The 57,671-nt window shown below is 47.4% G+C and carries 24 protein-coding genes (2 of these 24 cut by a window edge); 13 read left to right on the forward strand and 11 right to left on the reverse strand.

The window, feature by feature from the left end; all coding sequences use genetic code 11:
- Together HGO23_RS09710 and rluB are read left to right on the forward strand one after the other, a co-directional pair.
- Positions 1–439: the 3' portion of an L-threonylcarbamoyladenylate synthase gene (locus tag HGO23_RS09710; RefSeq protein ID WP_099135246.1), read on the forward strand. 182 nt of this gene lie to the left of the window's left edge; 439 of the gene's 621 nt are visible here — the last part of the coding sequence; the start codon falls outside the window, past its left edge; its stop codon occupies positions 437–439.
- A 68-nt stretch (positions 440–507) separates the two neighbouring features.
- On the forward strand, positions 508–1,431 hold the full coding sequence (rluB, locus tag HGO23_RS09715; protein WP_209028654.1) for a 23S rRNA pseudouridine(2605) synthase RluB: 924 nt from the start codon (positions 508–510) through the stop codon (positions 1,429–1,431).
- 107 nt (positions 1,432–1,538) lie between these two features.
- Here rluB and cobO read toward each other — a convergent pair whose 3' ends face one another.
- Both cobO and HGO23_RS09725 read right to left on the reverse strand, forming a co-directional pair.
- Positions 1,539–2,135 (reverse strand): cob(I)yrinic acid a,c-diamide adenosyltransferase, encoded by a 597-nt coding sequence (gene cobO, locus HGO23_RS09720; RefSeq protein WP_099135248.1) that lies wholly within the window; start codon positions 2,133–2,135, stop codon positions 1,539–1,541.
- Positions 2,135–2,899 carry a YciK family oxidoreductase gene (locus HGO23_RS09725; RefSeq protein ID WP_209028655.1) on the reverse strand — a complete coding sequence of 255 codons (765 nt, stop codon included), beginning with the start codon at positions 2,897–2,899 and terminating at the stop codon, positions 2,135–2,137. Before HGO23_RS09725 ends, cobO begins: the two co-directional genes overlap by 1 nt.
- Positions 2,900–3,176: 277 nt before the next feature.
- Here HGO23_RS09725 and sohB point away from each other — a divergent pair, with 277 nt between their 5' ends.
- The 3 genes from sohB to cysB all read left to right on the forward strand — a co-directional run bounded on the left by sohB (position 3,177) and on the right by cysB (position 8,601).
- The gene (sohB, locus tag HGO23_RS09730; protein WP_099135330.1) at positions 3,177–4,223 is read left to right on the forward strand and encodes a protease SohB; all 1,047 of its coding nucleotides are present in this window, start codon (positions 3,177–3,179) and stop codon (positions 4,221–4,223) included.
- 464 nt (positions 4,224–4,687) lie between these two features.
- Positions 4,688–7,285, forward strand: a complete 2,598-nt coding sequence (gene topA, locus HGO23_RS09735; RefSeq protein ID WP_209028656.1) for a type I DNA topoisomerase — start codon at positions 4,688–4,690, stop codon at positions 7,283–7,285.
- A gap of 341 nt (positions 7,286–7,626) precedes the next feature.
- Complete coding sequence (gene cysB, locus HGO23_RS09740) at positions 7,627–8,601, forward strand: HTH-type transcriptional regulator CysB (protein ID WP_099135251.1); 975 nt, start codon at positions 7,627–7,629, stop codon at positions 8,599–8,601.
- A gap of 1,014 nt (positions 8,602–9,615) precedes the next feature.
- On the opposite strand, the gene HGO23_RS09745 is transcribed toward cysB, so the two are convergent.
- Complete coding sequence (locus HGO23_RS09745; RefSeq protein WP_209028657.1) at positions 9,616–10,233, reverse strand: FMN-binding negative transcriptional regulator; 618 nt, start codon at positions 10,231–10,233, stop codon at positions 9,616–9,618.
- 94 nt (positions 10,234–10,327) lie between these two features.
- Positions 10,328–11,143: a hypothetical protein gene (locus HGO23_RS09750; protein WP_099135253.1), complete on the reverse strand. Its 816-nt coding sequence runs from the start codon at positions 11,141–11,143 to the stop codon at positions 10,328–10,330.
- A gap of 236 nt (positions 11,144–11,379) precedes the next feature.
- Between HGO23_RS09750 and acnA the strand changes: the two genes are divergently transcribed.
- Positions 11,380–14,085 (forward strand): aconitate hydratase AcnA, encoded by a 2,706-nt coding sequence (gene acnA, locus HGO23_RS09755; RefSeq protein ID WP_209028658.1) that lies wholly within the window; start codon positions 11,380–11,382, stop codon positions 14,083–14,085.
- 143 nt (positions 14,086–14,228) lie between these two features.
- Here acnA and ribA read toward each other — a convergent pair whose 3' ends face one another.
- Complete coding sequence (gene ribA, locus HGO23_RS09760; protein ID WP_099135254.1) at positions 14,229–14,825, reverse strand: GTP cyclohydrolase II; 597 nt, start codon at positions 14,823–14,825, stop codon at positions 14,229–14,231.
- Positions 14,826–15,377: 552 nt separating this feature from the next.
- Between ribA and HGO23_RS09765 the strand changes: the two genes are divergently transcribed.
- From HGO23_RS09765 to yciH, 4 genes are all read left to right on the forward strand, one after another.
- On the forward strand, positions 15,378–15,707 hold the full coding sequence (locus HGO23_RS09765; protein WP_099135255.1) for a LapA family protein: 330 nt from the start codon (positions 15,378–15,380) through the stop codon (positions 15,705–15,707).
- Positions 15,708–15,713: 6 nt separating this feature from the next.
- Positions 15,714–16,883: a lipopolysaccharide assembly protein LapB gene (gene lapB / locus HGO23_RS09770; RefSeq protein WP_099135256.1), complete on the forward strand. Its 1,170-nt coding sequence runs from the start codon at positions 15,714–15,716 to the stop codon at positions 16,881–16,883.
- Between the two features lie 99 nt (positions 16,884–16,982).
- Positions 16,983–17,723: an orotidine-5'-phosphate decarboxylase gene (gene pyrF, locus HGO23_RS09775; protein ID WP_209028659.1), complete on the forward strand. Its 741-nt coding sequence runs from the start codon at positions 16,983–16,985 to the stop codon at positions 17,721–17,723.
- A complete protein-coding gene (gene yciH, locus HGO23_RS09780) occupies positions 17,716–18,039 on the forward strand; it encodes a stress response translation initiation inhibitor YciH (RefSeq protein ID WP_099135258.1) in 324 nt (107 codons plus the stop codon). The genes pyrF and yciH overlap by 8 nt, the downstream gene beginning before the upstream one ends.
- Positions 18,040–18,252: 213 nt before the next feature.
- Here yciH and HGO23_RS09785 read toward each other — a convergent pair whose 3' ends face one another.
- From HGO23_RS09785 to HGO23_RS09800, 4 genes are all read right to left on the reverse strand, one after another.
- The gene (locus HGO23_RS09785) at positions 18,253–20,586 is read right to left on the reverse strand and encodes a penicillin acylase family protein (protein ID WP_244967933.1); all 2,334 of its coding nucleotides are present in this window, start codon (positions 20,584–20,586) and stop codon (positions 18,253–18,255) included.
- Positions 20,587–20,806: 220 nt separating this feature from the next.
- Entirely contained in the window at positions 20,807–31,567 is a 10,761-nt protein-coding gene (locus HGO23_RS09790; protein ID WP_209028752.1) for a non-ribosomal peptide synthetase, read from the reverse strand.
- A gap of 29 nt (positions 31,568–31,596) precedes the next feature.
- A complete protein-coding gene (locus tag HGO23_RS09795) occupies positions 31,597–41,508 on the reverse strand; it encodes a non-ribosomal peptide synthetase (RefSeq protein WP_209026490.1) in 9,912 nt (3,303 codons plus the stop codon).
- A gap of 26 nt (positions 41,509–41,534) precedes the next feature.
- Positions 41,535–44,804 carry a non-ribosomal peptide synthetase gene (locus HGO23_RS09800; protein WP_209026491.1) on the reverse strand — a complete coding sequence of 1,090 codons (3,270 nt, stop codon included), beginning with the start codon at positions 44,802–44,804 and terminating at the stop codon, positions 41,535–41,537.
- A gap of 376 nt (positions 44,805–45,180) precedes the next feature.
- On the opposite strand from HGO23_RS09800, the gene HGO23_RS09805 reads away from it, so the two are divergent.
- Positions 45,181–46,539, forward strand: coding sequence for an aspartate aminotransferase family protein (locus tag HGO23_RS09805; RefSeq protein WP_209026492.1), 1,359 nt, complete (start codon positions 45,181–45,183; stop codon positions 46,537–46,539).
- 364 nt (positions 46,540–46,903) lie between these two features.
- On the forward strand, positions 46,904–49,717 hold the full coding sequence (pulA, locus tag HGO23_RS09810; RefSeq protein ID WP_099135263.1) for a pullulanase-type alpha-1,6-glucosidase: 2,814 nt from the start codon (positions 46,904–46,906) through the stop codon (positions 49,715–49,717).
- A 196-nt stretch (positions 49,718–49,913) separates the two neighbouring features.
- Here pulA and bla read toward each other — a convergent pair whose 3' ends face one another.
- Positions 49,914–50,822, reverse strand: a complete 909-nt coding sequence (gene bla / locus HGO23_RS09815; protein WP_209026493.1) for a class A beta-lactamase — start codon at positions 50,820–50,822, stop codon at positions 49,914–49,916.
- 123 nt (positions 50,823–50,945) lie between these two features.
- Positions 50,946–52,886: an exoribonuclease II gene (locus HGO23_RS09820; RefSeq protein WP_209026494.1), complete on the reverse strand. Its 1,941-nt coding sequence runs from the start codon at positions 52,884–52,886 to the stop codon at positions 50,946–50,948.
- Positions 52,887–53,908: 1,022 nt separating this feature from the next.
- On the opposite strand from HGO23_RS09820, the gene HGO23_RS09825 reads away from it, so the two are divergent.
- Positions 53,909–57,671, forward strand: the start of a protein-coding gene (locus HGO23_RS09825) for a non-ribosomal peptide synthetase (protein WP_209026495.1). Its footprint extends 13,085 nt past the window's final position; the window shows 3,763 of its 16,848 coding nt (coding positions 1–3,763); its start codon is at positions 53,909–53,911; its stop codon lies beyond the right edge, outside the window.

Here is a 57,671-nt window from a genome sequence, read left to right on the forward strand (position 1 = left end):
ACGGCACAATTTTACTCTGATGTGTCGTGATCTGTCAGAGATCTCAACTTATGCCCATGTGGACAATCAGGCGTTCCGGTTAATCAAGAATAATACTCCCGGCAATTACACCTTTATTTTACAGGCAACAAAAGAAGTACCTCGTCGTTTAATGAACGAGAAACGTAAAACTATTGGGTTGCGAGTTCCCTCTAATCCTATTGCGCTGGCGTTATTGGAAGCAATGCGTGAACCTTTGATGTCATGTAGCCTGATTTTACCGGGCAATGACTTTGCCGAGTCTGATCCGGAAGAGATTAAAGATACTTTGAGTAAACAAGTTGATTTAATCATTCACGGTGGCTATCTTGGGCAGCAACCGACAACGGTAGTGGATTTAACTGGAGATTCACCAGTGGTTCTTCGCGAAGGCGAAGGTGATGTGACGCCTTTTTTATAAGATGAAGTCCCCACTTTTTTATTTTTTTATCATACGACGCCTGTGAAGGCGACAGCAGAGGTTGCTCAATGAGCGATAAAACAGAAAAGTTACAAAAAATTCTTGCGCGTTCTGGTCATGGCTCACGCCGTGAAATTGAAGGATATATTCAACAGGGGCGCATTAGTGTTGATGGTAAGATCGCAACGTTGGGTGATCGAATCGAAGTTAAACCCGCCACAAAAATCCGCTTTGACGGACGACTCTTAAATATCAAAGAGCCACAAAAAACAGTTTGTCGTGTTTTGGCTTATTATAAGCCAGAAGGTGAATTGTGCACCCGACACGATCCTGAAGGGCGTTCGACGGTGTTTGACCGCCTGCCGAAAATGCAGGGTGCTCGCTGGATTGCTGTAGGACGTCTGGATATCAATACCTGTGGTCTGTTGTTGTTTACCACAGATGGTGAACTGGCAAACCGTCTGATGCATCCGAGCCGTGAAGTTGAACGTGAATATGCTGTTCGTGTTTTTGGCGAAGTGGACAATGCCAAATTGCGTCAGTTGACACAAGGCGTACAACTGGAAGATGGTTCTGCTTCATTTAAAACTATCTCTTTTAAAGGCGGAGAAGGTATTAACCAATGGTACAACGTCACATTGACAGAAGGACGCAACCGCGAAGTCAGACGCTTGTGGGAAGCGGTTGGGGTACAGGTCAGCCGTTTGATCCGTGTCCGTTACGGTGATATTGACCTGCCGAAAGGTTTACCTCGTGGCGGCTGGACTGAATTAGGGCTGGAGCAGACTAACTATTTGCGTGAGTTGGTTGGCCTGAATGAAGAGACCGTATCTAAAGTTGCGGTTGAACGCGAACAACGTCGTATCAAAGCCAATCAGATCCGTCGTGCAGTAAGGCGACATGCTCAGGTGACTTCCCGCCCAGCCGGAAAACGCCCGGCAAGCAGCTCTCGCCAAAATACAGGAAGAAAAACGACGCTTAAAGGCCGTTAATCTTCTCAGGCCGCTATTTCAGTTGAATAAAGCAGTTGAGTTACTGATCTTTGAAATAGCGGCTTTCATTAGTTTATTAGTCAATCAATATTTTACTAATCAATATATTACCAATCAATGCCCTTCTGCGCTTTAATGCCGGCATCAAATGCATGCTTGATTGGTCGCATCTCTGTAATTGTATCCGCAAATTCACGCAGCTCACGATGACAACCTCGTCCGGTAATAATGACGGACTGGTTGGCAGGGCGCTGTTTGAGGGCTGTAAGAACATCGGTAAGTTCCAGATAACCGTAGTTGACCATATACGTCAGTTCATCAAGCACAACAAGCTGGATTGAAGAGTCGGATAACAGCGTCAGGGCATGTTGCCACACAAACTGGCAAGCTGCGATGTCAGCTTCACGATTTTGTGTTTCCCATGTAAACCCGGTTCCCATAACATGAAATTCAACACCGTGCTGTGCCAATAGATTCTTCTCTCCGTTTTCCCATGTTCCTTTGATGAATTGGATCACGCCAGCACGTTGCCCATGACCAATGGCGCGGGTAACAGTGCCAAATGCAGCAGTTGTTTTCCCTTTGCCATTTCCGGTGAAGATCATGACAATACCTCGTTCCTGTTGTGCTGCTTCAATGCGGGCATCAACTTTTTCTTTCAGACGTTGTTGTCTCTTTTGGTACTGGCTGTTATCTCTTGTCATTATTTGGCTGGCCCTGCCTTACGGCCCGGTTGAGCATCAAAACTAATGCCTGAATCATGCAAACTGTCCTCCCCCATCAGGTAAAGATATACCGACATAATATCGGCTGGTGTCTTTAATTTCGCCACATTCTCATCAGGAAATGCACTGGCACGCATGGTGGTTCGGGTTCCACCTGGATTAATGCAGTTGACCCGCAGAGGTGTATCCTGGTATTCCTCTGCCAGAACCTGCATTAAACCTTCTGTAGCAAATTTGGAAACAGAATAAGCGCCCCAGCCACTTCTTCCTTCACGCCCCACACTGGAACTGGTAAATACCAAAGAACCATTGGGGGATTTCAGTAACAACGGGATCAAAACCTGAGTCAGCATGAAAGTGGCATTCACATTCACTTGCATAACATTATGCCAAAGTTGAACGGGTTGGTCTGTGATGGGAGCAACAACCCCCAACAAACCAGCGTTATGTAACATGCCATCCAGACGGGGATAACGTTGTGCCAGTTCATCGGCAAAGGTCTGGCACTCTTCAGCAGTCACAGTTAAAAGATCCATTGTATAAACAGTAGCAGGTAAACCGCCTTCATATTCGATCTGCTGTTTAACTGCTTCCAGTTTTGCAGTTGTGCGCCCAAGCAAAATAACCTGTGCGCCGTGGCGGGCATAAGTTAATGCCGCTTCACGACCAATACCATCACCAGCACCAGTAACTAAAATGATTTTCTGTTGCAGCAGGTCATTATTGGGTTGGTAATCTAACATCTGACTATTTTCCATAAACTGTTTTAAATCTGAAGGTGACATATACAATTTATTATCAGAACAAAACTTAGTGCTCTCGTCAAATTGACAAAAGAATGTATGCCCTTTATCTGTATGTGCTTGTATGAGCGATGCTAATGAATGGTTTTGATGGAATAACTTTGATAGAAAGGAATAGCTTTGATGAAATCGAGAAAAGTAAACTGTTAGAGCGCTATCTCAGGTTTTTAGTTAAAATGAAGCGTATTGTTCATCATAAATGAAGAAAGGTGGATCTGTGGAGTATTTTTCTCTATATGGACTGTTCTTGGCCAAAGTAGTGACTATAGTCTTGGCAGTCGTCATTTTGGCAGTATTTTGTATTGGAGTAGGTGTGCGTAAGACGATGCATAAAGGAGAATTACGGCTGACCAATCTTGGTGAGTCATATAAGGAAAAGCAGCGTCAGATGCAGCAGGCTCGAATGAGTGAAGCAGAGCAAAAAATCTGGCAGAAGGAGCTAAAAAAACAGCAGAAAGATGAGGCTAAACAGAAAAAGGCCACGGCCAAAGCTGGTCAGAAAGGTTCACCGAAACCTAGCCTTTATGTTGTTGATTTCAAAGGTAGCATGGATGCCCACGAGGTGGATTCTCTGCGTGAAGAGATTAGTGCTATCCTGGCTGTGGCTGACAGCAAAGATGAAGTTTTAGTGCGTTTAGAAAGCCCCGGTGGGATGGTACATGGTTATGGGCTTGCCGCATCTCAGTTAGCTCGCCTGAAACAAAAAGGTATACGTCTGACAATCGCTGTAGATAAGGTTGCGGCAAGTGGTGGTTATATGATGGCTTGTGTGGCTGATCGTATTATTTCTGCACCTTTTGCTATCATCGGTTCAATTGGCGTAGTGGCACAGCTGCCAAATATCCATCGGTTGCTCAAGAAAAATGATATTGATATCGAACTTCATACTGCCGGGGAGTATAAGCGTACTTTGACTTTTTTAGGCGAAAATACAGAGCAGGGACGGCAGAAGTTTCAGGAAGATCTGAATGAAACTCATAAATTATTTAAATCATTTATTCATCAATATCGTCCTGCTTTGGATGTAGAAAAAGTTGCAACTGGTGAATATTGGTATGGTACACAGGCAAAAGAGCATGGGCTGATTGATGAAATCGGTGTTAGTGATGATTTTTTGATTGCACAAATTGAACACTGTGAAGTTATTGGTGTTAATTATTCTCGCCGTAAACGTGTAGTGGAGCGTTTCATGGGAAGTGCAATGGAGAATGTTGATAAATTGTTTATGCGCTGGTGGCAAAGAGGCCAAAAACCGCTGCTTTGACAGTGAATTGACAGTAAAAACATGCAGTAAGCGTTAACAGATATGACGGATAATATGATGGTTTATGCTTCTATTATCCGCATTATTTTTCATAAAATCAGTGCAAGACTTTTTTGTACCACACTTACTTAGCCGGGATTGTTTCAGTTTTCATCTATTGTGCTTCTCAAAAAAATAAGTTGTTGCGCATCGTTTTTTATCAGGTAGAGTGTGGGATTTTTGTCACGCAGATGGAAGATTTTGTTTACAACGGTTAAACCATACAATTGCATGGTATGCGTTTATGTATAAAATATCTCATATATTTCAAAGGTTTTGGCGGTGAAGTTAAAGTCAAAGATAAAAATTAGTTGATATCTTGTGAATCTATCGCAATATAAAAAGAGATCTATTTTATATACCGCACGCAATATAACTCCGTAATTTTCGCCATCTGAAAAGAAGATAATTAGGTAAAGGTAACTATGGGTAAAGCTCTTGTTATAGTGGAGTCCCCGGCAAAAGCCAAAACAATCAATAAATATCTGGGGAATGACTACGTTGTGAAATCCAGTGTAGGCCATATCCGTGATTTGCCGACCAGTGGTGCGGCAAGTCAAAAGAGTTCGAGCTCATCTACCGATAAGAATAAAAAGAAAACCAAAAAAGATGAGAAAACAGCACTGATTAGCCGAATGGGAGTCGATCCCTATCATGGTTGGGTAGCGAATTATCAAATTTTGCCCGGCAAAGAAAAAGTGGTGGCAGAGCTGAAAACGCTGGCTGAAAAAGCAGCGCATATCTATCTTGCAACGGACCTTGACCGCGAAGGAGAAGCTATTGCATGGCACTTGCGGGAAGTGATCGGCGGGGATGATAAGCGTTTCAGTCGCGTTGTATTTAATGAGATTACAAAGAATGCGATCACTCAGGCTTTTGATAAACCGGGTGACTTGAACCTTGATCGTGTTAACGCACAACAGGCACGTCGCTTTATGGATCGTGTAGTTGGTTACATGGTTTCACCACTACTATGGAAAAAAGTTGCCAGGGGGTTGTCTGCCGGGCGGGTTCAATCCGTAGCGGTTCGGCTTGTTGTTGAACGGGAACGCGAAATCAAAGCATTTGTTCCTGAAGAATACTGGCAGATATATGCGGATTTAATGGCTAAAGGGGACGTTGAGCTCCATATGGAAGTTACCCATCAAGAGGGGAAACCATTCAAGCCAGTTAATGCGGAGCAGGCACAAGCGGCGGTGTCTCTGCTTGAAAAAGCCAGATATAAAGTCATCGATCGCGAAGACCGCCCAACCTCAAGTAAGCCGAGTGCACCATTTATTACTTCTACCTTGCAACAGGCTGCCAGCACCAGACTTGGTTTTGGTGTTAAGAAAACCATGACAATGGCGCAAAAGTTATATGAAGCAGGTCACATTACTTATATGCGTACTGACTCAACTAACTTAAGTCAGGATGCTTTGGGTATGGTTCGAGGTTACATTCGTGACAACTTTGGTGACAAATACCTGCCTAAAGAGGCTAATGTCTATAGCAGCAAAGAGAATTCGCAAGAAGCTCATGAAGCTATCCGGCCTTCTAATGTTGATGTCATGGCTGAAGAGCTGAAAGACATGGAAGCGGATGCCCAGAAACTGTATCAGCTTATCTGGCGTCAGTTTATTGCCTGTCAGATGACACCTGCGAAATACGATTCTACTACGCTGACAGTTCAGGCGGGTGATTTCGAATTGCGGGCAAAAGGCCGTACTTTACGTTTTGATGGCTGGACAAAAGTCATGCCGGCGTTACGTAAAGGGGACGATGATCGTACTTTGCCTGTTGTGGAAACAGGTACTGATCTTGATTTACAAAAGTTGCTGCCAAGTCAGCACTTCACTAAACCACCAGCGCGTTTCAGTGAAGCCTCTCTGGTCAAAGAATTAGAAAAGCGTGGCATTGGCCGCCCATCAACTTATGCATCAATTATTTCCACTATCCAAGATCGTGGTTATGTGCGGGTTGAAAACCGTCGCTTTTATGCGGAAAAAATGGGTGAAATTGTCAATGATCGTTTGGGAGAGAATTTCAACGAATTGATGAACTATGATTTTACGGCAAGAATGGAAGATCAACTTGACCACGTTGCGAATGATCAAGCTGATTGGAAAGGAGTGCTGGATGAGTTTTTCATCAATTTCAGTCAGCAATTAGACGTTGCCAGCAAAGACCCAGAAGAGGGCGGAATGCGCCCGAATCCAATGGTTATCACCTCTATTGAGTGTCCGACCTGTAACCGTCCAATGGGGATTCGCACGGCAACTACAGGCGTATTTCTTGGCTGTTCAGGTTACGCGCTGTCACCAAAAGAGCGTTGCAAACAAACCATTAACTTGATCCCGGAAAATGAAATACTGAATATTCTTGAAGGGGATGATGCGGAAACTAATGCGCTGCGTGCCCGTCGTCGTTGTAGCAAATGTGGGACGGCGATGGATAGCTATCTAATTGATACCCAGCGTAAATTGCATGTTTGTGGTAATAACCCTGCGTGTGATGGTTATGAAGTAGAAAACGGAGAATTCCGTATCAAAGGTTATGATGGGCCTATTGTTGAATGTGATAAATGTGGCTCAGAAATGCACCTGAAAATGGGACGTTTCGGTAAATATATGGGATGTACAAACGAAGAGTGTAAAAATACCCGTAAGATCCTTCGTAGCGGGGAAGTTGCACCACCGAAAGAAGATCCCATTCCTTTACCTGAATTGCCATGTGAAAAATCTGATGCCTATTTTGTCCTGCGTGACGGTGCCGCTGGTGTGTTTTTAGCTGCCAGTACATTCCCGAAATCACGTGAAACACGCGCACCTTTAGTTGAAGAACTTGTGAGGTTTAAGGAGCGTCTGCCGGAGAAACTGTGTTATCTGGCGGAAGCGCCTGTGGCCGATCCTGAAGGTAATAAGACTGTTATGCGTTTTAGTCGTAAGACAAAACAACAATATGTTTCTTCAGAGAAGAATGGCAAAGCGACCGGATGGACAGCATTTTTTGTTGATGGTGCCTGGGTAGTTAAAGAAAAATAATGATTTTGATGTTGGATTGTCAGTCAGTATATTGAAATATAATCAGATAGATATTTCTTTTTTTACTTAAAGTATAACTTTTATTTCTGAAAAGCCAGTTGTCAGGACTGGCTTTTTTTTGTTTTCATTTAGAATGAAAGCATAATATTTCAGTAATGTGTGCTTAATAATCGTTAGCGACCCTAATTATTTGTTATATATATATACAGCAAGTGATATAGTAGTTATATGCCTATAAGAATATATTCTATATGGTTATAAGTGAATAACTATTAGCAATATAGAGCTGATTTAAACTACAAAAACATTCGTACATAACACTACTTAGGGACAGTGCTGATATGAAATTGCAGCAATTACGTTACATTGTAGAAGTGGTTAACCACAACCTGAATGTATCTTCTACGGCGGAAGGGTTGTATACCTCTCAACCAGGGATCAGCAAACAGGTAAGGATGCTTGAAGATGAGTTGGGTATCCAAATATTTGCGCGTAGTGGAAAACATCTGACACACGTTACGCCGGCTGGTGAAGAAATTGTCCGTATTTCCCGTGAAGTCCTGTCGAAAATTGACTCGATTCGCTCCGTTGCCAGTGAGCATACCTATCCGGATCGTGGTTCTCTGTATATTGCCACCACACATACACAAGCAAGGTATGCTTTACCTCCTATTATTAAAGGTTTTATTAAACGTTATCCTAATGTGTCCCTTCACATGCATCAGGGTTCTCCAACCCAAATTGCAGAGGAAGTCTGTAAAGGGAATAGTGATTTTGCAATAGCAACTGAAGCGCTTCACCTTTATAGCGATCTCATCATGCTACCTTGTTATCACTGGAATCGTTCTGTGGTAGTCACTAAAGATCATCCACTGGCAGAAAGGCAAAATGTAACCATTGAGGAGCTGGCAGAGTATCCGATTGTGACATACACCTTTGGTTTTACGGGGCGCTCCGAGTTGGATGTTGCTTTTGATCGTGCTGGTCTTAAACCTAAAATTGTATTTACTGCGACAGATGCGGATGTCATTAAGACATATGTTCGTTTAGGGCTGGGAGTCGGGGTTATTGCCAGTATGGCAGTAGAACCCATTCAGGAGAGTGACTTGGTGCGAATTGATATGCGTGATAAGTTCAGTTACAGCACAACTAAGATTGGTTTTCGTCGCAGCAGTTTTTTGCGTAGTTACATGTATGATTTTATCTGGCGTTTCGCTCCACACTTAACCCGTGATGTTGTGGATAGAGCTATTGCATTGCGGTCTAATGAAGAAATTGAAGAAATGTTCAAGGATATTGAACTACCGATTGTATAAAAAAGTAAAAAGAGCTAATAAGAACCGAGGAAAATAGCAAGAGTTATTTTCCTCGGTTTTTGTCGTTTGTGAATAGCGTCTTTATCTTCTGGATCCTCTGCGATGTTTAGCTCCTCTGGAACTTCTGTTTCCTGCTTGTGAAGGTGCTGATGAACCTTGGCCAAAGCCTAATGAATCATAACTGGGAGGCGCATCATAGCTAGGCGGTGCTTCATAGGAAGGTGCTGAGGAATAGGTGGGTGGTGCTTCATAAGGAGGAGGGTTATGTTCGGATACTGTACTAGATGGAGGCTGAAAACCTCTTCTGTGCAGATTTCTGGTTCTTGGCTGTGTGAGTGGTTGTTGTAAGTTCGATGGCCCTGGAATATTCCCACTCATGTAGTGTTCATAATATTCTTGTGATGGAAGAGGCGTGGACGAGGAAGATTGTTGTAATTGTGACGAAAGAAAAATGTTGTATGAAGATTTAAATTTTTCTAATGCTTCATGTTTATTAGAGCAATATGATAGATGAGGTACAATAGAAAGCATGTATGTACTTAGATTTATATTGTAGGGATGACCACTCCACAATATATACCTTCCAGGACTATTTTGTGTGAACCCCATACTTGCCAATAGGTTATGTATAATGTCGTCTGATATTTGTGGTTCATTCGGGATACGTAATTGACTGAAATCATTATATCTTATGTGTAATGATTTTATTCCATCGGAGCTTCTTGTATATTCCCTAATAAGTCGGTTCTTATGTAACTGCTCGAAATACTTGGCCAAATAAATCATATATCTCTCCGTAAAAATGCAAAACAATTACTATGATAAATAGTTATCCAACTATTATCACCAAATAACAAGCAAATTTTGCTAATGTATACTTGTTGTTTAGTTTCATATGGCATGTTGTTTTCATTCTGAAAAATTATTATTTCTGGAGAGATATTTTTTAATAGGTAATAATAATTTAAGCTAGATTCGTATACTTAACTTATTCAAAATAATACGAAAAGTGGCTTATGATTCTCCTGTGCCGATACTACGCACTTTCATATAATTAGCGAGTTCTTTGTTATCTTCTGTTTTATTTGCCTGTAAGGTAGTAAAGACACCTTTTTGATCGCCTTGATTTTTATGCTGTCCTAATTTCTCCTTAGCGTGTATTTCATTAATGATAATTTTGAATCCGATAATAGCCTGTTGTTGTTTACTAAGGTACTCTTCTGGCATTAATTCGGTATTTTTCATCAACCCAGGCTCATATTTGTTGACTAATTCTTCTAAAGCCAATTTGGTTTCTTCACAGTTTAAAAATTTTGTGACACCGTAACAATGAACAGCCGTGTAATTCCAGGTTGGAACGGCATGAGTGGATTCATACCACGTAGGGGATATATAGGCGTGTGGGCCAGTAAAAACAACTAAAACGTTTTGATTTTCCAGCTCTTTCCAGTGCGGGTTAGCTTTGGCAATATGGCCGTATAAAACACCTCTTTCTCCTTCATGAGGATTAAATATAAATGGAAGATGTGTTCCGGTTAAAGAGGGAGAAACTAATAATCCAAAGCTATAAGTAGAAATAAATTTAGTGATATCTTCTTGGTTTTTCATTTTCATTTTATGAGGTATATACATGTTTGTGACTCCGATATAGATTTGTTCAAGTGGCTTAAGAATAGCGCTGACAAATTGGTATGTTAATTGCTTGGATTATGTATTCAAGCTAAATTTAAAATTCGCCATTAAAAAAATTATCTGATCTTTCTATCGAGGATTGTTTATTTTTAAGGATAAATCGTTCAAAGGCAGTTTTTATCTCAGGATCTTCTAATGCTTGATAATCAAATAATGATACGCAGCAAGAGTAGATAAATTCAACATTAATAGTTTCATTAGAAGCACAATTTGATGTGACTTCTGAATTACTTCTATCAAAATCCAGTTTGTAGAGTTTCATTTTGGGAATATATATCACTTGATCTTCGCTCCCAACAGCTTCAATGACACTTGCTAATGTGAGAGTGGAATAGTGATCGCTATTTTTTTTCAATCCAAGTCTGATGGCATCTCCTTGTTTTTGCAGGAACTGAGAAAAGCTTTTCATACTTGGGGACTGTGTATTCACAACGATATCCATAATGAGCTGTAGTAAATTTGTTGCTATAGAAAATCCTTTCATAACGTGATGGTATGTCTGTTCTTCAATATTTCGGATGCTCACTAAGGGTAGTTTGCCCATAACATCACCCCAAAATTGCACATCTGTTCTGTATTGCCGTCCACGAGTATTGGAATATTTGATGATATAATCAGTAGCAATGGAAGAAAGTGCTATCTGGATTTTCTTTATTTCATTCAGTTTCTTCATAATAGTGGATTTATCACTGAGTTGTGAAGTAATGACAAACTGAACCAGGCCATCGGTATCACTGAATCGATGATCAGACAAGGTGAAATGGTCTTCAATATCATAGAAGAAAAATTGTTCGGCTTGCTTGATCTGATCTAAATATTCTTCACGTTTTGTGATAATTTCTTTATCCATAGTTCACCTCCAATCATTAATAAGAAATAATTATTTTTAGGATATATTCAGAGCACTGAATATCCGTTCCGCTCGTTAATAAAACACATCCATTTTGCGGTTGTCATCACTAAAATTTATCAATAAATGAGGATTTACAGAGTGTTAGTAAAATGTGTGATAGCTGGACAACAATTATTCACGAATATGTTATGTTTAATGGTGTCGCTGATCATAAATATAAAAATGGAGGAGTTATGTCGTTTAAGTTGAAAACGGACTGTGCCTCAACACTTTCCATTAACAATAAATCCATTAACAGTAAATCCCTTGGCAGTAAAACCTACCATTATTACAGTCTGTCTTTGTTATCTGAGCAATTAGGTGAAATATCCCGTCTTCCGAAATCTCTGAAAGTCCTGCTTGAAAACCTCCTGCGTAACATTGATGGTGATTCTGTTGTTGAAGATGATCTGAAAGCGCTGGTGGCATGGCAACAAAGCGGCCATGCAGAGCGGGAGATTGCCTATCGTCCGGCACGTATATTGATGCAGGATTTTACCGGAGTACCTGCTGTAGTCGATCTTGCAGCTATGAGAGAAGCTGTTTTACAGCTTGGCGGAAATGCTGAACAAGTGAATCCATTATCTCCCGTTGATTTGGTGATTGACCATTCAGTTATGGTGGACAAATTCGGCACTGAACAGGCATTTGCAGATAATGTTAAGATCGAAATGGAACGTAACTATGAACGCTATTTATTTTTGCGTTGGGGGCAAAAAGCGTTCAATCGTTTCCGCGTTGTACCGCCCGGAACGGGGATCTGTCATCAGGTTAATCTTGAGTATTTGGGTAAGGCAGTTTGGTATGAAAATCATAACGGAAAAGATTTTGCCTATCCCGATACATTGGTTGGCACAGATTCTCATACTACGATGATTAACGGGCTTGGTGTGCTCGGTTGGGGTGTTGGCGGAATTGAAGCCGAAGCTGCGATGTTAGGGCAGCCTGTCTCCATGTTGATACCTGATGTGGTTGGTTTCAAACTGACAGGTAAATTACGTGAAGGGATCACTGCGACGGACTTGGTTCTGACTGTAACACAAATGCTGCGTAAGCACGGTGTGGTCGGTAAGTTTGTAGAATTCTATGGTGATGGTCTGGCTGATTTACCATTGGCTGACAGAGCAACTATCGCCAATATGTCACCGGAATATGGTGCGACCTGTGGTTTCTTCCCTGTTGATGAAATTACTTTAGATTACATGCGATTAACCGGACGTAGTGAAGATGAAGTTGCACTGGTTGAAGCTTATTGCAAACAGCAGGGGTTATGGCGCAATGCAGGTGATGAACCTATCTTCACCAGTAGTCTGGAGTTAGATATGTCTACGGTGGAATCAAGTCTGGCGGGGCCAAAACGGCCTCAGGACAGGGTTGCACTGTGCGATGTTCCAAAGGCTTTCCAATCCGCTATGGATCTGGATCTCCAGAAAAAACAAGGGGGTCAGACAGCTGTACCTGTGATTTTTGATAACCATACTTTTTCGTTACAGGAAGGTGCTGTTGTTATTGCGGCTATCACGTCTTGTACAAACACCTCGAATCCCAGTGTCTTGATGACCGCTGGTTTACTTGCTAAGAAAGCGGTTGAAAAAGGTTTACAACGGCAACCGTGGGTTAAAACTTCATTGGCACCGGGGTCAAAAGTCGTAACAGAGTATCTGAAACTGGCAGGGTTTATGCTCTACCTTGAAAAGCTAGGCTTTAATCTCGTGGGATATGGCTGTACTACCTGTATTGGTAACTCTGGCCCATTGCCAGATCCGATTGAGGCGGCGATTAAACAGGCTGATCTGACCGTTGGTGCGGTACTTTCTGGTAACCGGAACTTTGAAGGGCGCATTCATCCTTTGGTCAAAACCAATTGGCTAGCTTCTCCACCACTTGTCGTTGCTTATGCGCTTTCCGGCAGCATGAAGAAGGATCTGACCAGAGAGCCAATAGGGCAAGACCGACAAGGCCATGATGTTTATTTGAAAGATATTTGGCCGAATAGCAGAGAAGTGGCTGAAGCAGTCGAAAAAGTCAGAACAGAGATGTTTCATAAAGAATATAACGCTGTTTTTGACGGTGATGAAGATTGGCAGGCATTGGAAGTTGAAAGTTCAGTCACTTATTCCTGGCAGCAAGATTCAACTTATATTCGTCTTCCGCCTTTCTTCAATAACATGACACCGGAACCTGAGCCGATGACTGATATCCATCAGGCCAATATTCTGGCAATTTTGGGGGATTCGGTAACCACGGATCACATTTCTCCCGCAGGAAATATCAAGACTGACAGTCCGGCAGGAAGATATTTGCAGGAACATGGTGTGGCTCCGAAAGATTTCAATTCTTACGGCTCAAGACGTGGAAATCATGAAGTTATGATGCGTGGAACCTTTGCCAATATTCGTATCCGCAATGAAATGGTGCCCGGTATTGAAGGTGGATATACACGTCATATTCCATCGCAAACTCAGCTGGCTATTTATGATGCAGCCATGCGCTATCAGGAAGAGAAAAAACCGCTGGCTATTATTGCTGGCAAAGAATATGGTTCTGGCTCCAGTCGTGACTGGGCGGCGAAAGGAACCAGGCTATTGGGAGTAAGGGTAGTCATTGCGGAATCTTTTGAACGTATTCACCGTTCCAACCTGATTGGTATGGGGGTATTGCCATTAGAGTTTCCGCAGGGTGTCAGTCGCAAAACACTTAATCTGACGGGAGACGAGCGTATTGATATCAACGGATTAAGTGACATCAAACCCGGACAGGTTATTGTGGTAAAAATCACTTATGCCAGCGGGGAGGAAATACGGGTTAATGCCCGTTGTCGTATTGATACCAACACTGAGCTGGCGTATTTCTATAATGGCGGCATATTGCATTATGTGATCCGTAATATGTCGAAATAGCAGAAATTAAATAGCGAAAGCGATATCCAGTGATATATATCCAGCAATAAAAGCTACAAAGTTCAAATCTACAGAAATAAAAACTGCGCCCACACCGACGCAGTTTTTATTTTTCACAGTCTTCATTTTTACAAAAAAAGTTATTAACTGGATTTGGACAATAAATGCCCCATTAAACGAGCTTTTGTATCCAGGTAGTAAGCGTTATTAGGGTTACGCCCGACAACCAGTGGCACTCGTTCGACAATGTTAATGCCTGCTCCTAGCATAATCTCAATTTTTTGCGGATTGTTTGTCAGAAGACGAATAGCACGAACATCCAGTAACTTATACATGTCTGAACACAGAGTGAAATCCCGCTCATCAGCAGCAAAACCTAACTGATGGTTGGCTTCGACAGTATCAACGCCTTGGTCTTGTAATGCATAGGCGCGAATTTTATTCAGCAGACCAATATTACGACCTTCTTGGCGGTGATACAGCAGAACACCCCGGCCTTCCTTGCTGATTTGTGACAGAGCAGCCTCTAACTGAAAACCACAGTCGCATCTTAAGCTAAATAAAGCATCTCCCGTCAGGCATTCTGAATGGATGCGGGATAAAACAGGGTTATCACCTGAAATGTCACCATACACGAGGGCAACATGGTCACGGCCTGTTTCTATCTCTTCAAACCCAATCATCACAAATTCGCCCCAGGGAGTAGGCAGCTTAGCTTCAGCTACTCGTTTTAGCTGCATTTTTGTATTCATATGTTGATTTAGCTCGTTATATACCCGTCGTTTTCAAGCCACAGTTTGTTGGCGGTTTTCGTTCACCCAGTCACCTAGCTATCTATGCTCCCGGAGATCTTTTCCCTTAACCGTCACGCTGCATCTTGAATTCAATAGGGTATAAATATTGTGATACTTAGAACAATACCAGTTTGGAAATCAGCTAAAATCGCGCAAAATTTTCTCTGATTACAGCGCATGTACGCGTTCGGATTATAACAGAAATTATATTTTTGTCCGTAGATAAAGATGTTTGCAGATAACACATGAGAGAAATTAATTACAGTAATTTAGCATGCTAAACTATAAACGTATTTTGGGAGAAAGATTGGATGTTGTCATTTCAATATAGTGACGGAACTGCGGGGAAGCGAAGTAGAATATTGCCACAAAAAGGGATAAATATTGGTTTGGTGCGATAAAGTGCTTCCTTTGCGTAGACGAGAAATGCTAATTTAACAAGCCGCTATGTCTGTTATTCGGCATATTAATCAGCAACAATCGATAACAGGAAACAATGTGAAATATTTTGTGATTTTATTACTGGCACTGGTTGTTTTTGTTATCTCAGTCACTCTGGGAACGAATAATAATCAAGTAGTAACATTTAATTATCTGATTGCCAAAGGCGATTATTCGATATCCACTCTGCTGGCGGTATTGTTTGCCATCGGTTTTGCTCTTGGATGGGGAATTTGTGGGGGATTTTATCTGCGTACCTGTATGTCACTAAGACGCGCCAAACGTAAAATTAAGCGTCTGGAGACTCAGTTGGAACAACCAGTTGAGCTACCCGCTAAAGAACCAGCCGCTAAAACTGCCTCTCCAGTAGTTTTAAACAAGGAATAATTCTCCATGTTAGAGCTGTTGTTTCTGTTGCTTCCCATTGCTGCAGCTTATGGTTGGTATATGGGACGCAGAAGTGCTCAACAAGATAAGCAGCAATCCGCAAACCGCCTGTCGCGTGAATATGTTAATGGTGTTAATTTTTTACTCTCCAATCAGCAAGACAAGGCGGTTGATCTATTTCTTGATATGCTAAAGGAAGATAGTTCAGCGTTTGAAGCGCATTTAACGCTAGGCAATCTGTTCCGTTCTCGTGGTGAAGTTGAAAGAGCCATCCGTATTCACCAATCCCTTATGGAAAGCGCCTCCCTGACATTTGAACAACGTTTACTCGCTATTCAGCAGCTTGGAAGAGATTATACAGTGGCCGGGCTGTATGACCGTGCAGAAAATATGTTTGTTCAGTTAGTCAATGAAAAGGATTTTCGTGAGAATGCATTTAACTCCTTGCTAACTATTTATCAATCAACCAGCGACTGGAGCAAAGCTATTGATGTCGCTGAGAAATTGGTCAAATTGGGTAAACAGCAGTTTCGGGAAGAGATTGCCCACTTTTATTGTGAATTGGCTTTGCAAGGTATGGGAGAAGAGGATTTCAGTAATGCCATTGGGTATTTGAGCAAAGCAGCTCAGGCAGATAAGAATTGTGCCCGTGTTTCGATCATGCTCGGTCGTATTTATATGGCGCAAAAAGAATATCTCAAAGCGATTGAGGTACTTAAACGCATTCTTGAGCAGGATAAACAGTTAGTCAGCGAATCCTTGCCAATGTTGCAGGAGTGTTATCAGAATCTTGCCCAACCAGAAGAGTGGGAAACATTTGTTCGACGCTGTGTAGAAGAAGATTGCGGTGCAATTGCTGAACTTCATTTGGCTGATATTGTTGAGAAAAAAGAGGGGCGTGATATCGCCCAAAATTACATTAATCGTCAATTGGAAAGTCACCCGACAATGCGTCTATTTTATCGCCTGATGGATTACCATTTGGCAGATGCAGAAGAAGGCCGGGCGAAAGAAAGTTTAATCCTTCTGCGTAATATGGTGGGTGAGCAGATCCGAACTAAACCAGATTATCGATGCTATAAATGTGGCTTTACTTCTCGCTCCCTTTATTGGCATTGCCCTTCATGTCGCTCATGGGACACCATCAAACCCATTCGTGGCTTAGATGGTCAGTGACAGTGTCACGATTATTGGTGGCACTTTTCGACATGTTTTTTTCATTTATGAAGTTTTCATTCACGAAATAAAGTTCATTAGTAAATTAAAGGCCGAAGAATGACATCTCATACAACCCAAGCTTTAGGTAAACAGATTGAATCACCCGTTGTTGTTGCATTGGATTATGACAATCAGGATGCAGCACTGGCATTCGTCGATAAGATTGATCCACAGTCCTGCCGTCTGAAAGTGGGTAAGGAGATATTTACATTAAATGGCCCACAATTTATTCAGGTATTACATCAACGTGGTTTTGACGTGTTTTTGGATCTCAAGTTTCATGATATTCCTAACACAACTGCAAGAGCCGTGGCTGCGGCGGCAGAATTGGGGGTTTGGATGGTCAATGTTCACGCCAGTGGCGGGGAGAGAATGATGACCGCAGCCAAAGAGGCATTATTGCCTTATGGTAAAGATGCTCCGTTGTTAATTGCCGTAACTGTTTTGACCAGCATGGAACAGTCTGACCTGTTGGGAACAGGTATTAATGTGGCACCAGCACAACATGCTGAACGTCTGGCAAAATTAACCAAACAATGTGGCTTAGATGGTGTGGTTTGTTCAGCCCATGAAGCTCAGCAATTGAAAGCGGTATGTGGTCAGGAATTCAAATTGATTACACCGGGTATTCGTCCTGAAGGTTCAGATGCCGGAGATCAACGCCGTATTATGACGCCACCACAAGCCATTCAGGCAGGTGTGGATTATATGGTCATTGGTCGTCCGATTACTCGTGCTGAAAATCCCGCACTGGCATTACAGCGAATTAATCAATCTATTGGGATCGTTCATGGATAATAATTCTCGCCTGGTGTATTCGACAGATATTGGTCGTATTCAAGAAGAAAAAGTGGCATCTGTTCGTCCTAAAGGTGATGGTATCGTGCGTATTCAACGTCAAACCAGTGGGCGTAAAGGGAAAGGAGTTTGTGTGATCACAGGTATTGATGTTGATGACCAAACGCTTGCCAAGCTAGCCGCAGAATTGAAGAAAAAATGTGGTTGTGGTGGCTCTGCTAAGGATGGTGAAATTGAAATCCAGGGTGATAAGCGTGATTTGCTGAAACAATTACTGGAAGCGAAAGGAATGAAAGTGAAATTAGCTGGTGGCTGATTTAGTTTCTCATCCTCACCTGATACTCATTTCATAAATTTCACAAGCTATGCAGTAAATTAACTGCGTAGCTTGTGATAATAGTCTACACCTGTCGTCTTTCAAGTTGTAGCTTTGTTGGCTGCGCTACTCTTTTTTCAACTATACCTCGGTCACCGTTTTTATAAACATACAGCTCATCTACAGTAGGCTTTCTCAAATAACGTCCAGACATTAATCTTTTAAAATCAGAAGACTATAATTTGGGTCTGAGATGATTTCTGATTCTTCAAATGGTAAATGTAACCATTGTTTAGCCTTATAGAAACGGGTGGAGTCACTATAATGCGGCGAAGCAGGATCATCTGACAATGAGGTTAATAGTGAAGTATAAGCTTCTACTTTATTATTTGGAAAACCAATAAGCTGTAAGTAACTGTTGCCAAAGGTATCGAGTTTTGTATCATCGATCTTTTTTACACAAGCGATAGTGAAATACCCGATTTCATCACAGCCACCATATAAAGGGACACGATTATTTCCTCGCGATAAATATAAATAGTCACCCCGTTGTGCATTCAGTGATAATCCACGGTGATTTAAATCCAGCACAGTGGCTCCCAGTGCTTGCCGGAGTGTTTCTGTTATATCAGCATGCAGTTTACGTGGTGTATTTAATGGATCATTTTTGTTAAAGGGAATGGCAAATAAAATGTGATCCGGTAAATCCAGCAGACGATCCCAAACACCATCCCAAATATGTGCTCCTTGCGCGGTGATATTACCTTTATTATCCCAAGCCTTTAAAATATGGCAGGCTGTGGTTACATTAACTCGTTGCGGAGAGGAGTAGGTTATGTCATTCAGAGGGTCATGTTGTACATCGACCAGCGGTGAATGACAGGCTTTTTCTAACAGTTGGGATTTGAATAATTCAGCGGTCAAAACGCGACTGTTCAAAACCATTTTCTGGAGTACTTCATTATTGATGAATTTCCCCGGATATTGATCACGACCCTGTAAACGTTCTTGTACCATTATATGGCCTAAACGTGTACGCATACTGACAGGCTTATTACCATCGGGGCCAAAGATGACAGGATAACCCGTCAAGGGTGATTGGGGATTGGTAAGCCAATAACTGTCGTTCATATTGGCGACATAGTCAGTGCGTAGCAAATTGGGCATTCGCGCTGGCCCTACAGCACCGGTTTGAACTGAGTCAGGGTCACTTTGCCAATCGCAGAAACTGTGTGAACCGTCAAAAAATGGAATGCCCGGAGCCAATTGAGCAGCCAAGATTTGGCGGGATTTGGTGGTACAAATTTTCACTTGCTCTGGGGAAACATTAGGGACAGCCCCCATATCCGCATACCAGGCCTGATCATTGCCACGACCAACGGCGACGGTATTCACCCAGGGCATAGCCGCTTCTTGCTGTTGGATAGCAATAAATTCGTCAAGAGAACGAGATTGACCCCAGCGTAACCAGTTTCGCCATAAGCGGAAATTTTCTTGATTAATATCGCGAACTGCAAATGCTTTTTCTGTGTCCCAACGTAGTGGGGAAAGATTCACCAGTGGCCCATATTCTGACTTATACAATGTGCGAGTAACGGGAGTCAAAGCGCCAGAATCTTGTTTAACTTGAACTGTAATGATGTTGGCTTGCATTTTTATTTTTTTGCCATCACGGAGGTAACTTAATGGATCATCAGGTGCCAAACTGAGTTCATAAAAACCCATGCGGGCTGCTACCGAATTGGTATGACTCCATGCAATATTATCGTTAAAGCCAATTTGGATAATGGGAATACCTAAAAACGACGCTCCGCTAACATTGATTTCACCAGGGATTGTGAATTGAGCTTGGTAGAAACGGTCTGGGCCAAACCAAAACCAATGCGGGTTGCCAAATAATAGAGGGGAGTCTGAATTGGTAGCTTGTGTTCCAAATCCATAAACATTACTGCCAACGCCTCTACTTGCCAAACGGTTCAAATGAAATGAAGCTATCGACACTGGTGATTCTGGGGGTGAAATATCTGTAGTTGATAATGTAGTGGGAGGTTGGGCACTGACAATATTAGTTAACATACGGGTATACCCTTCCGCGAATAAGACAGCGTACATACGTCGGTAAATATCCTGTTCACTGATTGGCTGTATCCAGGCTTTATTGCGGCAAGCGTGATGAGCAGTGTTATGAAGGGGTAATTCGTGCAGGTATCGGTTATAACCAGCCGTAAAGCCGGAAACAAGCTGTTTGACTTTTTCAGGTTGGGCTTGAATCATACGCTCCAGCATATCTTCTGAAAGAATATGGCGGTGATAAAAATCAGAATCCAGATTTTTCACTCTATCCGTTATCCCTTCATAAACCAGTGTGGCTTGTCCGCCAAAATATCGGGATCGTTCGCCACGATAAGTCAGCAAGGAATCTGCTATAGTACAAAGGTTGTCCTGTGCCTGAACATAACCATAGCCATAACCTAATCCAACCCAATTTTTGGCTTTAATATGTGGAATTCCTAAACTGGTGCGACGTATTTCTGCATATTTATCCAAATGACTATTAGCTTGGGTCGTAGGAGTGTGATGTAGACAACCCGCCAATAAGCTTGAGCTAAAAATGAAGGTAAACATTTTAAGGCAGGATTTTATTCTTATCGTTTCAAATATCATGTTTTTTTCTCAGTAATAGTAAAAACATCTCTTCATAGAAGGGGATATTATTTTTGGCGCAGCCAACCTGTTGTTAACCACCTCCATAGGAGGTGGTATTCAGTTAATAATTCTCTTTTGCCGCCATAATGGCTTTCAATAAGGCCTGACCGACATGTTTGATATGCGGCAACTTCATAATGGATTCATGAGAACCAACAACAGGAACAATAGAGAGCTGTTCTGATGGAATGACATCCTCCCACCCAAGAGCATAACTATGCTGCTCATTTTGTTCTGTTGCCCTGAATAAGACGACATGAAGAGGTATTTCTGAAGCAATGTTTGTTGGGGCAGTATAGTGATAAGCCGCAACCGTAATATTATGATAAAGGCTCAGATAGTAGAGAATATTATCTGAAGGAATGTGAGGTGGTAGTAAATCGTTCTGCTGGGCAAAAGCCAGTAGAGCATTGTAGTCATGTTTATCTGTAATCCTTTGTAATTTCTCATCCACATGAAGGGAGATATCTGTCTCTTCCACCAGTAGATCATACAAAGTATTTTTTGCATTAAATAATAATCCAGCCTGTTTATCTTCCTGAGTGAATGTATCTTGATAGCTAGCAACCGAATCAATTAATCCTATGAAATCGACAGTTTCTCCCTCGGCTATCAATTGATTAGCTATTTCATATGCAAGAGTTCCGCCGATTGACCATCCAGCAATCGTATAAGGTCCCGATATTTGGGCCTGACGAATAGAGGTAATATATTCTTTAGCCATTTCGCTAAATGTTAATTGAAGATTTTCATCTCCGAATCTGTCACTGGCGGTAATGCCATAAATTGTCATGTCTTGATCATGAATATGAGAAGCAAGATCATAGGTATAGTGGATGCCACCTCCTGCTGGATGGACAAGAAGCAGTGATGATTCACCTTTACCTTGGCGGATAGTGACTACATTTTTTTGCTGTTCCTGATGGCTACCAGATAAAAGCTGTTGGAGGTAACAGGCAAGTTTACTGATTGTTGGGTGAAGGAATAGATCTCGTATTGCTATGTTGATGTTTAAAGCCCGGCGTAAGCGTGCAACGATTTGCAATGTCAGTAGAGAGTGCCCACCGAGTTCGAAGAAATGATCATGCCGTCCAATGCGGTCTAATCCGAGGTTTTCTTGCCAAATTTCAGCAATAATATTCTCTATTTCACCGATAGGTGCTTCATAGTCTTGAGTAATCACGGCAGACGCATCTGGTGATGGCAAAGATTGGCGATCCAACTTACCATTTGGCGTTAGTGGGAATGAATCTAATGTTACAAAAGCATTAGGGATCATATAGTGGGGCAAACTGGTATGTAAAGTTTCCCGCAATTGTTCCAGATTCAGAGTTATTTCTGGCTGCAAAACCAGATAAGCCACTAGACGCTTATCATGCATGATATCTTCACGCACCATCACAATCGCTTCTTGGATCTCAGAATAGGCAAGTAGTTTGGCTTCAATTTCACCCAGTTCAATCCGAAAACCACGGATCTTGACTTGAAAATCATTACGTCCGAGATAATCGATAGTACCATCAGGAAGCCAACGTCCTAAATCTCCTGTTTTATACATTCGTGCATCAACTTGCTCACTGAAAGGATTATGAACAAAACGCTCATTGGTAAGTTCTGGACGATTCAAATAACCGCGAGCCACTCCGATCCCTCCGATGTGAATTTCACCGATTACTCCAATGGGGACAGGCTGGTTGTGTTTATTAAGTAAATAAATTTGAGTATTGGCTATTGGACGACCAATCGTTATTTGAGATTTCGTGTGATGGTTGATTTGCTCCGCCAAAATGTTAGTGGATGCTGTTGACCAGATAGTTGTTTCTGTTGGTCCATACAGATTCCATAAGCTACTGACTTTTTGTTTTAAACGTTGTGCCAGTTCGTGAGATAACGCTTCACCCCCGCTTAATGCCTTGACGTTTGCACCTATCCATCCAGAATCAAGCAACATTCTCCAGGCAGTAGGTGTTGCCTGTACAATTTTGATGTTATGCAATGCAATTAATGCTGCCAATTGTTCAGGATCTTTGGCTATTTGTGATGGCGCTAAGACAATACGGCTGCCGCTGAATAAGGGTAAATAAAGCTCCAGCCCGGCTATATCAAAACCAATGGTAGTGGAGAAGAGCATTGTGTCGTCGGTAGTAATTTGCAATATCTCTTGCATTGAGAGCAGCAGGTTAACCACACTAATATGTTCTATCATTACACCTTTGGGTAGCCCTGTTGAGCCGGAGGTATACAGTACATACGCTAGATTACGTGATGTAACTTCTAAATCAGAGGCTGACAAATTACAATCTGGCTGATTTCTGATCTTTGCTTGGTACTCGCTATCATCCAGTACCAATAAGGGAACTTCTGTATCGGAGAAACGAGCTTGCAGGGCATATTGGGTCAGTAATACTACAGGCCGGCTGTCTGACAGCATATAGGACAGTCGTTCAGTAGGATAGTCTGGATCAAGAGGAACATAACCCGCGCCCGCTTTCAATATGCCTAATAAGCCGATGACCATATCCAGACTGCGCTCAACACAAATTGCTACCCGATCATCTGGACGTATACCAAGTTCAATTAAATAGTGCGCTAGCTGATTAGCTTTTCGGTTCAGTTCGTCGTAACACAATTGTTGATCGCCGTAAATTAAGGCGATAGCTGTAGGAGAATATTCCACTTGTTGCTCAAAGCGTTGGTGGATTAAATCATCTTGCGAATATTCAATATGAGTATTGTTGAATGTTTGCAAGAGTTGAATACGCTCTTCCTGTGGCAAAATGTTCAATTGTTGGCAGATATGTTCTGGTGAGTTTTGTAAAATCTCGACTAAGTCATATAGCACAGTGTGCATGAAGGCGTTAATCCGTTTGGGATCAAGGAATGATACACACTGCATAGTCAGCGTGAATCCCTGTCCAGTATCATCAACTGCCAAACTGAGTGGGTAGTTGGTACGTTCATTAGAACTTAACAGCTCGATACCTTCCTCAGCAGATCGCGTATTCTGGTCGTTATCATTATTTGGACTGTGGCGATAATTCAACAGACTGTTAAACAGAGGTAAAGGTGCCTTGACGCCACTGCATTGTTGAGCCAATGAGAGTGGAGCTTGTTCGTGTTCCAATAATTCACTCAATACCTGGTAAGTTTGCTGAACAACTTGCTGCACAGTGAAACCACCTAATTTAATGCGGATGGGAAGTGTATTCATAAACATACCGAGAGTTTTGTCTGAATTGACTACCCCCTGTAAACGTCCCAACAGCACAGTGCCAAAAACAACATCATCTCGTCCGCTGCATTGTGCCAGTACTTGTGCCCAGCCGACGTGGAACAGTACTGCTGCACTGACTCCTTGTTGTTGAGCACAATTTCGCAATGCTTGTGCTAGTGATGTTTCTAATTCGAATTCAGCTTCTGCGAACTGTTCACTGTTTTCGCCATGAACTTCCAACAAACCAAAAGGCAAAGTCGGTTCATCGACATCAGCTAAAAGCTGGCGGAAGTAAGCTTGGTGTTGCTCAAGAGGCACCATGCGGAGCTGGGCGATAAAGTTACGGTAAGGCAGAGGAGGGGGAAGTTGATTACCTTGCCCCAAGAGTATTGCCTGAATTTCATTGAATATGATTTCCAGTGAGTGATGATCACAAACCAGATGGTGATGTAGCAAGGCCAGCAACCATTTTCCGCTATGGGGATCTTTGGCAATGGTGGCTGATAATAATGGAGCCTGTGTGATATTCAGACGTATCAAATGTGGATCAGTATGATGGAGTAATTGCTGCTCAGCCTCACCTTCGGGTGACAATGTCAGTTCGGTAATAGGAAGATGTGCTTGACGATGAATAACTTGCACGGGTTCAGGAAGATCATTCCAATGAACCGCGCTACGTAAGATATCGTGACGGTTGATTATCTGCTGTAGTGCTTGCAAAAATGTCTCCAGCCTCGCACGATAGTCAAAGGCTATCATCATATTATCCAGATAAATGTCACCTTTTGTTTCCAGTAAATGGTGAAACAGAATCCCTTCTTGTAATGGCCCCAATGGGTAAATATCTTGAATATTACTAACACCCCCAGCCGCGCTGGCAACGATTTGATCAATTTGCTCTTGTGTTAGTGACACCAATGGCAACATATCTGGTGTGATAGTTTGACTATCATTTGTGATCAGATTAGGTGGAATGATTTGTGCTGTAGAATCATCAGTGGTCTTATTAATTAGATGTTTTGCCATATCTGCTAAGACGGGAAATGAAAATACGGCACTGACTTGCAATGTAAAGCCGTGTTGGCGCAGTTGCTCTATTAGGCCAACGACCAGTAAAGAATGTCCTCCTAATTCAAAAAAGTTATCATGACGTCCTACCTGTTCCAGTTGTAGCAGATTTTGCCAGATAGTGGCTAGTTGCTGTTCAGTTGTGTTGACAGGAGCTTGATATTCACGACTGATGACATCTGTGTGTTTAGGTGTTGGCAATGCCTTGCGATCTATTTTTCCATTTGGGGTAAGTGGAAAAGCATCCAATGTCACAAATATACTAGGCAGCATATATTCCATTAAATGTTTACCTAATTGCTCACGCAACTGAATGGCATCCGGCGTGATATCTGACTGTGGAATAATGTAAGCTACTAGATTGGTATTACCGTCCTTTTCTTCACGCGCTATAACCACAGCATCTTTAACCCCCGGGCACGCCGTCAGCTGCGTTTCAATTTCCCCCAGTTCAATGCGGAATCCGCGGATCTTGACCTGAAAATCATTGCGCCCCAGATAGTGGATATTGCCCTCCGGCAGCCATTGCCCCAGATCCCCGGTCCGGTACATGCGCGCCCCCGGCTGGGCACTGAACGGATCACGGATAAACCGTTCGGCGGTCAGGTCAGGGCGGTGCAGATAACCGCGGGCGACCCCCGCGCCCCCCACATAAATTTCCCCCGTGACCCCGACAGGCACCGGCTGGCCGTGTGCATCCAGGATATAGATTTTACTGTTGGCCAGCGGGCGGCCAATCGGGACGGCGGCCGTGAGAGCAGGCCTGTGCGGGGCCGGCCCGGCGTTATCCCCTGCCCAGGCGGTGGCCGTGACGGTGGTTTCCGTCGGCCCATAGGCGTTAAACCAGCGGCACGGCTGTGTCTCGGGTAACGCCTGCCACGTTTGTAAGTGGCGGGCCTCCACTTTTTCGCCGCCCACCGTCACCGTGCGTAAATAAGGGCTGAAAGGGCACCGGCCGGCGGCCAGCTCCTGCACCCACAGGTGCCAGAACGCCGCCGGCACATCCAGGGCGGTGATTTTCTGTGCGTGCAGAAACGCGCTAAATGCGCTGTCGGGGACTTGCAGGGCGTCGGGCCGCAGGATTAAGCTGGCCCCGGCGGCGAAGGTCGGGAAGATTTCCGAGACCGCGGTATCAAATGCCACCGCGGTAAATTGCAACACCCGGTCGCGGGCGGTAAGGGGATTGGCCTGCAACTGCGCGGCGACAAAGCTTGTCACATTGCGGTGTTCAATCATCACCCCTTTCGGTAACCCGGTCGAACCGGAGGTGTAAATCACGTAGGCCAGATGATGCGGCTGTAACCCCAGCCGGGCCGGGTCCGGGTTCTCCGCCGCAGACGTCTCAAGGGTGGCCTGCTGGCGGGCCTCATCCAGGCACCAGGTGGGCACGGCGGTGTCAGGCAGGTGCGGGTGTAAATGGGTTTGCGTCAGCAGTAAAACCGGCGCACTGTCTGACAGCAGATACGCCAGGCGTTCGCGCGGGTGGTCGGTGGCCAGCGGCACATAACCGGCCCCCGCTTTGAGGATAGCCAGCAGGCCAATCATCAGCGTTACGCTGCGCTCGGCGTAAATTGCCACCCGGTCATCGGGCCGCACGCCGGCGGCTATCAGGGCATGGGCCAGCTGATTGGCGCGCCGGTTGAGCGCGGCGTAACTGAGTGACGTGTCGCCCCAGACCAGGGCGGTGGCCGCCGGGGTGCGGGCGGCCTGCTGCTCAACAGCCTGGTGCAGCAGGCCGGCCGGCGCTGCCGTGACCGCCGCCGGATTAAAGGCCACCAGTAACCGGGTGCGTTCCTCGTCCGGTAAGATAGTCAGGGACCGGATAGCGCGGGCCGGGGCGGTGTGCAGGGCGCTCACCAGCTGGCTTAATGCCGACACCATATAGTGATTAATGCGGGCCGGATTCAGGTGCTGCGGGCACTGGGCGGTTAACGCAAACCCGTCCTCAAAGGCATCCACATCCAGCGATAACGGGTAGTTGCTGTGTTCTTCATCGGAAAGAACCTGGATCCCGGCCCAGGCCGGCGAGGCGGCGGGCCCGGGGTCCCGCTGGCTGTGGCGGAAATTGAGTAAGCTGCTGAAGAGGGGCTGCGGGGCCGGAATGCCGCTGCACCGCTGCGCCAGGGCCAGCGGTGTTTGCTCGTGCGCCAGCAGGGCACTGAGCTGCTGATGGGTGGCCTGCACCGTTTGCTGCACCGTACGATCCTGGAGCGTAATACGGACCGGCAGGGTATTGATCAGCATGCCGAATATCTGTGCCGTCCCGGCCCCGCCCTGCAAGCGCCCGAGTAACACCGTGCCGAACACAATATCGTCCTGCCCGCTGCACAGCGCCAGCACCTGGGCCCAGGCGACATGGAACAAGACCGCGGCGCTGACCCCCTGCTGGCGGGCACACGCGGTTATCTGCTGGCTGAGCGCGTTATCCAGCGGCATCACGGCTTCGGTGATATCGGCAGGGAGGTTTTGGGTGTCGGCCAGGCCGAACGGCAGGGTCGGCTCTGCCATATCCCCCAGCAGCTGCCGGAAGTAAGCCTGGTGGGTTTCAGCCGGCACTGCCCGGGTTTGGGCAATAAAGTGCCGGTAAGGCAGTGACGGGGGCAGCGTGTCGCCCTGGCCGGCGAGCAGCGCCTGCATCTCACTAAAGATGATGTCCAGGGACAGGTGATCACACACCAGGTGATGGTGTTGCAGGGCCAGAAGCCAGTGGGCGCTGCCGGGCTCTTGCGCGAAGGTGGCGGCTAATAACGGGGCCCGGGTGATATCCAAGCGGGTCAGGCGGGTGTCCGTCAGGCGGCGTAACTGCTGTTCGGCCGCCTCCCCGGGGGCCAGCACGGTTTCGGTCCGGGGCAGGGGGGCCTGGCGGTACACCACCTGCACGGGCTCGGGCAAGCCCTGCCAGTGGACCGCACTGCGCAAAATATCATGGCGGTCGATCACCTGTTGCAGGGCCTGTAAGAACGCCTCCAGCCGCGGGCGGCTGTCGAAGCGGATAAACTGGCGGTCCAGGTAGGTGTCGCCGCGGGTTTCCAGTAAATAATGGAATAAAATCCCTTCCTGCAAGGGCCCGAGGGGATACATGTCTTGCACATTGCGCGCGCCGCCGGCGACCCGGGCGACGACCGGGTCAATCTGGGCCTGGGTCAGGGTCAGCAGCGGTAACATCGCCGGGGTGATGGCCGAGCAGTCCGGCGGGATCAGGCTGGCGGGCACGTCCGGGAGGGGGCTGTCCGCCGGTTCATGGGTCAGCTGTTGGGCCATGGCGGCCAGGGTCGGGGCGGCAAACACGGCGCTGACCGGCAGGGTCCAGTGGTGCTGGCGCAGCTGCTCTATCAGGGTGACCACCAGCAACGAATGCCCGCCCAGTTCAAAGAAATTATCGTGGCGGCCGACCTGGGCCAGCCGGAGCAGGGCTTGCCAAATCGCGGCCAGTTGCCGCTCGGCCCCGCCCTGCGGGGCGACATAGTCCCGGCTGACACGGGCGGCCCGGTCCGGGGCCGGTAAAGCCCGGCGGTCGATTTTGCCGCTCGGGTTAAGCGGGAAGGCATCCAGGGTCACGAAGGCACTGGGGATCATATAGCTGGCCAGGTGCTGGCTGAGCTGGTCCCGCAGGCGGGTGGCATCCAGCGGCCGGGGGGCGTCGGGGACTAAATACGCGACCAGCCGTTTATCCCCGGGGTCATCTTCCCGGACGATAACCAGGGCGTCCTTCACCCCGGGACACGCCACCAGCTGCGTTTCGATTTCGCCCAGTTCAATGCGGAATCCGCGGAGTTTGACCTGAAAATCATTGCGCCCCAGGTAATGGATAGTGCCCTCCGGCCGCCAGTAACCCAAATCCCCGGTGCGGTACATCCGGGCGGCCGGCTCAGGGCGGAAGGGATCGGGCAGGAACCGTTCGGCGGTCAGGTCAGGGCGGTGCAGGTAGCCGCGGGCCACCCCCTCGCCGCCGATATAGAGCTCGCCGGTGACCCCGACAGGCACGGGCTGCCCCTGGGGGTCCAGGATATAGACGGTGGTATTGGCCATCGGCCGGCCGATGGGGATATCGTCAGCGGGCGCGGGATGGCCGGGCTCATAAGGGCAGGCGGTGGCATTGACGGTGGTTTCGGTCGGGCCGTAAATATTAATCCAGCGGCAGGCCTGGGTCGCCGGGCTGGCTAACCAGGCTTGCAGGTGGCGCACTTCCGCCTTTTCGCCGCTGGCGGCCACGGAGCGCAGGGCGGGCGGGGGCCCGCTGTGCCCTGCCCGGACTTCCTGGGCCCAGAGATGCCAGAACGCGGTGGGCAAATCGACCACCGTGATGTGATGCTCGTGCAGAAAGGCCATAAAGTCGGTATCCGGCACTTTAAGGCGGGCCGGGCGCAAGACCAGGGTGGCACCCACCGCCAGGGTGGGAAAGATTTCCGCCACGGAATTATCAAACCCGAAGGAAGCGAATTGCAGCACCCGGTCACGCGGCGTCAGGGCGGTGAGCTGGATTTGCGCCTGAATAAAATTGACGACCTGCCGGTGCTCAATCATCACCCCTTTCGGCAGGCCGGTCGAGCCGGAGGTATACAGCACATACGCCAGATTGGCGGGCGTGAGGCCGGAGACGGTGATTGGAATATTGTCTTGAGGCTGACTGGCGAGGTGCGTGTGATGGTCTGCGCTGTCCAGTACCCAAAGGGGCAGGTCAGTGTTGGCCAGGCGGGCGCTCAGATGACGCTGGGTCAGTACCAGGACCGGCTGGCTGTCTGCCAGCATATAGGTTAACCGGTCGGTGGGGTAGTCGGGATCGAGCGGCACGTAACTGGCACCGGCCTTTAAGATGGCCAGCATCCCGATGATCAGAGACAGGCTGCGTTCGGCACACAGGGCGATGCGGTCATCCGGGCGGGCCCCCGCGGCCCGGAGGGCATGGGCCAGCTGATTGGCGTGCCGGTTTAAGTCGGCATAACTGAGCTGGCCCGCCTCGCTCACCAGGGCCAGGGCCGCGGGGGTGGCGGCCGCCTGCTGTTCAATCAGCTGGTGGATAAGCGGCTCGCGCGGATAAGCCCGGGCGGTGGCGTTAAACTGGGTCAGTAATTGGCGGCGCTGTGCCGGGGTCAGCAGCGGGAGGGATCCGACGGGCTGGCGGTCATCGGCGGCCATCGCCGTTAAGAGCCGGGTCAGGTAGCCGCTGAGGCGTTCAATGGTCGCCCGCTCGAACAGGTCGGTGGCGTATTCCAGATCCCCGGTGATCCCGGCGGCGGTTTCATTCAGGGATAACGTCAGGTCAAACTGGGCATTGTTGCGGGCCGCGGGCACCTCGGTCAGGGTTAACCCGGGTAAGTCGAACCGGTGATTTTTGGGGGTGTTATCCAGGGCAAACATCACCTGAAAGAGCGGGCTGTGGCTCAGGCTGCGCGGGGGTTGCAGGGCTTCGACCAGCTGTTCAAACGGCAGATCCTGGTGGGCATACGCCGCCACCGTGTGGGTTTTTACCCGGGCCAGTAAGGTTTGCACGGTGGGGTTATCGTCCACCGTGACCCTTAAGGCCAGGGTGTTGACAAAGAAGCCGATTAACGGCTCTAACGCACTGTGCTGGCGGTTGGCCACGGGCGTGCCAATCACGATATCCGGCTGGCCGCTTAACCGGGCCAGTAAAATCCCCCAGCCGGTCAGCAGGGTCATAAACAGGGTGGTGCCATGCCGCTGGCTTAAGGCTTTTAAAGCGGCCACGAGGGGCGGGGATAAGGTAAAGGGAACCTGGTCGCCTCGGTAACTTTGCACGGCGGGCCGGGCGTGATCGGTGGGTAATGCCAGTAACGCCGGAATACCGTGTAACGCCTGGCGCCAGAAGGCCAGCTGCGTGTCCAGCACCGTCCCCTGTAACCATTGCCGCTGCCACAGCGCATAATCGGCGTACTGCACGGGCAACGGCGGCAGCGGATCGGGCTGCCCCTGGGTAAAGGCCTGGTAAAGCGTGGACAGTTCATGCAGCAGAATATTCAGGGACCAGCCATCCGTAATAATGTGGTGCTGGGTTAACAGCAGGCGGTGCTGGTGGTCGGCGAGCTTCAGTAATTGCGCGCGTATCAGGGGCCCGGTGCTAAAATCGAAGGGGTGGCTGGCGTCCCATTCCGCGGCGGCCTCAATGGCCGCGTGCTGGTCGGCGGCGGGTAATTGACTGAAATCGTGGACCGTCAGGGCGAACCCGCTGTCCGGCTTGCCGATGATTTGCCGGGCTTGCCCGTCGATCAGCCGGAAGGTGGTGCGTAAGATTTCGTGCCGGGCGACAATGCGATCTAATGCCGCGGTGAGGGCCGGCAGATCCAGGGCGCCGTGCAGATGTAAATCATCTGATACGTAATAGGCGGTTTGTGCCGCGGGGTCGAGTTGCGCCAAAAACCATAAGCGCTGCTGCGCCCAGGAGAGTGGCAATTCTTGTTTGGGATTGGTTCTACTGGTTAGCTGATATCTTTCCTCAATTTGCCTATCTGGAATTCTCCCTTTCAATTTTTTCTGAAGTACTGCCTGCTTTAACTGATTTAGTCTCTGTTCGTTATTATTCATTTTGTTTATTTTGTCCATTTTGTTCACTATTAATCTTCACGTAACATGGCAAGCAACTCATCCTCAGACAGATCATCAAGCTCTTGTTGTATGGAACTGATATCTTGTTGTATTGATGAAATAAGTTCAGCAAGTTGAGATAGAGTTGAATGACGGAAGATATCTGCAACCGATATATCAAGATGAAATGTATTACGCAGGCGTCTGGATAATTGCATGATAGAAAGTGAGTTTCCTCCCAATACAAAGAAATCATCATGGCGTCCAGCTTGGTCCAACCCCAACAAATCCTGCCAAATTGTGGCAAGTTGCTGCTCAATTTCCCCTTGAGGAATTTCATATGTATGGACAGCAATAGAGGAACGATCCGGCGCAGGCAGTGCTTGACGATCCAGCTTTCCATTTGCGGTGAGAGGCAAGGTGTCCAATATCATATAAGCCTGAGGAAGCATGTACTCCATCAAGTGACGGCTGAGTTGTTCACGCAGTTCATTGGGATCTAAAGAAATATTGGGTTGTGGTATTAGATAAGCGACTAGATATTGATCCCCTGTTGTATTTTCACGTGCAATGACCACAGCATCTTTAACCCCCGGGCACGCCGCCAGCTGCGTTTCAATTTCCCCCAGTTCAATGCGGAATCCGCGGATCTTGACCTGAAAATCATTGCGCCCCAGATAGTGGATATTGCCCTCCGGCAGCCATTGCCCCAGATCCCCGGTCCGGTACATGCGTGCCCCCGGCTGGGCACTGAACGGATCACGGATAAACCGTTCGGCGGTCAGGTCAGGGCGGTGCAGGTAACCGCGGGCGACCCCCGCGCCCCCCACATAAATTTCCCCCGTGACCCCGACAGGCACCGGCTGGCCGTGTGCATCCAGGATATAGATTTTGCTGTTGGCCAGCGGGCGGCCAATCGGGACGGCGGCCGTGAGAGCAGGCCTGTGCGGGGCCGGCCCGGCGTTATCCCCTGCCCAGGCGGTGGCCGTGACGGTGGTTTCCGTCGGCCCATAGGCGTTAAACCAGCGGCACGGCTGTGTCTCGGGTAACGCCTGCCACGTTTGTAAGTGGCGGGCCTCCACTTTTTCGCCGCCCACCGTCACCGTGCGTAAATAAGGGCTGAAAGGGCACCGGCCGGCGGCCAGCTCCTGCACCCACAGGTGCCAGAACGCCGCCGGCACATCCAGGGCGGTGATTTTCTGTGCGTGCAGAAACGCGCTAAATGCGCTGTCGGGGACTTGCAGGGCGTCGGGCCGCAGGATTAAGCTGGCCCCGGCGGCGAAGGTCGGGAAGATTTCCGAGACCGCGGTATCAAATGCCACCGCGGTAAATTGCAACACCCGGTCGCGGGCGGTAAGGGGATTGGCCTGCAACTGCGCGGCGACAAAGCTTGTCACATTGCGGTGTTCAATCATCACCCCTTTCGGTAACCCGGTCGAACCGGAGGTGTAAATCACGTAGGCCAGATGATGCGGCTGTAACCCCAGCCGGGCCGGGTCCGGGTTCTCCGCCGCAGACGTCTCAAGGGTGGCCTGCTGGCGGGCCTCATCCAGGCACCAGGTGGGCACGGCGGTGTCAGGCAGGTGCGGGTGTAAATGGGTTTGCGTCAGCAGTAAAACCGGCGCACTGTCTGACAGCAGATACGCCAGGCGTTCGCGCGGGTGGTCGGTGGCCAGCGGCACATAACCGGCCCCCGCTTTGAGGATAGCCAGCAGGCCAATCATCAGCGTTACGCTGCGCTCGGCGTAAATTGCCACCCGGTCATCGGGCCGCACGCCGGCGGCTATCAGGGCATGGGCCAGCTGATTGGCGCGCCGGTTGAGCGCGGCGTAACTGAGTGACGTGTCGCCCCAGACCAGGGCGGTGGCCGCCGGGGTGCGGGCGGCCTGCTGCTCAACAGCCTGGTGCAGCAGGCCGGCCGGCGCTGCCGTGACCGCCGCCGGATTAAAGGCCACCAGTAACCGGGTGCGCTCCTCGTCCGGTAAGATAGTCAGGGACCGGATAGCGCGGGCCGGGGCGGTGTGCAGGGCGCTCACCAGCTGGCTTAATGCCGACACCATATAGTGATTAATGCGGGCCGGATTCAGGTGCTGCGGGCACTGGGCGGTTAACGCAAACCCGTCCTCAAAGGCATCCACATCCAGCGATAACGGGTAGTTGCTGTGTTCTTCACCAGCGAGGATCTGGATCCCGGCCCAGGCCGGCGAGGCGGCGGGCCCGGGGTCCCGCTGGCTGTGGCGGAAATTGAGTAAGCTGCTGAAGAGGGGCTGCGGGGCCGGAATGCCGCTGCACCGCTGCGCCAGGGCCAGCGGTGTTTGCTCGTGCGCCAGCAGGGCACTGAGCTGCTGATGGGTGGCCTGTACCGTTTGCTGCACCGTGCGATCCTGGAGCGCAATACGGACCGGCAGGGTATTGATCAGCATGCCGAATATCTGTGCCGTCCCGGCCCCGCCCTGCAAGCGCCCGAGTAACACCGTGCCGAACACAATATCGTCCTGCCCGCTGCACAGCGCCAGCACCTGGGCCCAGGCGACATGGAACAAGACCGCGGCGCTGACCCCCTGCTGGCGGGCACACGCGGTTATCTGCTGGCTGAGCGCGTTATCCAGCGGCATCACGGCTTCGGTGATATCGGCAGGGAGGTTTTGGGTGTCGGCCAGGCCGAACGGCAGGGTCGGCTCTGCCATATCCCCCAGCAGCTGCCGGAAGTAAGCCTGGTGGGTTTCAGCCGGCACCGCCCGGGTTTGGGCAATAAAGTGCCGGTAAGGCAGTGACGGGGGCAGCGTGTCGCCCTGGCCGGCGAGCAGCGCCTGCATCTCACTAAAGATGATGTCCAGGGACAGGTGATCACACACCAGGTGATGGTGTTGCAGGGCCAGAAGCCAGTGGGCGCTGCCGGGCTCTTGCGCGAAGGTGGCGGCTAATAACGGGGCCCGGGTGATATCCAGGCGGGTCAGGCGGGTGTCCGTCAGGCGGCGTAACTGCTGTTCGGCCGCCTCCCCGGGGGCCAGCACGGTTTCGGTCCGGGGCAGGGGGGCCTGGCGGTACACCACCTGCACGGGCTCGGGCAAGCCCTGCCAGTGGACCGCACTGCGCAAAATATCATGGCGGTCGATCACCTGTTGCAGGGCCTGTAAGAACGCCTCCAGCCGCGGGCGGCTGTCGAAGCGGATAAACTGGCGGTCCAGGTAGGTGTCGCCGCGGGTTTCCAGTAAATAATGGAATAAAATCCCTTCCTGCAAGGGCCCGAGGGGATACATGTCTTGCACATTGCGCGCGCCGCCGGCGACCCGGGCGACGACCGGGTCAATCTGGGCCTGGGTCAGGGTCAGCAGCGGTAACATCGCCGGGGTGATGGCCGGGCAGTCCGGCGGGATCAGGCTGGCGGGCACGTCCGGGAGGGGGCTGTCCGCCGGTTCATGGGTCAGCTGTTGGGCCATGGCGGCCAGGGTCGGGGCGGCAAACACGGCGCTGACCGGCAGGGTCCAGTGGTGCTGGCGCAGTTGCTCTATCAGGGTGACCACCAGCAACGAATGCCCGCCCAGTTCAAAGAAATTATCGTGGCGGCCGACCTGGGCCAGCCGGAGCAGGGCTTGCCAAATCGCGGCCAGTTGCCGCTCGGCCCCGCCCTGCGGGGCGACATAGTCCCGGCTGACACGGGCGGCCCGGTCCGGGGCCGGTAAAGCCCGGCGGTCGATTTTGCCGCTCGGGTTAAGCGGGAAGGCATCCAGGGTCACGAAGGCACTGGGGATCATATAGCTGGCCAGGTGCTGGCTGAGCTGGTCCCGCAGGCGGGTGGCATCCAGCGGCCGGGGGGCGTCGGGGACTAAATACGCGACCAGCCGTTTATCCCCGGGGTCATCTTCCCGGACGATAACCAGGGCGTCCTTCACCCCGGGACACGCCACCAGCTGCGTTTCGATTTCGCCCAGTTCAATGCGGAATCCGCGGAGTTTGACCTGAAAATCATTGCGCCCCAGGTAATGGATAGTGCCCTCCGGCCGCCAGTAACCCAAATCCCCGGTGCGGTACATCCGGGCGGCCGGCTCAGGGCGGAAGGGATCGGGCAGGAACCGTTCGGCGGTCAGGTCAGGGCGGTGCAGGTAGCCGCGGGCCACCCCTTCGCCGCCGATATAGAGCTCGCCGGTGACCCCGACAGGCACGGGCTGCCCCTGGGGGTCCAGGATATAGACGGTGGTATTGGCCATCGGCCGGCCGATGGGGATATCGTCAGCGGGCGCGGGATGGCCGGGCTCATAAGGGCAGGCGGTGGCATTGACGGTGGTTTCGGTCGGGCCGTAAATATTAATCCAGCGGCAGGCCTGGGTCGCCGGGCTGGCTAACCAGGCTTGCAGGTGGCGCACTTCCGCCTTTTCGCCGCTGGCGGCCACGGAGCGCAGGGCGGGCGGGGGCCCGCTGTGCCCTGCCCGGACTTCCTGGGCCCAGAGATGCCAGAATGCGGTGGGCAAATCGACCACCGTGATGTGATGCTCGTGCAGAAAGGCCATAAAGTCGGTATCCGGCACTTTAAGGCGGGCCGGGCGTAAGACCAGGGTGGCACCCACCGCCAGGGTGGGAAAGATTTCCGCCACGGAATTATCAAACCCGAAGGAAGCGAATTGCAGCACCCGGTCACGCGGCGTCAGGGCGGTGAGCTGGATTTGCGCCTGAATAAAATTGACGACCTGCCGGTGCTCAATCATCACCCCTTTCGGCAGGCCGGTCGAGCCGGAGGTATACAGCACATACGCCAGATTGGCGGGCGTGAGGCCGGAGACGGTGATTGGAATATTGTCTTGAGGCTGACTGGCGAGGTGCGTGTGATGGTCTGCGCTGTCCAGTACCCAAAGGGGCAGGTCAGTGTTGGCCAGGCGGGCGCTCAGATGACGCTGGGTCAGTACCAGGACCGGCTGGCTGTCTGCCAGCATATAGGTTAACCGGTCGGTGGGGTAGTCGGGATCGAGCGGCACGTAACTGGCACCGGCCTTTAAGATGGCCAGCATCCCGATGATCAGAGACAGGCTGCGTTCGGCACACAGGGCGATGCGGTCATCCGGGCGGGCCCCCGCGGCCCGGAGGGCATGGGCCAGCTGATTGGCGTGCCGGTTTAAGTCGGCATAACTGAGCTGGCCCGCCTCGCTCACCAGGGCCAGGGCCGCGGGGGTGGCGGCCGCCTGCTGTTCAATCAGCTGGTGGATAAGCGGCTCGCGCGGATAAGCCCGGGCGGTGGCGTTAAACTGGGTCAGTAATTGGCGGCGCTGTGCCGGGGTCAGCAGCGGGAGGGATCCGACGGGCTGGCGGTCATCGGCGGCCATCGCCGTTAAGAGCCGGGTCAGGTAGCCGCTGAGGCGTTCAATGGTCGCCCGCTCGAACAGGTCGGTGGCGTATTCCAGATCCCCGGTGATCCCGGCGGCGGTTTCATTCAGGGATAACGTCAGGTCAAACTGGGCATTGTTGCGGGCCGCGGGCACCTCGGTCAGGGTTAACCCGGGTAAGTCGAACCGGTGATTTTTGGGGGTGTTATCCAGGGCAAACATCACCTGAAAGAGCGGGCTGTGGCTCAGGCTGCGCGGGGGTTGCAGGGCTTCGACCAGCTGTTCAAACGGCAGATCCTGGTGGGCATACGCCGCCACCGTGTGGGTTTTTACCCGGGCCAGTAAGGTTTGCACGGTGGGGTTATCGTCCACCGTGACCCTTAAGGCCAGGGTGTTGACAAAGAAGCCGATTAACGGCTCTAACGCACTGTGCTGGCGGTTGGCCACGGGCGTGCCAATCACGATATCCGGCTGGCCGCTTAACCGGGCCAGTAAAATCCCCCAGCCGGTCAGCAGGGTCATAAACAGGGTGGTGCCATGCCGCTGGCTTAAGGCTTTTAAAGCGGCCACGAGGGGCGGGGATAAGGTAAAGGGAACCTGGTCGCCTCGGTAACTTTGCACGGCGGGCCGGGCGTGATCGGTGGGTAATGCCAGTAACGCCGGAATACCGTGTAACGCCTGGCGCCAGAAGGCCAGCTGCGTGTCCAGCACCGTCCCCTGTAACCATTGCCGCTGCCACAGCGCATAATCGGCGTACTGCACGGGCAACGGCGGCAGCGGATCGGGCTGCCCCCGGGTAAAGGCCTGGTAAAGCGTGGACAGTTCATGCAGCAGAATATTCAGGGACCAGCCATCCGTAATAATGTGGTGCTGGGTTAACAGCAGGCGGTGCTGGTGGTCGGCGAGCTTCAGTAATTGCGCGCGTATCAGGGGCCCGGTGCTAAAATCGAAGGGGTGGCTGGCGTCCCATTCCGCGGCGGCCTCGATGGCCGCGTGCTGGCCGGCGGCGGGTAATTGACTGAAATCGTGGACCGTCAGGGCGAACCCGCTGTCCGGCTTGCCGATGATTTGCCGGGCTTGCCCGTCGATCAGCCGGAAAGTGGTGCGTAAGATTTCGTGCCGGGCGACAATGCGATCTAATGCCGCGGTGAGGGCCGGCAGATCCAGGGCGCCGTGCAGATGTAAACCACCTGATACGTAATAGGCGGTTTGTGCCGCGGGGTCGAGTTGCGCCAAAAACCATAAGCGCTGCTGCGCCCAGGAGAGTGGCAATGGTTCTTGGCGGCTGACAGGTACGATGTCGGGTTGAATTGATTGAGTTTCTACTACCAAAGTTTGTGCTAAATCGGACAATGTTGGTTGAAGAAACAGATCTTGCAGTGTGACATTGATATTCAGAGTCTGACGTAAGCGAGACGCTACCTGTACGGTCAATAAAGAGTGTCCGCCTAACTCAAAGAAATTATCATGGCGTCCGACTTGTTCCAGGCCCAATAAACTTTGCCAAATCTCTGCCAGTTGTTGCTCTATTTCTCCTTGTGGTGCGGCATATTCATGGCTAACACTGGCAGAGCGATTAGGAGCGGGCAGGGCTGCTCGGTCTACTTTACCGCTCTGATTTAATGGGAAGGCTTCAAGGGTAACGAATGCAGTGGGGATCATATAGCTGGCGAGGTTACTGCTGAGTTGTTCACGTAGGCTGGCCGTATTCAGCGGGCTAGGGGAGTCGGGGACTAAATATGCGATCAACCGTTTATCCCCGCTATCATCTTCCCTGACAATAACCAGGGCGTCCTTCACCCCGGTACACGCCACCAGTTGCGTTTCAATTTCGCCCAATTCAATGCGGAATCCGCGGAGTTTGATCTGAAAGTCATTACGCCCCAAATAACGGATATTGCCATCCGGCAGCCAGCGGCCTAAATCCCCGGTGCGATACAGACGGGCAGCTGGTTGATTGCTGAAGGGATCGTGGATAAACCGTTCAGCGGTTAATTCCGTCCGGTTCAGATATCCGCGGGCCACCCCCTCGCCGCCGATATAAAGCTCGCCGGTGACTCCGATAGGCACGGGTTGCCCCTGGGTATCCAGAATATAGGCGGTGGTATTGGCCATCGGCCGGCCGATGGGGATATCTTCAACAGAATGGGGATGACCGGGCTCATAAATACAGGCAGTGGCATTGACGGTGGTTTCTGTCGGGCCATAGAAATTAATCCAGCGGCACGTTTGTGTTCCCGGGCTGGCTAACCAGGCCTTCAGGTGGCGTGCTTCCGCCTTTTCGCCGCTGGCGGCCACCGAGCGCAGGGATGGGGGCGGCCAGCTGTACCCAGCCTTGACTTCTTGGGCCCATAAATGCCAGAACGCGGTGGGTAAATCGACCACCGTGATGTGATTTTCTTGCAGAAAGGTAATAAAGTCAGTATCCGGCACTTTGAGGTGGGCCGGGCGTAAGACTAAGGTGGCGCCCACCGCCAGGGTGGGGAAGATTTCCGCCACGGAATTATCAAATCCAAAGGAAGCGAATTGCAGTACCCGATCATGCGATGTTAAGGCGGTTGTCTGGATTTGCGCCTGAATAAAATTGACGACATGCCGGTGTTCAATCATGACTCCCTTAGGCAACCCTGTAGAGCCGGAAGTATACAGTACATAAGCCAGATTTGAGGGAATGAGTCCTGACTGAGTTATTGAAATATTGTCTTGGGGGTGACTGGCGATATGAGTTTGATGTTCTGTGCTATCCAGTGCCCAAATGGGCAGGTCAGTATTGACCAGGCGGGCGCTCAGATGGCGCTGGGTCAGGATGAGTGCTGGCTGGCTGTCTGACAGCATATAAACTAACCGTTCTGTAGGATGTTCTGGATCTAATGGAACATAGCTGGCTCCCGCCTTCAAAATTCCTAACAGACCGATGATCATTTCCAGACTGCGTTCGACACAAATGGCTATCCGTTCATCTGGACGTACTCCCGATGCTCTGATGGCATGTGCAAGTTGATTGGCGTGTTGGTTTAATTCGGCATAACTGAGTTGACCCTCTTCCCCGATCAGGGCAATAGCATCTGGTCTGGATGCAGCCTGTTGTTCAACTAATTGATGGATAAGCCTATCCTGCTGGTAGTCTTGCGCAGTGAGATTAAAATTGGTCAGTAATTGAGAACGTTGTGAGGACGTCAGCAATGGAAGAGTTTCTATTTGCTGGCTGTCATCAGCGATCATCGCTTCTAATAGCGTCTGTAGGTGACCGACCATGCGTTCAATACTAGCGTGTTCAAAAATATCACTGGAATATTCCAAATCACCGACTAAGCCTTGGTCTGTATCATTCAGAGATAAAGTTAGATCGAAATATGCGCTATTTCTGATATGTGACAGTTCTTTCACGTGTAACCCAGATAACTCGAAATTTTGCTGTCCTGGCGTATTGTCCAAAGCCAGCATGACCTGAAAGATAGGGCTATGGCTTAGATTACGTGGCGGTTTCAACACCTCCACCAACTGTTCGAATGGCAAATCTTGATGTGCATAAGCGCTCAAAGCTTTATGTTTCACCCGATTCAATAATTCACTGACACTGGGGTTGTCACTTAATTGAATCCGTAAAGCTAACGTATTAACGAAGAAACCGATTAATGGTTCTAATTCGTGCTGTTGCCGATTGGCAACGGGAGTGCCGATCACGAGATCGTGCTGACCACTGAGACGAGAAAGCAACACCGACCATCCTGCCAGTAGGGTCATAAATAAAGTCGTACCGTGATGTTGACTAAGTGCTTTTAATGCAGAGCTTAAAGTAGGGGAAAAGGCTACATTAACTCGGTTGCCAATATAGCTCTGTTTTATCGGGCGTGGTTTGTCCGTAGGTAACTCCAGAAGTACTGGCGCACTTTGCAATTCATTGCGCCAGTAATTCAACAAATTTTCCAGAACGTTCCCTTGTAACCACTGATGTTGCCAAAGGGTGTAATCAGTATACTGGAGCGGTAATCCAGGTAATGGATCAACTAGCCCCTGGCAAAAAGCGTGATAAAGAGTGGATAGCTCATATATCAATACATTAACTGACCAGCCATCCGAGATAATATGATGCTGTGTTAACAGTAGAATATGCTCATCTTCTGCTAAACGAAGCAAATGCCCTCTGAACAACGGCCCTTGGGTAAAATCGAAAGAGGTGATGGCCTCATGCTGGGCACATTTTTCTACCGTAGTCTGTTTTTCTGACGCAGGCAAATGACTGATATCTTCAGTCGTTAAAGCAAAACCACAGTTGGCATCCCCGATAACTTGCCGGGCAGTACCTTCAATCGACACAAAAGTTGTTCGCAGGATTTCATGGCGAGCCACAATCCTATCTAACGCAGCCTTAAGTGCGTTCTGATTCAGGAGACCCTGGAGGTGAAGCCCTGTCGACATATGGTAGGCTGTTTGTGCCGCAGGATCGAGTTGAGTTAAAAACCAAAGGCGTTGTTGTGCCCAAGATAATGGAATATCACCCTCACGAGGCTGTACAGTAATTGATGTTCTTTGCGTATATTGACGAGTTAGCTTTGCTGCTTTAGCTGATTCAAGTAATTTTTCACGTTCCGCTAATGGTAAAGAATTTAATTCGTTAATATTCATGCTTAAGTGCCATTTAAGGTTAAAGTTTAATTCATTGATTTATAAATATTTTTTAGTAATTCGGCGTCAAATTGCAGTAATTGAGCGTCGACAATACACGCTTTAAGTTGGCTGAGGGTGGTGTGTGAAAATAGTTGTTGAACAGAAAGCTCTACACCAAATATTTCCCATATTCTTGATTGTTGCTGTAGTACTAATAGTGAATTCCCGCCAAGTTCGAAGAAATTGTCATGGCGTCCTATGCGCTTAATTTTCAGCAGCATTTGCCAAATATTGGCTAATTGCTCTTCAATCTCACCTTGTGGAGCGACATATTCTTGTGTGATCACTGATGAATGGTCGGGGACTGGCAGCGCTCGGCGATCCAGCTTACCATTCAGAGTTAATGGAAAAGCATCCAGCATGACAAATGCACTGGGGATCATATAATCAGGTAGATTAATGCTCAGTTGTTCCCGCAGCTTGGGAATGCTCAAGGTAATGTCCGGTTCGGGTATAAGGTAAGCAACTAATCGTTTATCTGTAGCGTCGTATTCATGCACAATGACAATAGCGTGTTGAACACCGGCACATTGAGTCAGGCAGGTTTCAATTTCGCCTAATTCAATCCGGTTTCCGCGTATCTTGACCTGGAAATCATTACGACCCAAATAATCGATACTTCCATCAGGCAACCAACGTCCTAAGTCCCCCGTCTTGTACATTCTTGCATCTTTGTTGTTGCTAAATGGATCAGGAATAAAACGTTCTGTTGTCAACTCAGGACGATTTAAATAGCCACGGGCAACACCAATGCCACCGATATAGATTTCACCGGTAATGCCGATGGGTACGGGTTGCCCATATTTATCAAGAATATAGATTTTCGTATTGGCAATAGGGTAACCAATTGGTACTAAAGCGGAATATTTTTCTGATCCACAACGCCAGGATGTTACGTCGATAGCGGCTTCAGTCGGGCCATATAAATTATGCAGCTCACTATGAGGTAAATGAGACAAACATTTCTGTTGCAGAGAGTACGACAATGCTTCTCCGCTGCATAAAATTTGACGCAAAGAAGGGCAACGCTTTGCTGGAGTATGATGAATGAAACTGTGCAGCATAGAAGGAACAAAGTGAATAGTTGTAATACCACGGAGTTCAATTTCTTCCAGCAAATAGACGGGGTCTTTATGGCCATTAGGGCGTGCCAGGACTAACTGAGCGCCAGAGAGCAAAGGCAGGAAAAATTCCCATACTGAAACATCGAAACTAAACGGAGTTTTTTGCAATACACGATCATGTTGATTCAATCGGTATTCATCTTTAGCCCATAGTAAACGATTTACAACGCCACGATGCTCATTCATAACTCCTTTGGGTAGACCCGTTGAACCTGACGTATAGAGTACATAGGCCAAATGGTGGGATGTCAGTCCTAAATCGGTGACTGACAAATTATTTTCCCCCTGAACAGCCATTTTTGTTTGAAGTTCTTCGCTGCCCCATCGCCATACAGGGACAGTTGTTTCTGGTAAGTCCCCTTTTAGATCTTGATGCGTCAGTACGAGTATTGGATTACTATCCGATAGTATGTGATTCAGACGATCTATGGGATATTCAGGGTCGAGAGGTACATAGGCGGCACCTGCTTTGAGTATTCCTAACAAACCAACCACCATATCTGGGCTGCGTTCCATACAAATGGCGATGCGGTCATCTGGACAAACACCAAATTCAACCAAAGCATGGGCTAATTGATTGGCTTGTCGGTTCAATTCAGCATAACTCAATTTATGGTTTTCATAAATCAGGGCAATTGCGTTTGGCGTGTGTGTGACTTGCTGTTCCACTAATTGGTGAATCAAAGCGTGTTGAGGAAAAGCTTTATTTGTTGTATTGAAATTACAGAGAATTTGTTTACGTTCTTGCTCATCCATCAGTGGCAAATAGTCAATTTTCTGTTGTTCGTTATCAGCCATTGCAGTAAGTAAAACGAAGAAATTTTCCATGAGTTGATGGATTAACTCAGTATCGAACAACTGGGGATCGTAATGGAAATAACACCGAATTTGTGTATTGACTTCCAATATATTAAGCATCAAAGGGACGGGGGTATCAGCATAAAGGGGATAGGAGAAGGGCCGTAATTCTGCGCCTCCCCAATGTACCGTCGTACTATTATCTTCGTCCATCCATAACAATAATAGGTCACCAATATATCGAGGCTGTTGAAAAGTCATCAAAGTCTGGAAAACGGGATGAGTTTCTGCATGGCGTTGTAACTTTAGTTGTTCCAGTACTTTAGCAAAGGGATATTTTTGATTCTCAATGGCCTGACGGATGCTTTTCTGTGCTTGCAAAATATGCTCACGAACGCTCATATCACCGTTAATTTGACCACGTAATGCGACCGGATTAACAAATTCACCGACCAATTTTCCCCAATGTGCACGGCTTCGCCCCGGCATCATTGAGCCTATAATAATATCGTTCTGCTCTGTGTAGCGATTCAATAAGATCTGGTATGTAGCCAGAAAAATAGCAAACAGACTGTTCCCATATTCAGAAGCCATAGCATGGAGTTTATCCGCTAATAAATCTGGAATTAGGCGGGAAATTGTGATCTTATCAGTTAATGGTGTTGGGGTGTTTTTAAGAGAGTTGTTTTCTGTTGGCCATTTTATGTTTGGCCACTGTAGTGTATTCGGATGACCAGCCAAATTATTACGCCAGAAATTTTGTTGTTTTTTTGCACTGTTACTGTTCAGCCATTGCTGCTGCCATGTAACATAGTCTTGAAAACTATGTTCTGATATTGGCTCTAAGGCTTGTGAGACTAATATATTGCCTAATTCCTCTAATAATAACCAATAAGACCAACCATCAACTGCCAGATGGTCAAAAGTTAGTACCATGATGTTTTCTTGGGGATGGTATTGATACCAACTGGCATAAACCCGCAATGGATATTCCAAATCGAAAGTATGCCAGCAATCTTGGCGCACTTGCTGTTGAAGAGTATTTTCGTCGAGATGTTTAGCATTATGTCGTTGGATCTGTATTTCAACATGCTCTGCAATACGGTATCCCAACTTGCCATCGTATAACCCAAAGCTAGACCGTAACATAGGATGCCGTTTTATCAGATGATTGATTGCAGTTTCTAAACGTTCAACAGTTAAACCCTTAACCCGAGCACAAAATGCACTATTATTTTTTCCCCGTTGGGTTGGATTAATTTGATATTGAAACCAACGACTATTTTGAGCTTCAGATAAGGAAAATGGTTTCATATTTTCAGGGTGGTTCACTTTATATAACTCCCTTTTTTTATATGCATATTAAAAAATATAATAATTGCTCTATTAAATTAGAAATCACCTTTACACTTAGATATCGGTTAAATAAAAATTAATAAGGATTTTTATAATTATTATTTGATATGAGATTAATTAATTATGTTTCAAGTAAGAAATTATCTTTCATGAACTTATTATTAATATTTTTATTCTCAGATCAAGGGGTAAAATAGATAAGGTGAGCAGGGTAGGATTATATGATGAAATTATTACAAGTGAAAATTATAATAAAAATACATTGATGTTATGGCTATTAAGTGAAAATAACTTAAGATTATTAATACAGTTATGAACAATTTCAAGATTAAATTAAAAAAGAGAATGGATAATGGAAAAGTCAATAATTAAAACTGAAATTCCTGGACCAAAATCAAAAATTGCTTTACAAAAACAGGCTCAATGGGAGTCCGATGCAATATCTTATCCGAAAAGATTACCAATAGCTTTAGACAGAGCGTGTGGTTCTTACGTGCAAGATGTTGATGGTAACGTATTTATCGATTTTTTATTGGGAGCAGGGTCGTTACCATTGGGGCATTCACACCCAGAGTTAGTTGATGAGGTATGTAAACAGGCGAAAAAACTAAGTCTTGGTTTAGACTTTCCTACACCAATAAAAGAAACATTTACTGAAGCTCATTTTAGTATGTTACCTGAAAAGCTGCGGGATTCTTACAAACTACATTTTTGTGGGCCTACAGGAGCTGATGCAGTGGAAGCTGCGATTAAATTAGCTAAAGTGTCAACAGGTCATCAGGAAATTATCAGTTTTAGAGGCGGATACCATGGATGTACTACAGGAGCTTTAGCAGTCACTGGCAATCGTCAAATGAAGAAAGATTTTTTGGGCTTGATGCCGGGAGTGCATTTTTTCCCGTTTGGCTCAGAATCACATTCTCAAACCAGTTGGGTGATGAATTCACAGCAACTTGATGCTGGCATGTTTCTGGAATCTGCATTAAGGGATGCAAACTCAGGTCTTGGAAATATTGCTGCGATTATTCTTGAATTGGTACAAGGAGAAGGTGGTCTTTATGTTGCCGAAAAATCTTTTGTATCTAAAATTTATCAGTTATCGAGAGAATTCAATATTCCTCTAATTATTGATGAAATTCAAACAGGTTGTGGCAGAACCGGAACTTGGTATGCATTCGAACAGTATGATATAGAGCCTGATATTTTTGTTACATCAAAAGGAACCAGTGGAATAGGGCTTCCTTCATCATTAATGTTTTATAAAAAAACATATAAAAATTGGCTGTCAGGAAATCACATAGGTACATTTAGAGGAAATCAGCTTGCTTTTAGTGCGGGAGTAAAAGCTATTCAAATAATTAAGCAAGAAAACGTTCTGGATAATGTAAAAATGATGTCTTCAATAATCATTGAAAAATTGAATGCATTGAAAATTAAATTTTCATTCCTTGGTGAAATTCGTGGTAAAGGCCTTATGTTAGGGGTGGAAATATTAGATCCTGAACGTGAAGAAGCTGATGAAAAAGGTGCTAAAGAAATACAGAAACTGGCATTACAACGTGGACTTATTACCGAGCTTGGTGGCCGTAATGATACTGTGCTTCGGTTATTACCTCCATTAAATATTGATATAAAAACCATAAACGAAGCATTTCAGATCCTTGAAGAAGTCTTTATTTGTTACAATAATATGATTCACAAAGAAGAATAATGTTAATCCGGTGTCTGTTACGCGGTATGATGAAAATAGATATTTAGACACCGGGCCAATATTACACAGTCACTACGAGAAATGGTGTTAATCACATCGTTATCTATACTCTTGGGGGTTTGCTCCCTTGCCGTCGCTTTGCATCTTGAAATCCATAGGGTATAAATGGTTAATGTTATCTTTCGATTAAAAAGGTTTGACTGTGAAATCTAACTTTTGGAGGAAGGTTTACCTTGTTGTATTTAGTAGTCTATTGATTTTATCACTTACAAGCTGTGTACAAAGTAGTTTTATACAAAATAGATTTATGAAAAATAGTTTCATACAAAATAAGTGTTATTTGTTTAAAAACCAGGAGACACTGATGGCACATCGTGTGAAGCAAATATCAGGTAGTGAACAAATCTATCGTTGTCATACTAACACCTCCCATTCTGTGCCAGAAATATCTCAGGCCTCTGCACATTGGGTTGATAGGCAGACGTTATTATGGTCAGGGGGTGAAAGTAAATTTGTTGTTCGCCTATACCATAATCAAAGTAATAAGGTAGAGGTTAATGATCAGGGCTATTTTACTGATAATTATCTGACACTCACACCAACCATTTTAAGTCAGGAAACCGCAAAAAAATTCCCTCATTTGGCAAAGTGGCCAGCTTTCCGCTTGCCTGAAAATGTGGATATTGATCGACTGCTGACTGGAGATTTGGTGATTTTGTCGGCCAATGAGCAAGGTTTATTCCTATCAGCAACTCAAGTACAAACGGCGGGGGTACTGGACGATTGTTTCGCCGATGTGGCTGATAAATTGGAATATGGGGCCAGGATCAATAATAAAGGTGTGATTTTCAGGTTGTGGGCACCTACGGCACAAAAGGTAAATTTGGTTATCTATGATCAAAATAAACAGGTTATCGCTAATCACGTAATGCAACGTGATACAGCCAGTGGTTCTTGGTCATGGCAAGGTGACAAGAAATTGATCGGTGCTTATTACCGCTATGCCTTACAGGTTTACCACCCGCAATCTCGCAATGTAGAACGCTACGAAGTTACCGATCCCTATTCTTATAGCTTGTCTACTAATTCGGAATATAGTCAGGTCGTCAATTTGAATGATGAGGCGTTAAAGCCTCACAACTGGGATAACCTGTTGGCACCGCATTCACAAAATACTCCAGCGGATATTGCACGTATGACCATTTATGAAGCGCATATCCGTGATCTTTCCGTTTCAGACAGTACGATGCCCGCAGCCTGGCGCGGTAAATATCTGGCACTGACTGACAATAACAGCGATATGTTCAAGCATCTTAAGGCGTTGAGTCAGGCGGGAATGACTCATATGGAATTGTTGCCTGTGTTTGATATTGCTTCCATCAATGAATTTAGCCATCAGGTGGCTGATCTTGATCATCCTTTTAGCCGTTTGTGTCAAATTAATCCCATAGTGAAGAACAGTCGTTTTGCGGAGTTTTGCCACAGTTCATTAACTGTGCGGGAGGTTTTGCAGCAGTTGCAGCGTGATGACAATATTAGTAATCCGCAAGTGCAAGAATTGAATACAATGGTGGCAAAAACGGATTCCTATAACTGGGGTTACGATCCGTTTCACTATTCAGTACCAGAAGGCTCTTATGCTACTGAGCCAGAAGGTTCTGTTCGTATAAAAGAGTTTCGTGCCATGGTGCAAGCCATCAAGCAGCAATTGGGTATGAATGTGATCATGGATGTTGCTTACAACCATACCAATGCAGCAGGCCCGATATCCAGAACATCGGTGTTGGATAAGATTGTACCTTGGTATTATCACCGTCTGGATGAAATAACAGGCAAGGTTGAAAATAATACCTGTTGTTCTGATACTGCGCCGGAGCATCGCATGTTTGCCAAATTGATCGAAGATTCACTGGTGACATGGGTTAAAGATTATAAAATAGATGCGTTTCGGTTCGATTTAATGGGTTATCACCCCAAAGCACAAATTATATCGGCGTTAGAAAAAGTACGGGCTATTAACCCATCGATCTACTTTTTCGGCGAAGGTTGGAATTCTGGGCAGGATGATCGATTCGAAATAGCATCTCAAATCAATCTTAAAGGAACTGGCATTGGTACTTTCTCTGACAGGTTGCGTGATGCGGTGCGTGGCGGTGGGCCATTTGATGTTGCCGACAGTATTCGCAGTAATCAGGGGGTCGGTAATGGTGCTGAAATATTGCCTAATGAAATTTCCAGGTTAGATGCCGATAACGTTCGTCATTTATGGGATCTGGTACGGCTTGGTATGGCTGGTAATCTGGCTGATTTTGTCATGATCGATAAAGACGGAGCAGTGAAAACAGGTAGCGAAATTGATTATAAGGGCACTATTGCGGGTTATGCATCAGCTCCGCTTGAAGTACTGAATTATGTATCTAAACACGATAATCAAACATTGTGGGACATTATTAGCTATAAAGCTGCCTATGAAGCGGATTTGATGACACGGGTTCGTATGCAGGCGATCTCCCTTGCTACAGTATTCCTTGGGCAAGGTCTGGCTTTCGATCAACATGGGTCGGAATTGTTGCGTTCAAAATCCTTTACCCGTGATTCTTACAATGCTGGCGACTGGTTTAATCGTGTTAGTTATGATTATAAGGACAATAATTATGATGTGGGGCTGCCATCACAGAGTGATGATGGTAAGAATTACCCACTGATTAATCGTGTGAAAAATCAGGTGAAAAAACCAGGCCAAAATGAATTATTACAGATGATGGCGTTTTATCAGGAGTTATTGCAGCTACGTCAGTTTTCACCATTGATGGCGCTTGGTAATGGCGCTGCTGTCAGGCAACGTGTCGATTTTGTTAATGTTGGCCCTCATCAGCAAATGGGTTTAATGGTCATGACGATTGATGATGGCAATATGACTCCACGTGATCTTGACTGGCGGTTTGATGGACTGGTTATCGTTATTAACGCTGCATCTTGGTCTGTGACTGTTAGAGATCTTAATGTCAACGGATTGAAGTTAAATGATATTCAACGTGAATTGGACAAGACATCTTTGGCCGCAGGGATACGGATCACTGAGGATGGCGAAGTAACAATGCCTGCATGGTCGGCAGCCGTACTGGTTTTACCGCAAGAAGGAATGCGTGGAACAGGTTTACCTGTTCGTAGAAAATAACGAAACCGGGCAAGCTGTTTTGAGTCTCTTGAGCGAATATTTTACCTGATGCTGTAAAATCCCGTTATTCACGGTGGGAAGATGTTAATAACTAGTTAGAATTCTGGATAAGAAATTGACTTAATTCATGGCAGGTATGTATTTTCATAAATCTTCATAAGCTACACAGTAAATTAACCGTGTAGCTTGTGGATCTTTATTTAGTTTGAATCAGTATGCGGGTAGCTTCTGCCAGTACATCACGACGGGCTTTAGCGTTTTTATCGTCAGGTTGGGTGAAATAAGTGACCAATACTAATGGCGCTCTGTTTTCCGTCGGCCAGATCACGGCAATATCATTGGTTGAACCGTAGTCACAGAGACCAGTTTTATCTCCCACAACCCAATCTTTTGGTACTCCGGCACGAATACTGGCATCACCAGTCGTATTTCCTTTCAGCCATTCTGCCAGTTGCACACGTTGATTGGTTGCTAACACATTACCTAAAGTCAACTTGTATAAACTTTCCGCCATGGCTTGAGGTGTGGATGTATCACGTTCATCACCCGGTTTGACTAAGTTCAATTCAGGTTCTTTGCGATCTAACCGGAATTTATTGTCGCCGATAGTACGGGCAAATTTTGTCAAACCACGTGGGCCATCTAATTGGTCAAGTAGCAAGTTCATAGCTGTATTATCACTATATTGCAAAGTTGCTGCGCTCAACTCTGCTAATGTCATACCGCTTGCAATATGTTTTTCAGTAATCGGACTATATTCAACAATATCGGACTGTTTGTAGTTGATACGCTGGTTCAGTAAGTTTTCATCTTTTTCGCTTTTTTTCAAAAGTGCAGAGGCTACCATAAATTTACTGGTGCTACACAACGGAAAACGCTCGTTTGCCCGATAGCCAATGGTTAAATTGTCTGCTGTATTGATTAAGAACACACCAAGATGTCCATTAGCACTTTTTTCTAAGGCGATAAATTGATTAATAATCTGTTCTTGTTGATCCGTATTAGCCTGAGTAATGGATGCCTGGGAAGGTGAAGTCATTAAGACACCAAATAAAGGCAAAATCGTTGCGCAAATGCGCGTGAATTTTAATGTAAGAAGTTTCATATGAAAATTTGAATAATTGTTTAATATTTGTTGTAAAACTGCCGCTTATAATAGCAGCAGTGTGTTTATTGTTCTGGAAGCCCCGTTTTATTGGGCATCTCCTGTTACGTTTAACTAACCAGATTAACTAACAGGGCGTGCCACAATATTACGGGTTTCCATTCTGACTTCTTCAATACGCACATTGATGATGTCATTCAGGCGGTGGACTGTTTCGCCTTTAATTAATACGGAACCTGTTTCCTGACTGCATTGAAGCTCATCACGAACAGTATGCAGGAATGGGCCTGGGACAAAAGCAACTGCGCCATTGTCAACCAGACGAACGCGCAGGCCACCACGAGTGATATCAATAATTTCAGCAGAAAAAGTTTTATCAGTACCAGCGTGAGGGGTAAGGAAACGGGCATAGAGCCAATCACCTACATCACGTTCAGCCATACGGTTTGCCCGCCGGCGCTCAGATAATTGCAAGCAAATTTCTTCGGCTGGCTTTTCTGCTTCTGTTTGTTGAATAATCGCTTTCAGTAAGCGATGGTTGATAATATCACTGTACTTACGGATAGGAGATGTCCAGGTTGCGTACGCATCAAAACCGAGTCCAAAATGCGGGCCGGGTTCCGTTTTAATTTCGGCAAAAGTCTGGAAACGGCGGATACGGCTATCAAGGAATTGTGTCGGTTGTTTATCCAGTTCACGACGCAATTCGCAAAACCCTTCTAATCCCAACAGAGCTTCCTGGCAGGTTTCAATATTGTGTTCCTTAAGTACTTCAACGACTTGCTCAATTTGTGCTGGTTCAAATCCAGTATGAACGTTATAAATACCGAAACCTAATTTATCGCGCAGGATTTTTGCCGCACATAAGTTAGCCGCGATCATTGCTTCTTCAACAATACGATTTGCGGAACGGCGCTGCTCGATAACGATGTCTGTCACATTCCCCCCTTTATCAAGAATAAACCGATAATCTGGTCTTTCCTTGAACACAAGGGCGTGCTGTTGACGCCAGTTGTTACGGCGTTCGCACATTTCTTTCAGCAGAGTGATTTGCTTGGCAACAGCTTCAGAACTCGGTTTCCAACCTTCCTGACCTTCCAGCCAGTCAGAAACTTCGTCATAAACTAATTTGAACTTCGATTCGACCCAGGCTGTGAAAAATTGAATATCATCACCTAGTTGCCCATCTTCCAGAATCGAGATCTGACAAACCAGAGCAGGGCGGCGGGCATTTGGACGCAGAGAACATAGATCATCAGAAAGTTCGCGGGGCAGCATAGGAATATTGAAACCCGGCAGATAGTTGGTGAAACTACGCTGGTAAGCGATTTTATCCAGTTCACTGTCAGCTTTGATATAAGCGGTTGGATCAGCGATGGCGATGGAGAGCTTCAAACTTCCGTCATCATTTTGGGCGATGTGTAGTGCATCGTCCATATCTTGAGTCGTTGCACTGTCAATGGTCACAAAATCGAGAGAGGTCAGATCAACACGTTCAAAAGAATTATCATCCAATTGGCAATCTGTTATGGCTGGTGCTTCACGTTCCAGATTATGACGTGTCAGGGTAACCCACCAAGGAGCGAAGTGGTCATCACCACGGGTGATATAGCCTGTTACCTCTGCATGGAATCCACGATCACCTTTCAATGGATGACGCTTCATTTCAGCGACAGCCCAATCACCATTTTCAAAATTATGGGTAACCGTATTGGCCGGCCGGCAAGGGATAGCGTCTTTTAACAATGGGTGATCAGGAACAATCCATAGACGGTTATCGTTTTCTTTTTTCTGGATCCTTCCTACAAAACGGGTCAGGAATGGTTCAATCAGCGTTTCTGGTTCAGCGATCTCTTTTTCTTTGTCGGTGTGAATAGCGGCTGTGATGCGGTCACCGTGCATCACTTTCTTCATATGAGGTGGTGGAATAAAGTAACTTTTTTGACCATCGACTTCCAGAAAGCCGAAGCCTTTTTCAGTTCCTTTGACTAAACCTTCTACACGCAAGGTTTGAGCGTGAAGTTGCTGTTTTAGCTGAGCAAGCAGCGGATTGTTTTGAAACATAATAATCAGGAGAGTTATGGAGTTATTATCGGTAATTTTGGGTAACAGTTTTACGCGAATCGAGGTTATGGAGCAAGTAACATCTTATCAAAACACGAAAAACTGTTAGTAAAGACTAATAATTGTGCTGTTTATGTTTGGCTAGCTGGAAAAGATCTTGACAAGTCTATATACACCATGTGGCATCGGTGATGAAAAGCGTGATTTCTGTCCTGAATCAAGATTATTTTTCTTCAACCTATACTATATATACCCATTTAACTTGAAGATGCTGGTTTTAAATAAATTATGCCCGTAAAATCTGACTGTTTTTGTTACCCTTATCATTGAAGATAATATCTTATAGCTACGCAAAAAATGGCCGTTTATTTTAAATCCTCACTTATATTTTGGTGGAGAATTTCTTGAAAATTTTTCCTGATTTTTTTGTTACAGGTGGCTATTATCAATGCAACTGTGTTCATCATTTTTTTAATGTCACTCTCCAAGAAAAAGCAAATAAACTTTTTTCTGGTAATGAAATTTGCATCTTCAAGTTAAGTGGGTATATATTATTGCACGATTGAGAGTAATAATATTTTTATTGATTGTATATATTTTAATACCCAAGAATGAAAACTAATTAAATAATTCTATTTATTATAAGTAAAATAATTTTAAACCTGTATCTTGAAGTAGGGAAATAAAATGGCTCCAATGATTATAAAATAAATTAGGGTTTAAGTATTTTTAATCTGAGATTCTATTGCTATTTATGAGGATAGTAAATGGAGTTAATAAAAATAGAATGTCCTATTCCAATTTATCTGACTAATTATTATTTCATAACGTTAATATTATCACTATTCATCGGGCTATTGTATTTAAAGCCTGATAAAAAGTACTGTTTAAATATCTTGATCCATGTTTTATGCATGAGTTGTATTGCTCTCCAGTCAAATGAAAAAAGTAAGAAAAAATATTTTTGATGATCCCACAGATTGATCATTCTCAAACAACTAACAGATTCGTTGAGGTAATAAATGAAAGATAACATTGCTACAGTGGTAAATAGTTTTAACTGTGAAGCGTTTTCTGAAATAAATACCCTTCAATCACTCACACCCAGTGAACTATTTTGGTATCAGCGTATTACCGCGTTGCAACCCCTCCAGTTACCTTTCGACATTCCCCATAAGATTGCTGAACCCCGTTGGGCAATCAGCCGTTGGCAGTCCCCGTCTCCCCAAAGTGGTCAAGAAGAGCCATGGCGAATAGTGTTGCAGGCATTTGTTATCTATCTTGCGCGTCTGACTCAGCAGCCGACATACCAAATCGGCTGGGGGGTGGCATTAAACGATAACCGGGCAAATCTGGCCTCAGTGGTGCCCATGGACATTGCAGTGGCATTGGATCAGCCGTGGTGTGGGGTAGCTGACACGGTTGATGATGAACTTGCCCGACTAGCGCAACACCAGACATTCAGTTATGACCGCCTTTCTCATTTACCTTCATTGTACGCCATCCCTGAATTAAGCACTCACTATCCGTGGTCGATAGCGGTTTCTGTGATACAGGATGACAGACAGTGTGATCAAAAAGCATCGGGTGAATTGCTGACACTTCAGATAAATGAGCAGGGCGGTTTCCGTTGGATCTATGATGAAAATCGCCTGAGTGCGGAAGTGATTGCGCGCATGGATGACCACTTACAGGCATTGTTGATATCAAAAGAAAGAAGTGATGACATCCCCATCGGGCAGCTTAATTTGTTGCAGGAGGCGGAACGGACATTGCTATTGGAAACCTGGAACCTGACTGAAACCCTTTATCCTGAAGTCTTGTGTATTCATCAGTGGTTTGAGCAACAGGTTCAAAAGACCCCACAGGCTACGGCTCTGGAGTATCAGGGGCAAACACTGAGTTATACCGAATTAAACGCCCGCGCTAACCGACTGGCCCATCAATTGATTGAGCAGGGAATTGAACCAGAACAACGGGTCGTCATTTGTGTGGCCCGCTCACCGGCCATGGTGGTGTCCCTCTTGGCGGTACTGAAAGCGGGTGGTGCTTATGTACCGCTGGATATCACCTACCCGGCAGAGCGTCTGGCGTATGTCCTCAACGACAGTGCCCCATCCGTAATATTGGCGGATGACACCGGACAGTCCATATTAGGTGATGAAGTACTGGCCGAGTTGACCGTTCTTGACCCGACGATGCAGCCTGATCAACCGGACAGTAATCCACAGGTTCCAACGTTAACGCCACAGCATCTGGCCTATGTGATTTACACCTCCGGCTCGACCGGCACGCCAAAAGGGGTGATGGTAGAGCATCAGGCGATCTATCAACGTACGCTGGGCGTCAATGAACGGTATGGCGTGACGGCGCAGGATCGGGTATTGCAGTTTGCGGCGTTTGCCTTTGATGTCGCGGTTGAGGAGTGTTTCTCCTCATTATGTTATGGCGCCACGCTGGTGATCCGCGATAATAGCTGGCTGGATTCAATGACAGAATTTATCGCCTTAGCCCGGGAAAACCGTATCACGGTGATGTTGCTGCCCACGTTATTCTGGTCTGAGCTGGCCGCCAGAGAGCCGGGATTAGCACTACCTGACTCGCTCAGACTGATCATTATTGGCAGCGAGGCCGTGCAGAAAAAAGCCCTTCAGGACTGGTTTGCCCAAGTGGGACACCGCCCCCGGTTATTAAATGCTTATGGCCCGACGGAAAATACAGTCACCGCCACCTGTCAAGAAGTCTTCTCCCCCGACGATGATCGTTCCATCGGCCGACCACTCAAAAATACCCGCATTTACTTATTGGACAGTAACGGACAACCTGTACCGCTAGGCTGTGCAGGGGAAATCTATATTGGTGGGGTGGGGGTAGCGCGGGGGTATCTGAACCAGCCAATTTTAAGTGAAGAACGTTTTATCCCCGACCCCTTTAGCTCCGTATCAGGTGCCCGAATGTATCGTACTGGGGATGTGGCCCGTTACCTGCCGGACGGTAACCTGGAGTTTCTGGGCCGTAATGACCAGCAGGTAAAAATCCGCGGCTTCCGTGTCGAATTGGGGGAAATTGAAACCCGCTTGCTGGAGCATCCAGCAGTGAATCAGGCAGCAGTGCTGGCACGGGATGACGGGCAAAGTAGGCGGTTAGTGGCTTATATCGTGACAGAAACTGTGATGGCGGAAGAGAATGACGAGTGGGTAAACAGCTTGCGTACTCATTTGAGTGCTCTTTTGCCGGATTATATGATGCCGGCAGCCTTTATGCGTCTGGACAGCTTCCCGCAAACTCCTAACGGCAAACTGGATCGCCGGGCATTACCTGCACCGGACGAAGAAGCGTTTGTCCGGCAGGCTTATGAAGCCCCGCAAGGGAGAGAGGAAACGATACTGGCAACAGTCTGGGGTGAGTTATTGGGCATTGAGCCGATCAGCCGCCATGACAGCTTTTTTGCATTGGGTGGTCACTCCCTGCTCGCGATGCGCATGATTGAATACCTGCGTCAGCAGGGGTTGGCGCTGGCGGCGAGTGATTTATTCCGATCGCCCGTGTTATCCGATCTGGCGAAAATGTTGGGACAGCATCAGACCATCGAAATCCCGCCCAATGTGATTACTCCTGTAACACAGCAACTGACCCCAGCGATGTTGCCGTTGGTGGATTTAACCCAGGCAGATATTGACCATATTGTTGAACAAGTGCCGGGTGGGCTAGCGAATATTCAGGATATCTACGCCTTATCGCCATTGCAGGACGGGATTTTGTTCCACCATTTATTGGCTCAGGAAGGCGATCCGTATCTGTTGACCGTCCAGATGATTTTTGCTGATCGGTCTTTATTGGATCGTTATCTGGCAGTGATGCAACGGATAGTCGACCGGCACGATATTTTACGCACCGCCTTTATCTGGCAAGGGATATCGGTTCCGGCGCAGGTGGTCTGCCGTCATGCCTCCTTATCCGTCACAGAGCTGACGCTGGAGCCGGCTAACGGCCCGGTCATTGATCAGTTAAGCCAGCGTTTTGATCCGCGCCATTATCGTCTTGATCTGGATCAGGCTCCGCTCCTGCATTTTGTGGTGGCGCAAGAAACGGATGGCCGCTGGTTCTTACTGGAATTGCACCATCACCTGATTGGTGACCATGAAGCGCTGGAAATGATGCACCGTGAAGTGCAGTTGTACCTGACAGGGCAAGAGGAAAGCCTGCCTGTACCGGTGCCATTCCGCAATCTGGTGGCTCAGTCCTGGTTGGGGATGAGTCAGGAAGCCGATACCGCTTTCTTTACTGAAATGTTAGCCGAGGTGGAAGAGCCGACGCTGCCGTTTGGTTTGACAGAGGTGCATCGTGATGGTTCACAGGTGACGGAATCTCACCAAATGTTAACGCCTGAGCTGAATAATCGCTTGCGCAGTCAGGCCCGGCAGTTGGGAGTCAGTCTGGCGGCTTTGTGTCATCTGGCTTGGGCTCAGGTGTTGTCACGGGTCTGCGGACAGGAAAAAGTGGTATTCGGCACCGTGTTGTTTGGACGCATGACCGGAGGCGAAGGAACAGGGAGTGGGATGGGGCTGTTTATTAATACCTTACCGTTACGGCTGGATATGGATGACATACCGGTACGGGACAGCGTGCAGGCCGCCCATCGCCGGCTGGCGGGATTATTAGCCCATGAACATGCTTCTCTGGCGCTGGCGCAGCAGTGTAGCGGCGTTGACCGTGGTACACCCCTCTTTAGTGCTTTGTTGAATTACCGCCACAATGTCTTATTGGGTATGTCTGGTGAACTGG

This window comes from Xenorhabdus budapestensis, assembly GCF_017743015.1.
GTDB lineage: Bacteria > Pseudomonadota > Gammaproteobacteria > Enterobacterales > Enterobacteriaceae > Xenorhabdus > Xenorhabdus budapestensis.

Excerpts from the sequence above, each read along its gene's own strand:
- rluB (WP_209028654.1), top strand. The coding sequence starts at position 508 with ATGAGCGATAAAACAGAAAAGTTACAAAAAATTCTTGCGCGTTCTGGT.
- cobO (WP_099135248.1), bottom strand. The coding sequence starts at position 2,135 with ATGACAAGAGATAACAGCCAGTACCAAAAGAGACAACAACGTCTGAAA.
- HGO23_RS09725 (WP_209028655.1), bottom strand. The coding sequence starts at position 2,899 with ATGTTAGATTACCAACCCAATAATGACCTGCTGCAACAGAAAATCATT.
- topA (WP_209028656.1), top strand. The coding sequence starts at position 4,688 with ATGGGTAAAGCTCTTGTTATAGTGGAGTCCCCGGCAAAAGCCAAAACA.
- cysB (WP_099135251.1), top strand. The coding sequence starts at position 7,627 with ATGAAATTGCAGCAATTACGTTACATTGTAGAAGTGGTTAACCACAAC.
- HGO23_RS09745 (WP_209028657.1), bottom strand. The coding sequence starts at position 10,233 with ATGTATATACCTCATAAAATGAAAATGAAAAACCAAGAAGATATCACT.
- HGO23_RS09750 (WP_099135253.1), bottom strand. The coding sequence starts at position 11,143 with ATGGATAAAGAAATTATCACAAAACGTGAAGAATATTTAGATCAGATC.
- acnA (WP_209028658.1), top strand. The coding sequence starts at position 11,380 with ATGTCGTTTAAGTTGAAAACGGACTGTGCCTCAACACTTTCCATTAAC.
- ribA (WP_099135254.1), bottom strand. The coding sequence starts at position 14,825 with ATGCAGCTAAAACGAGTAGCTGAAGCTAAGCTGCCTACTCCCTGGGGC.
- lapB (WP_099135256.1), top strand. The coding sequence starts at position 15,714 with ATGTTAGAGCTGTTGTTTCTGTTGCTTCCCATTGCTGCAGCTTATGGT.
- pyrF (WP_209028659.1), top strand. The coding sequence starts at position 16,983 with ATGACATCTCATACAACCCAAGCTTTAGGTAAACAGATTGAATCACCC.
- yciH (WP_099135258.1), top strand. The coding sequence starts at position 17,716 with ATGGATAATAATTCTCGCCTGGTGTATTCGACAGATATTGGTCGTATT.
- HGO23_RS09790 (WP_209028752.1), bottom strand. The coding sequence starts at position 31,567 with ATGAATAATAACGAACAGAGACTAAATCAGTTAAAGCAGGCAGTACTT.
- HGO23_RS09795 (WP_209026490.1), bottom strand. The coding sequence starts at position 41,508 with ATGAATATTAACGAATTAAATTCTTTACCATTAGCGGAACGTGAAAAA.
- HGO23_RS09805 (WP_209026492.1), top strand. The coding sequence starts at position 45,181 with ATGGAAAAGTCAATAATTAAAACTGAAATTCCTGGACCAAAATCAAAA.
- pulA (WP_099135263.1), top strand. The coding sequence starts at position 46,904 with ATGGCACATCGTGTGAAGCAAATATCAGGTAGTGAACAAATCTATCGT.
- bla (WP_209026493.1), bottom strand. The coding sequence starts at position 50,822 with ATGAAACTTCTTACATTAAAATTCACGCGCATTTGCGCAACGATTTTG.
- HGO23_RS09820 (WP_209026494.1), bottom strand. The coding sequence starts at position 52,886 with ATGTTTCAAAACAATCCGCTGCTTGCTCAGCTAAAACAGCAACTTCAC.